Source organism: Nonomuraea sp. B5E05 (assembly GCF_039880665.1).
GTDB lineage: Bacteria > Actinomycetota > Actinomycetes > Streptosporangiales > Streptosporangiaceae > Nonomuraea.
On sequence record NZ_JBDPMJ010000039.1, the window covers coordinates 1 to 56,345 of the forward strand.

Consider the following 56,345-nt stretch of genomic DNA (forward strand, 5'->3'; position numbering starts at 1 on the left):
CCCCGCTGAACCAGGCGAACAGCTCCGCCTAGAGAAACGCCCTCCAGGCGCCTACACCCATGTCAGCACAGGTCAGGAGCTAGATTCGGGCCTCCAGGCCGCGGAATTATGTCGAACCCGGGCAAGGTGTCCACATCCGGGTGACCGTTATTCGGGTTGTCTGCGCACACGAGACCAGCCGTCCGTGTTGCATGTCGGTGGCTGTCCGTCCGGGATGGCCCCGGTCAAACCTGCATCGGAAAGCAGTCAACTGGCGCCATGATCGGCGGTTCCACCGGGTGTTAGCTCACGTCGATTCGTGTCGTTGGGCGTTCTGTGGGCTTGGTCCAGCTGAGCATTCCCAAGACGGGGATCAGCAGTCCGAGCAGAACCCACCATGTGCCCCACATGTAGTACGCGGTCAAGCCGCCGATGACCGTATACAGCGGCAACCGTGCCTTGTCGTTGATGCCGATGACAGCCAGTACTGTGCAGAAGGCCAGCAACCACCAGGGACCGCCCAGGCTGAAGGCGAGGGCAGCGACCAGGGTGAGAACGACGAACATACATCCTTTCGCGAAGCGGATCGCGCGCACCATTTCCGGTGTGGAGACGGCTGCTTTGCGCATGTCGACGGGGAATCCGACCATCCAGATCGATTGCAGGAACGGGGCGAGAACTGCCCAGCCGACGAGAATCCACCACGACCCGCCGAAGTAGTGGAGGAACGGAACGGCGACAACGGTCAGCACCGTGTAGCACCCTCCGCAACCTGGTGCCTGTTCTTGGGTTGTCACGGTGGAGGCAGTCGGCTCCTCGGGTTCGGACACTTCGGGTGTCGTTTTGGGTCCTTTGTCGATCCACTCTTGGGCTGCCGCTGCTCTCGCCAGGTCGCCGCTGTCGAGCAGACCCTCGATCGCCTCCACGGCGGCCCTCTGCGCGGCGGCTCGGCGCCCGGCCGCGAGCAGTGCGCGTGCGAGCGCATTCAACTCGATGCCCTCGCGGTGCCGGTTTCCAATGTCCCGCCAGATGTCCACGGCCTTTTGGTGGGCGGTGCACGCCGCACTGAACTGCAGGCCGTCCATCAGGAAGGACCCGAGTCGGAACAGTGCCTCGCCTTCGGCGTTCTTGTCCCCGGCTGCGCGGCAGACGGTCACGGCTTCCTGGAAGGCGGCGGTCCCCTCGGCCAGCCCGCCCAACTGGGTAAGGGCCACGCCGACGTTCACCAGCAACACGCTCTCGCTGTCCTTGTCGCCGATGGCCTGGTAGATCGCGAGTGCCTTGCGGTGCGCGGTGGCCAACTTGCTGCGCTGTCCCGGTTGGGCGTGCAAGAGTGCGAGGTTGGCCCACGCCTGTGCCTCGAACTCCTGATCGCCTGCCGCATGGCAGACCTCGGCGGCCAACTCGAGCGTGTCGAATGCCTCCGCGGCGCGTCCTGCCCTGGCGAATACAGCGCCCAGGTTGGTGAGCAGGCTACCTTCGTTTGAGCGGTCACCACATCTGCGTGCGATGGTGATCGCCCGCTGCAAAACGGAGATCGCCTCGTCGTGCTGTCGCAGCGTGGACAACGCGTCGCCCAGGTACCCCACGACGCGGTACTCGGTTTCCCGGTCGTGCCCGGCACGGCACAACGCCAATGCCTGGCGGTAGGCAGTGACCGCCTGCTCCGACTGTTGGTCATGAAAGAGCGCCACCCCCAGAACCAACAAGGCTTCGGCCTCCTCCGCGGGGTCGCCGGTGGTCAGCGACACCTCGTGAGCGCGCCGACAAACTTCTATCGCCTCGGGAAGTCGTCCTGCGGTCTCCAGAAGGCGCCCGAGCCAAAGCAGGACCTTGGTGTGGCGCGCCGGGTCGCCGAGTTGCTCGGCCGCGCCGACAGCCTGGTGGACGAGGAGGATCCGCGTGTCGAGTTCGTACCGTTCGGTCAGGAACTTCGTGACGACGGACTCGGCCAAGTCGACCGTGATGTCGGACCGACCGACTGCCGCGGCAAGCGGGACCGCTGCCAGCAGATTTGGGCGCTCCCGCGTGAACCAGGCACAGGCCTCGTTCGCATCTGTGTGCTGGGCGGCTTGCCGGTAGTGCTCAAGCAACCGCGTCACGGCCGTCGCGGGGCCGCCGTCCTCATCGGTCTGCTTCGGCATACGCCGGTCGCGGACATAGAGCCGGATCAGGTCGTGCAATTGCCAGTGGCCGTCTGTGAGTTGGAGAAGGTGCGTGCGGCGCAAGGCCCGCAGCCGGGGACGCACTGCAGCTAGGGGTTGTCCGAGCAGGGCCGCCGCGGCGTCCGTGCTCACTCCGGGGCCCGGATTGAGTGTCAGCAGCTTCAACAGGCCTGCAGTGGGTGGATCGCGGGCTATCACCCGCCGCCAGGACACATCGAACGCGGTGCCCACCGCCGAGGCACCCTGTTCCAACGTGGCGAGCCGGGTGGTGGCGTCGCTCAGTTCGGCAATCAGTTCCGCCGCGGTCAGCGTCGTGTCCTCGGCCAGTACAGCACCGACGATGACCACGGCCAGGGGCAAATGCCCACACAGCTGTACCAAGTGTTCGGCGGCACCGGGAACCTCGCTGAGGCGGACGTCGTCGTTAAGTGTCTGCCGCAACAGTTCGCATGCGTCCTCGACAGGAAGCACATCCAGTTCCAGCGTGCGAGTTCCGGGCAGCGGCAACGTGTCCCGCGTGGTGACCACAACGTGGTGCACCGCGTGGCTGGGCAGCAGCCCACGGATCTGGTCAACGGTTGAGACGTTGTCCAGCACGAGCAGCACCCGTCGCTGCTGCCGAGCCAACAGGCCTAACAACTGGTGGTACACCGTCGCCTGTTCGGACTCCGTGTCCGGGATCCCTTCCCCGCCGACTCCCAGCGCCCGCAACAACGGCGCGAACATTTCGGCGGCCTGCACCCGGTCGCCGGTAGGCTTGTACCCCTGCATGTCGACCAGCAGAGCACCGCCGGAGAACCACCCCCGCTGGACGGCAACAGCGCTGGTGTGGCGGACCAGCACGGTCTTGCCGACCCCACCCATACCAGCCACGACCGACACGTTCGTAGGGGGGCGAACCTCCGGACTCCACTCAGCGAGCAGGTCCTCAACCTGGCTCGAGCGGCCCACGAACAACTCCGGTGGTGCTGCCTCCAGCGGCACCACCGGAGTGACCACCGGCACCGGCGCAGCACCGCGATGATGCACATGGACCCCGCCGTAGACGACCCCGGCCTGTACCAACACCCCCAGGACGTCACCCTCGACGACGTTGACGACCGGCGGCTTGCGGTCGTCGCTCTTTTTCTTGTTTCTGTCCATGCCGTTCCTTCCGCCACCTCCAATGACAAGCATGATGCACCCGGAGTGAAGCGCGCCCCCCGTTGATCTCGTTGTGACCCGCATAGGTGATACTGAGCGGGCATGACACGACCCCGCTTCACATCGACGAACTCGTCGAGCACTGGACGATCCTCGACGAGGAACGCGAACTCATCTCCGGAAAGCGCGGCGCAACGCGACTCGCTTTCGGGATCTTGCTGAAGTTCCACACACAGCACGGCCGCTTTCCGCGAGGGCGCTCGGAGCTGGCCGACGAGGCCATCGAGCACGTCGCCAAGCAGGTCAAGGTGCACGAGTTCAAAACCAAGGGGCCCGCCTACCGGACCACGGTGCAGACCACGTTGCGCGCCTCCTACACCAACCACTACCGGCGCGACCTGATCGCGCTGACTTACGGGTTGGTCTCGGACGAGCGTCGGCGGGCGAGAGCGAGGCTTGTCAGCGTCGTGAACGCCATGACGCCGATGCCGACGAGCGCGGCGGTGGTGTAGGCGCTGTCGTCAGGGAAGAGGTGGCCAGGGCCGGTGCCCGCGGCGAGGGTCAGGCCGCCGATGGCGCTGCCCAGGGAGTACCCGACGCTGCGGACGACGTAGTTGAAGCTCATGGCGCTCGACGTCTCGCTCTTGGGGGTGACGGCCAGGATGACGCCGGGCATCGCGGCCGAGAAGCCGCCGACGCCGAAGCCGAGCACGCCCATCGCCGCGAACAGTTCGGCCAGGTCCGACCGGGCCGCCGCGAACAGGGCGAACCCGCCGCCGACCACGACGGCGCTGCCGGCCAGGAGCAGGGGGTCGGCGATCCGCGTCCGGACCCGCGGCGTGAGCTTGCCGGCGACGAACCCCAGCACCGAGAACGGGATGAGGACCAGCCCGGCGACGAAGGTCGTCAGCCCGAAGCCGTAGCCGGCGCCGTGCGGCGTCTGCGCGTACCGGGTGATGAGCGTGAGCAGGAGGTACATGCCGATCCCGCCGACGAACATGGCGAGGTTCGCCCCGGCGACCGCCGGGTGCCGCACCGCCCGCACATCGACCAGGGGCGTCGTGCTGCGCAGCTCGATGACGGCCCAGACGCAGAGCAGCACCACCGCGACGACGGCGAGGCCCGCCGCCACGGCGAGGTGCCGGCTCCATAGATTCCGTTCGCCGGCGAGGAACAGCACCAGGAGCAGCGCAGCGGCCAGGACGACCGCGCCTGTCACGTCCACGTGGGCGGAGCGGCCTTCGGGGGCTTCGGGCATGGAGCGCCACGCGGTCAGGAGGGCGGCGGCGGTGACGACCAGGCCGAGGCCGTAGGCGGCCCGTACCCCGCCCAGCTCGGCGAGCAGTGCGGCCAGCGGGTAGCCGACGCCGGCCCCGATGATCGAGACCACCGAGATCAGGGCGATCACGGCCGCGCTGCGCTTCTCGGGGAGGTGGTCCCGCGCCACGCCCATCATCAGCGCCGTCAGCCCGAGCCCGACGCCCTGGGCCGCCCTGCCGACCAGCAGGCACGCGAACGGCAGCGGCAGCACGGTGAGCGCGCTGCCGGCGACGACGACCGCCAGCGTGGCGAGGATCGTGGCCCGCCGGTGCGGGCCGGCTCCGAGCCGACCCAGGACCGGCGTGGCGACGGCGCCGCTGAGCAGCGCGACGGTCAGCGTCCACTGCGCGCTGCCGAGCGAGACGTGGAACGAGGTCGCCACGCTGGTGATGAGCGGCGTCCCGAGGCTGGCGACCGCCGCCACGACCAGAGCGATGAACAGCAGGGCGGGGACCAGCAGCCGCGCCTCGGAACGCGCCACCGGGAACGCCTTATCCGCGACCCCGCCGACCGGCTGCCCGGTCACTGCTTCGGCCCTTCGCGGTCCTGGCTTTCGAGCTCTGCCAGATGCTTCAGCGCCGGAAGGGCCGCCACCAGCGCCTCGACCTCGTCGCCGGTGAGCTTGCCGATCAACCGCTCGAACGCGTGGACGCCCGCCTGGCGCCGCGTCCGGACATAGGAGGCGCCGGCCTCGGTCAGGCACACCAGCGTGACCCGCTTGTCGGACGCGTCGCCCCGCCGCTCGACCAGGCCGGACTCCTCCATCACCCGGACCAGGGCGGTCATCGCGGGCTGGGTGACGCCCTCGACCGCGGCCAGATCGGTGATGCGCCGCGGGCCGGTCCGGTCCAGGGTGGCCAGGGTGGCGGCGGACGTCAGGCTCATGTCCCGGGGCAGGCGTCTCGCGGCCCTGGTGGCCAGGCCGTAGAGGGCTGCCCCGATGGCGGCGGACGCGCCTTGACGACTCATGCTCGAAGCATAGCATCTTTATATTCATATTTTATGGAAATGCTTTGACGAGTTCCGCCCTTCGGCGACACTCTCAGAGCACCGACCCCAGGCCTGGACTGGTACAACCCGAACCTGGCGCAGCTGACGAACCCACGATCGGTCGCGGCCGCCGAGCGGGATCTCGTCGTCGCCCTGCACGACAAGATCGTTGATGCGGGCGACATTCGTCGCCCGCACGCCCGCCGTCCGCTCTCGCGCCCGATGCGACGTCGACGGAATCGTCTTGTTCGACGGGGACGTACGCCCTGTCCACCGCCGGATCAGCTGAAATCAGCGAGAAAACCTCACTACTGCGAAGCTGTTTGAGAAAAAGCAGCGCTCTTGGGCTTGCGGTGGGACGATGAGTGTGCTCTGCAGGGTGAGGGGGCGCTGGGCCGGCCTGGACACCGGCAGCGGTCCGGACCGGGCCAAGCTGGCCCGCTACAGAGACGGTCCAAGCCAACGAGCTGGACCTGGCAGGGCGTCCTTGGGCCGCTATTGCGGCAGGAAACTGACCGCAATTATCTCTAGCCTCACGCATGGAGATGACTAAGCAAGATCCCGAACCGCGGGGTGAGAACACCGTTAACGGATTCGTTGTCGTTGACGGAGCCGCGCCTTTCATCGACTTCCTCGTCGCTGTCTTTGATGCGAATGAGCGGGGGGAAGCCCGCACCCCTGACTTCTACGCCGGAGACGGAACGCTGATCCACGCCGAAGTCAGAATCGGCAACTCGTTGCTCATGGTCGCTGACCGTAAGGCCGGCTGGCCGTTCACCCCGGCCCTAACCCAGGTGTACATCGCCGACCCGAGGAGACGATGCGCAGAGCAGTCGAACGCGGTGCGACCGTCGTCACTCCGGTGTCTCCCTTCTACGGCGGATACGGCATCGCCCGGTTCCTCGACCCTTGGCACAACCTGTGGTGGCTGTTCTTTCCGGCGGCGGAAACCAATCCGGCGGCCGGGGAAGAGCCGGGCTGGGAGGAATCCGCTGAACCCGGCACTGAGGTGATCTCAGCGAAATAATTTAGGACGATTGGGGATTTCTGGGACGCAGGCGGTGACGTATCGGGCCTATCGGGAGGAGTCATCGAAGGCCGGAGACGGGCGTGGAGCCTCCGGTAGATGAGTTCTCACCACAAGAAATCCCGCCGCCGAAAGGCTCCACGTGATTGCTCATCGTGCCACGCTCGACGTCTCTCGCGCACTCGTTCACCACGTCGCCCGACTTCTGCGGGATGAACGCCGACTGCGCGGCACGCCCAAAGACAGCCGAGCCCTGACCCCGTTCCGGCAGGCAGTCATGGTGCTGTGCTGGTTCCGCGGCGAGCACGACATCCCCAAACTCGGCCGCGATCACCACGTCTCCCGAGCCACCGCCTACCGCTACATCCACGAAGGCATCGGAGTTTTCGCAGCTCAAGCACCAGATCTACACGAAGCCCTCGACCGCGCCCACGCCGGAGAACTGGCCTACGTGATCCTCGACGGCACCCTGATCCCCATCGACCGCTGCGCCGAGCAGACCACCAGCGTCAAGGGCGAACCCATCGACGCCTGGTACTCCGGCAAGGCCCACCACCACGCCGGCAACCTCCAAGCCCTCTCCGCACCAGACGGGCTGCCGTTGTGGATCGGCGAGGTCGAACCCGGCTCCGTCCACGACCTGTCCGCCGCCCGCACCCACGTGCTGGGTGCGCTGTACGCCGCAGCCGCAGCCGGTCTGCCCACCCTCGCCGACAACGGCTACGACGGCGCCGGAATCGGCATCCACACGCCGATCAGACAACCCGAGGGGAACCAGATCCTCAGCCCGGACAACCGCACCTACAACCGGCTCCTACGCGCTCTACGCTGCCTCGGCGAACGCGGATTCGCCCTGCTCAAAGGCCGCTGGCGGGTCCTCCAGCACATCACCGTCAGCCCCAGCCGAATCGGCGACATCGCCCGCGCGGCACTTGTCCTCACCCATTTCGAGCACGACTACCTGCCGGCAATTCGCTGAGATCACGTCACTGTATACACGACGCTGCTTGAGACGATGGTCACGCTGGCCGACCCCGGTGCTGGTGGCACCGGATAACCTGACCGGCAGGTGGGATCTTCTGCTGCGGGGCGGGCCGACTCCGAAGAAACTTCCCACCCACCGCCCAGCTGGCCAACGATAGACGGTGGTCATAGTCTGTGACCTTTGTCGAGCCCAGGGGTGAGGCGAAGACGATCACGCACGAAATTGTCCTAGCTAGAAGGCACGCTCCCGAACCGTCCGAGACCGATCCTTGGTGGCGAGCCCCGCGCGCACTACCCGGGCGCCGACTCCGGGCTGCTCGCCGACTGCCGGATCCTCAGCCTCGCCCTCGTGGTCTCCTGGCGTTGGGACCACGACGACCAACTCCCCAACGGGCGCAGCAGGGGCCGGGAGTGGCTCGCCCAACTGCAGGCCGCCATCGACCGCCGGGAACACGCCGCCGGTGGCGGCCGCTGAGCGGCGCCCCACCGCGCCCCCACCGACGCGGGCGAGATCGTCTCAATTGCCTACCGCCTGTGCCGCGCGCCCTGGGGGCATGGCTACGCCTCCGAGCCCGCCGAAGCCACCCTTGCCCTGGCCTTCATACACGTCGGCGCCCGCCGTGCCGTGGCCACCACCATGGCCGTCAACCACGCCTCCCGGAATGTTCTGGAGCGCGTGGGCTATGCGCACACCCGAACCGTCCACCTGGACTGGGCCGATCCACTGCCCGGGGCCGAGCAGGGAGAGGTCGTCTCATGAGGATCGTGCTGGTGCTGTGGTCGCTCATCGTCCAGACGGACGTCTGGCCGGGCTTGAAGAGCTTGGTGTCGATCCGCATCTGCCAGCCCTGGCTGTGTCCTCTGGCCGGGGTGGGCCGGCGGTAAAAGCCACAGGCGTTGCAGCGCCACAAGCCGGCGCGGCACCTCGCCCGGCTCATCGACTCCTACCGCTGAGCCGGGCTGCCCCACCCGGCATCTTGAACACCTCGGTGAGAGCCGCGACGCTGTGCTCGCCGAGTCGAGGTCATCGATGGTCAGGTAGGCCAGGAACGGCGGGGCCGGAAGGCTCCTTGTGGGCACAGCCCGCGGTCGAACGGCCGGAGACGCCGGCGAGCACCCGGCGGAGCTCCGCCAGCGAGTCGTCCAGCGCGGCACGCTGGTCCGTGGCGCGCGCGATGTCCAGGGCGCTTTCGCAGATCCCGCCGTACAGCAGCGAGGTGGCGGGATCCAGCGGCCGTTCGGAGATGCACCCGGCCTCGACCGCGATGGCCAGCCCGCGCCGCATCTGATCCTTGCATCCCGCCTGGATGTCGCGCATGGCGGACCAGCCGAGCGCGCCCGGCGCCTCCAGCAGGGTGATCCGGCGGACGGCGGGTTCCAGGGACGCTTCCAGCAGGGCGCGGCAGCCCGCGAACATTCCGTCCCACGGATCTGGCTGGGCTTGGAACGCCTGCCGGACGGCCGCGGCAAGCTCCTTCTGGTCGGCGGCGTAGACCTCACGGAAGATGTGTTCCTTGTTGCTGAAGTGGTGATAAAAGGCGCCGCGCGTCACCTTCGCTCTGGCGCAGATCGCGTCCAGGGAGGTGGCGGTGAAACCTTCATCGATGAAGAGCTCGCGAGCCGCCGCGACCAGGGCGCCCGTGGTCGCCCTGGTGCGTTCCTGCTGGCTCCGGCGCGTGCTTGTGTTCGTTGTCACCCTTATCCTCCCGACCTGAACCGAGGATAGAGGCCCGACGCTCGGGTCGAAGCGACCGGACGCCATGTAGCGCTGCGTGACGACCGTCACCGTGCGTGTTCTCAAAAATGACCAGTTCTGCGAGAGCTCACGACCATCCGGCGAGTGTCCGGTTTGTCCTCGATCTTCGTTCTCATAACCTCTCGCAAAACCGTCCTTCAGAACAGTCCGCGATAGGTTTTGCGACATGACCGAGTTCGCGGACCCCGCCGCCGCTGTCGAACAGTTCGATTGCCCGATGTGTGAGGCGCCCGCGGGCAGCACCTGCCGGACACGGGGCAGCAAGGTCGCGCCCAAGTACCACACGCCTCGCTTCAGGCTGGTGCCGCAGTTGCGTACTGAGTTGGAGGTGCGCACTCCCGCCGAGCGCGGGCCCGGCCGCGTCTGGCAGGTGGGACCGGCCCTGGACGCTGTGGCGCCTGCGGCCGCGAGGAGGCCGACCCGGGTGGGCTATGCCCGGTGCAGCACGGCGCAGCAGGAGCTGGACAGTCAGCTCGACGCCCTGAAGGAGGCGGGCTGCGAACCGACCTTCGCCGAGAAGATCAGCACGCGCATCAAGCTGCGGCCGGAGTTCGCCAAGGCGATGGACTACGCCCGCACCATCAAGCAGGCCGTCCCGCATCAGCGCGTGATTTTCACCGTGCATGAGATGAAGCGCCTGGGGCGGGGCGCCGCCGAACTGCTCGCCATCGCCGAGGAACTACGCCGCCACGATATCGAGCTGGAGTTGCTGAGCGGCCCGCTGCAGGGCATCTACAACCCCTCAGGGCACGGGGCGGCGTTGTTCGCCTTCTTCTCCGGCATGGCCGAGTCCGAGCGAGAGTACATCCGGGAGAAGTCCCTCGAGGGCCAGGCCTCAGCCCGCGAGCGCGGTCGGCACGGCGGCCGCCCCAAGGTGTTCGACGACGACATGATCGCCTATGCCCGGTCGCTGCGCGCCCGAGGCGTGGCGGTCCCCGACATCGCCCGCAATCTGGTCATCCCTTCGGGCAAGAACAAGGGCCGGCATCCTTCGGTGGCCAGCATCTACCGGGTGCTGGCCGATGACGGCGAGGTTCCAGCCAGGAGCTGATCACCTCGCGCCCGGGTAGGGATCAGCCGGCCTGGTGGCCGACGGGCACCACGGCGATCGTCGCCTCGGCCGAGGATCCGGGCACCAGGCGGACCGTGTCGCCCGGTTGCGCCGAGGCCGGCTCGTGAGGATCGGCCAGACGGGCGCTGTGATAGAGGACACGACGATGCACGTCATCCAGGAGGATCTGCCGGTACCAGGAGCGGTGGCGAGGCATTCGAGGAAGGGCATGCAGATGGTGCGTTCGGGCCGGACCACTACGAGGACCGAGCCGTCGTAGCCACCGACGCCTGCACATCCCGTGCGTCCAGGCCGCCTACACGTCCCGCGACGCCACCCGCGTACCGACCATCCGCGCCCTCACCTGCTCGGCGAACCGGGCGAAGACTTCACTATGCCATCGGGGAGGCGGACGAGTAGGCGCTGTTGCCCGACAGCGCCGTTGCGGGCATGGCCCGGACACTTCATCGGTTCGGGCCGAAGACAGGCGTGAACCATTTCGGTCTGGCGCGACAAGAGTACCTGTGACCGGCATACGCCAAGAAGGGGTCGGCATGCATGACCCCATACGCGACGGCATCAAGGCAGACGATGCGACCCTCATCGAGAGGTCGCTGAACGAGCCGGAGACCTTCGCCGTTTTATTCGACCGGCATGCGCCGTACCTCCATAGCTACGTGGTCCGGCGACTGGGCCCCAGCCAGGCCGAGGACGTCGTGGCCGACACCTTTCTGACCGCCTTCCAGCGCCGGGGCGATTACGACAAGGCCCGCGCCAACGCCCGCCCATGGCTGTACGGCATCGCCTCCAACCTGATCGCCAAGCATCGGCGCACCGAGATGAGCCTCTACCGCGCCTACATCCGCAGTGGGGTGCATCCGGCGGAGGTGTCCGGCACGCCGGTTGAGGACGGGGTCGGCACCCTTGCCGCCAACCGGCCGCTGGCACGGGCGTTACTGAAACTCAACCAAGCCGATCGCGATGTGCTGCTGCTCGTCGCCTGGGCCGAACTGAGCTACCAGGAGGTCGCGGACGCACTTGCCATCCCTGTGGGAACCGTGCGCTCACGACTCAACCGGGCCCGCACCCGGGTTCGTCAGACACTAGAACGAGGAGCAGAATGATGGACGAGCTCAAAACCATGTGGGTGACTCCCCCGGGCACTCCAGACGACCTCGCCGGAGCGCGGCGGCGGCTGCTGGAAGGAATGGACGGCCCGCCCGCGCGCCGGCGCATCTTCGGGGGAGGCCGGGCGATCTTCACCGGTCCACGGCTGCTGGTCGCGGCCGGCGTCGCGGTGGCCGTTGTCGCCGCACCGCTGGTGATCGGGGACGGCGAGCCCGCTTACGCGGTGGCGAAGAACCCCGACGGCACGCTGATCGTGACGATCAACGAGCTGCAGGATCCCGAAGGCTTGCAGGCCGCGCTGAACGCCCAGGGCATCACGGCCGACGTCACCTACAGCCCACGGGACAAGAGGTGCGCGTCCGGCCGGTTCGTCGGCGCGGACTATATGTACGGCTCGCCTAACCCCAAGAACATGACCGCGAAGCAACGCAAGGAGTTCTACCGGCCAGAGCACTGGCGGTCCAGGGACGTCACCCGCGCCATCTCCAAGGACACGTTCAGGATCTCCCCGAAGTTCATGAGGCCCGGAGAGACCCTGGTGCTGGAGTTCAGGCTCGGCAACGATCCGGGGGTCAGCTGGAGCCTGGGGGCCTGGCTGGCCAAAGCGGGCAGCCCCGTGCGGCCCTGCACGCTCGTGGATGAGGCAGGGCACGACAAGGAGCACACCGAGGAGATGGCGAGAGGCTGACAGTGAGGCTCCTGCGCGGCGACCATGGCCCCGCAGGAGTGCAGGCCCGCGCCGAACAACCGGTGTGCCAGCGTCTTCACTCACCGCAGTGGATCGGCGACGGCCTCCAACTCCAGGTGGCGGTTCATGTCGAGCTCGAAGCGCCCGTACAGGTTCAGATGGGTCCAGAACAAGGCCGACAGGCCCCGCCGGTCGGCCGGGCTCAGCCGCTTGCGCCAGGCCGCATCCCGCAGCACGATCTGGATCATCACCGTGTTCAGGTAGGCGATCAGATGCAGCGCCAGCGCGGAGACCTCGACGTGCTCCCGGTCGTCGCCGGTCAGGTCGCCGGCCTTGCCGTAGAACACTTGCTGGCGGAGTTGAAGTTCTCCACCACGTTCAGCCTCTCGCCGATCTCCCTCGTGAGCTCCTCATCCGCGAGGTAATCGCAGATGTAGATCGTTCTGATAACGCGGCGAGCTCCTCGATCGCCTGGTAGGTGGGGTGCTTGGGGCCGCCACGGGTGAAGCGTCGCAGCATCTGATGCGACTCGGCGGTACGCAACCGCAGCGCGGTCGCGTGCTTGACCATCTGGTCGTAGTGGCGGGCGATCAACTCCCAGTCGATGGTCTTGTTCGACAGCACCGCCTCCTGACCTGCTGCAAAGTCGTCGAGGGGATTCGAGCTCCGCCCTACGACTCGGGCCCCGAATAACTGCCGGCCTCCGCTCAGCGCTTCGCCAGTGCTTCCGCTCAGCGCTTCCGCTCACCCAGGACGCAGAACTCGTTGCCCTCCGGGTCGAGGAGGGTCACCCAGTGCTGCTCGTCCTGTACGGTGTCGACGCGCCGGGCACCGAGGGAGAGCAGCCGGGCAACCTCGGCCTCCTGGTCGTCGGGGCGGAAATCGGGGTGGAGCCGGTTCTTCGACGTCTTGCCCTCGGCGACAGGCACGAAGAGCAGCCCTGGCATCCGGTCCGGCTCAGGCCGGATCTCGATGATCTCCTCAGATTCGTCGACCACAACCCAGCTGAGAGCCTCGGCCCACCAGCGCCCGAGAGCGACAGGGTCGGCGGAGTCGACGATGATCTGTTCCCATTCCAGTGCCATGGGCTTGAGCATAGACAGGACCGGAGGCCCGGCCCCGGAGGGGGTCGAGCCGAGATGCGAGCAGAAGCGGCCAACAGTCGATCATGTTCGTGATCTCGGAAGTGGACCGGACGAGTTTCGGAGTCCTGGAGTGCGAAATCCCGGAAGTACGGCCTGGAATCCACATCCAAGATTGGCTCATCTCGGAAGTAGGGCTGGCCCCGAGTCGTACGGCGGAACTCGAACCCCCTCGACGACGTTGCAGCAGGTCAGAGCGCTCAAAATCCACCCACGGCCGGAATTCCCGTCATCTCGGCTCGACCCGGGAAGCGCCCGAGGACCCTGGGTCACATGGCCTGAGGCGTCACTGCTCAAAGCACCCGAGAGGAAGATCAACAGCTGGAGAATTCGCTACGCTCGCGCCCATGGCCCCCGGCTCCGGCCTTGGGGAACATCGGTACAGCGGTTATCGGTGAGAACGATCATGGTCCGGCTGTAGCCGCTGGGAGGGTGTTGACGCGGTTCTCGTACTCGCGGCGGGCCTTTCGCTGTGCCGGAACCGCAGGGGTGCCCTGGGCGCTGCCGTCGAGAGGCTCGCAGCGTTCGAGGAACTGGCGGTGGATCGCTGGCGCGGCGCTAACGCGCAGGGTGTAGCCCTGGCCGCGCCGTAGGGTCAGGCCGTGGTCGAGTGCGGCTCGTTCGGTGTTGGTAAGTTCCGCGGTGCGGAGGAAGTCGGCGACCTTGCCCGGCATGTCGAGGACACCCCGGCAGCTGCGCGGCCGGGGTGTCCTCGTGGCCGGCCGCCGCGGTGTGGTCGGGCATGAGGTCGGCGACGGCGGTGCGGATGGCGCCCCGGCTGACGCCATGCTCGCGGGCCAGGGAAGCAATGGAGCGGCCGCCCAGGTAGGCGGTGCGGACTGTGGCGGTCTTTTCGGGTTTGAGGCTGGGCGGCGGCCGCCCTTGTTGCCCTTGGCCTCGGCGGCCCGTAGCCCGTCGTAGGTCAGTTCGCGCTGGAGGTCGCGTTGGAGTTCGCCGGCGGCCGCAAGGGTCTGGACCATGAACTTCACCGTGGACAGCAGTTCTCCGGTGCGCGGGTGGCGGGCGGTGAGGTCCATCGCGGAGAACGCGCCGTCGTGGATGCGCAGGGCGAGACGGTCTCGGTGGAGGACGTCGAGCACGTCGAGGATGTGCTGGGTGCCGCGTACGAGGCGGAACATCTCGGAGATGTGCACGGTGTCGCCGGGCCGCGCGTAGGTGAGCAGTTCGCCGAACTTCGACCGCTGGAGCGGGTGGAGGCGGCTGGAGGTTCCGGCCTGTTCCTCGAAGGTGACCGGGTCGGCGTTCGTTTGTCGACACTCGGGACAGTGATCACGAACCCACAAGTGGTAAAGCGTCGGCCGACGGTCACCGAGGACCAGGCCGCGCTCGCCCAACAGCTCTACGGCGAGCGAGAGCAGACCGTCCAGCAGATCACCGACATATCCGGTGTGCCGAGGTCGACGGTGTTCGGGCACTTCGACAGAGCAAGACCGTGCCGCGTCAGCCGAAGAAGTTCGCGGTCATGAAGCCATGAAAGCTACCAGGGGTCCTCGTAGCAATCGCGGAAAATTCAACGAACCCATCTCTGACCTGCGCTGATGATGCAAGAGGGTGCGATGGCCCCTGAGCGGGTTTGTCGTCAGTGGATCGCTTGGTCGCGGCGTCGGCGGGCGGCGCGGATCTCGGCGTCGGCGACCTTGTCGTCCAGCAGTGCGTAAAGCTGGGTGGTCTCGGTGGAGGCGTGGCCGAGGCGGCGGCGCACGGCCTCGATGGACACCCCGGCGTTGATGAGTTCGGTGGCGTGGGCGTGCCGCAGTTGATGGATGTCGATCTCGACGCGTGCGGCGGTGCAGTAGTTCTGCCAGCGGTGGTGGGCGGCGTCGCAGGACAGCGGTCCGCCGCGGCCGTTGATGCTGGCGCGGAACAGTGGCCCGGCGGTGTAGCCGGCGCGGGCCAGATAGAGCTTGAGCAGGGTGACGTAGCCGCGGTCGTCCAGCAGGACGGTGCGTACGCTGCCGCCTTTGCCGTGGATGCGGACGTGTTCGTCGTCCAGGCGCAGGTCGAGGTCTTCGACGTACAGGCCGCAGACTTCGGAGGATCGGGCGCCGCAGACGTAGGCGGTCTCGAACAGCACCCGATCGCGCAGCCGGTCCAGCGGCAGGTCCTTGCGCGGCCGCCGCGAGCAGATCACGGCCATGACCTTGGCGACGTCGGCGGCCGACGCTGGGCGGGGCAGGTTCTTGGGCACCTTGATGGTGTCGATGCGGTCCATCGGGTTGGCCTGCAGGAGGTCGTGGCGGACGGCCCACTTGGTGAAGGAGGCGATGGCGGCGCGCTTGCGCTTGCGGCTGGCCGGCGACAGGTCGGCGAGCTCGGCCAGGTAGGCGCGGATGGGTGCGGCGGTCAGCTCGCCGATCTCCTCGCCGTGGTGGGCGGCGAAGGCGATCAGGTCGCCGCGGTAGGCGCGCCGGGTGTGCGCGGAGGCGCCGGCGTTGGCCAGGTCGGTGAGGAAGTCGTCGAGATGCCGGGCGAGCGGGTGTGCGTGGCCGAGCTGCTCGGCGATGACCAGCTCCATCGTCGCCCTCCCTGATCCGCCAGGTTGCCAGATAACCGGGAAACGAAGCCTCCGCAGTGAGGGATGCTCGCCCAGCTCGCGCTACGTCGGTGATCGCTATCTTGCCGGATAACGGCTAATTATCTAAGAATCAGCTGAGCCCCGGCCCGATCACAACCCTGACGGCGGCGGCGCCAGGCTGAACATGTGTACGCCCATTTGACCGCGACGATGTTCCACGGCGAGTATCGGAGAGGCGCTGCCTGACCGATGCCTGTGATCAGGCCGCTCAGGGGATGCGGCGCCGTACGGTGTCGGTGACCTTGCCGTCCTTCATCTCGGCGGAGAGCTTGAACGAGCGGGACTTCACCTCGGCAGAGAACCAGCGGACACCGCCTGGACCGCCCGCCGGGCCGAGCGGAAGCTCTTCCGAGGTGCCGTCCGCGTAGCTGATGCGCACCTTCCGTACTCCGGTCCCCGCGAAGCCGATGAGGATGTTGTCGCTGGGCACGTCATGCATGATCGTCAGCGGCACCCGGCCGTACTCCGGCTTCCACGATTCGAAGCTCCCACCGCCACCGTCCACGATCTCTCGGCGGGAGAGCACGCGGAAGTCCCACGTGAAGGTTCCGTCCTGTAGTCCGGCGCTCATGGCCCAGGCTCGTTCGGCGTTCCTGCCGTGCGTGACGACACGCAGGGGACGGTTCTCATCGTCGGTGGGCGGGAACAGCAGATCGGGAGGGTACTCCAGGATCTGGTCACGCGCCCGCTCGACGGCTTCCGGGCCGGCCGGGCGCAGACCTTGTACGAACGCGTCCACCACGTGGTCGGCCAGCCCCAGCGCGTGCACCTTGATGATCATGCCGTTCTCCCGCCAGAGCCGGACTTTGGGTGTCATGAGGGCCCGGTCCTGGTGCACCCAGTCGTTGCTGAGCGTTCCGCTGGACAGCAGGTCGCCACCCGCCAGGCCGGTGGTGCCGCGGATCTCCCGAGGCTCTCCCCTGACCGTGGCGCCGGCGAGAACCGCCATGCCGGCATCGCCGGGCAACTGGCTGACGGAGACTCTGGCGCGCGCCTGTCGGTTGGTCCAGACCTGCTCCGTTCCGCCGAGTTCCGCCTGCCAGTTGCCGATCGGCAGCGAACCGGTCTTGACGAGGTCCAGTCCCTGCGGCAGATAAGCGGCGTCGATCCGGGGCCGCCGCAGATCCTCTGCCACTCCGTTGGCCGCCCTGGTCAGCTCGGCCTCCGACAACCCGTGGCCCAGCACCGCGAACGACTCGAAGTCCTGGCTCGTCTTGACCGGCCAGGTGATCCAGCGGTGTTGTCCCGATCCGCCCATGGTCGCCTCGTGCTTGTCCAGCTTGACGGGCTTTCCCTGGTGCGGCAGCTCCCAGTTGTACGGCTGCTCCCAGTCCTCCGACTCTGTTACCAGGACGGCCAGCGTCCTGTCGCCGGGTGCGTCACCTTCCGCGTACACCGTGATCGGATTCTGCTCGGCGTCCGTTGTGACGATCTCCTCCAGATGGAGATCTCCTGGCTGCTCCGGCAGAAGCAGCGCCGCAGAGGCCGCCACGTCGCCGCCGCATCCGGCGCCCAGGACGATGAGGACAGACGCCAGGAACACGCGAAAGGATCTCATGCAGGCTTTGACGCGATCTTCCATCTGCGAGTTCCCCGTGCCGCAGAGGGGAGGTCTTGCCTGACCTGCGTAATCCAGGGTTTGGCGGCTCACCGCACAGTTCTTGCTCACCACGATCGTGTTTCTTCCAGGGTTCGGGCATCAGGGGTTGATCAGGAAGGTGGTGCCTGACTCGTTAACCAGGGTTGGCCGCAGCGGTCGCCAGCCGTCGTCCAGTTTGGCGAGTTCGGCTTCGATGTCGACCTCGATGAAGCCGAAGAAGTTGATGTTCTCGCGGTGGCCGGGGGCGATGAACGACAGCAGCTCGTCGGGAACCTCACGGCCCTGGCCGCACAGCTCCATGATCGCCATCCCGTAATACTCGGTCGTCCACGTGATCACCGCGTTCGTCAAGATCGTAAGGCACCATGCCTGCTCGGTCTGGTCCTGCAGGTGAGGCCGGACAATGGTGCCCTGCTGGGCGTAGTGCAAGTCCCGGCGCAGCGCGTGCAGCGACTCGCCCTCGTTAAGCTGCCGGGAGATCTTGCGCCGGTAGACCGGATCCGAAAGATAGCGGGCGGCGTGGATGGTGCGGCGCATCCGCCCCCACTCCTTCAACGCCGCGGCCAGGGTGTTCTGCCGGGAGGCGGCCGACCACTTCCCGACGATGAGCGAGGCGGTGGCCTCCCCGAACTGCAGCGACCCGCCCATCCGTAGCAGGTCGGGGTAGCACTCACAGATCAGGTCCTCGTTCCACCGGTCGGCCAGCAGCGGCCCGGCGTGCGGGTAGAGCGCGTTGGTCGCCGCCGGGGTGTCGACCCGCAGCATGGTGATCCTGCCCAGATCGCGCATCCCGGGGGTCAGGACCTTGCCGACCAGGTCGAACAACCCGAAGTTGACCAGCGTGGCGCCGTGCGTATCAGTTGCGTGCTCGGTGATCGGAAGGTCGGTGGCGTTGCCGAGCATCTCGTCCAGGGTGTAGTGGCCCTCGCGGGTGGTCGGCACGATCTGCTTCGTGCCGTACGTCGACCACTGGTCGGAGACATGAGTATAGGTCGACAGGACCCGGCCGCCGTGGATGTTCATATCCCGGGCCGTCAAGCTCTTGCCACGGACGGGGAAGCGCTGCCCGTCCGAGGACGACATGGTGCCGCCACCGAACTTCTTGGCCAGCTCCAGCTTGTAGTGGTGGTTGACCCGGACCGTGTTCGCCTCGCGCAGCGTCTCCTCCCGCACATACCACTCCTGGGTCCAGGCCAGGGTGTCGTAGGACACCCCGCACGCCTCCGACATGCGGGTCAGGCCCAGGTTGGTGGCCCCGGCGATCAGGACGGCCAGGATGTTGCGTTTCTGCTCCACCGACAGCTTCGACTTGCGGCCGCCAGCGTGGGTGAAGCAGTCCATGAAGCCGGTGCGGGCGTCCAGCTCGATCAGCAGGGAAGCAATCGGCACGAACGGCAGCATCCCCGACAGCTCCTCCCGCAGTTCCTTGGCCTCGGCCGGGATGTCCTCGGCCGACAGCGGCGGGATGACCAGCCGTCCGACCTCGTCCAGCCGGACCGCTCCGACGTCGTTCGGGGAGGCGCTGGCGAGCGTCTCCTCCAGGTCCTCCAGGGCCTGGTGGAGCTCCTCCTTGACCTGCTCGATCGCCTCGGTTGCGTCTGCCGGTTTGCGGACCAGCTGGCAGAACTCGGCCCGCTTGGACTCCCACTGCTCGGGGGTGTACAGGTAGGTGCCCGGGTCGGCGTAGCGGCGCGAGCCCGGCACGAACACATCCCCGCTGCGCAGACCGTCCCGCAACGCGAGCACGGTGCACAGCTCCCAGTAATGCCGGAACGCGGTGTCGTCCCCGCTCTTGCGGGCCTTGGCCAGATAGTCGGCGTACCGGGCGGGCACGAACGACGTCGGCGCCCCGGCCGGGACCTTCCGGCCGCCGGTCCGGTTCAACTCCCCGAGGATGGCGACCGCGTCCATCAGGTCCGCGGTGCTCCACGGCTGGTCCAGCACCGGCAGACGCGCTGGCCCAACACCGCCAACCCGCACCTGGTCATCAACCAGCAGACCGCGATGGAGACCGGCCCGGTCAGTAAGGTTCACCTCACCGAATCCTTCCGCGGCCAGGCTGCCACCCTGGAACGGCTCCGCGTCAACCGTCAGCTCGACGAAGCGCTGGCACGCGGTCCGGACCCGCTGCACCTGGCCGCGGTGTTCGGCCTCGACCCCAAGACCGCCATCCGCTACGCCGACTCCGCGCGGCGCCTCCTGACGAGTACGGCAGAAGAACAGGACCCCGCCGGTTCAGGCGAACCCAAGGGTCGAAACCATCCTGAAGCCTGAAGACCCTTGGGTTCAGCGTGAGGAACCCTCGGTTCGGCTGAACTCTGGGATTTCCGGGCCCTCCGCTCGTGTCCGTGTCACCAGCCGCAAAGTAGCTGTGAGTAACCAGGGGCTCCTGGACGGCGTGGAAGTAACCCTTCTCCGCGCCGATCAACCGGCCGCCGTCAGCGCGGGAACCCCGGCCTTGATCACCGGGATGAGGCCGACGTTGCACGCGCGCGCCACCGTCCCCCTGGTGACAGCGACCCGAGTGGAGGGCCATAGAAGAACGTACGCGGCGCCGGCGTCCCGGACGAGCCGTGGCCGGTCGTCCTCACATGCCGAGCAAGGGGAGAACGCGGGCGGCGAACCGTTCCAGGGCCGCGTGATGGTCGTCGGCGGCCAGGCGGATGACGAGGTGCCGGGCCCCTGCCCCGACGTAGTGGTTCAGCCAGGCGGCGGCGTCCCCTGGAGGGCCGGCGAACATGGCCTGGATCTTCTCCACCTGTTCCAACGGGGCGTTGTAGTAACGCTCGATGCTCTTGCGCAGAAGCTTGCGCGCGTGCTGGGGATCGTCGTCAAGGCAGAGTGTCGCGTACAGGGCGGCGGTAACCGGACGGGACGCCAGCCGGTGGACGGCCGCCCGCTCGCGAGCGTAGTCGGCGACGTCAGGCGGATAGGGCAACCAGCCGTCGCCCAGGCGGGCCACCCGCCGCAGGGCGGATTCGCCGCTTCCCGCCAGCCAGATCGGCGGGCCGCCGGGACGGGCCGGAGCGGGCGCGAGAGTGACCCCGCTGAAGTCGAAGTGCCGGCCGGTGAACGACACGTCCTTGCCGCTCCACAACCGCCGCATCACCTCGATCGACTCCTCGAGACGGCTGAAGCGGGTCCGGAAGGGGACGCCGATCGTGTCGAACTGCGCCTGGGTGCCGGCGGTGGGGAAGCCGGCTCCCATCCCGACGATCAGCCGTCCGCCGGCGAGCCGGTCCAGCGTGGCGAGCTGGTGCGCCAACAGGATCGGATGCCGGAGTGCGGGCAGCATCGTCGCGGTGCCGATCGTGAGCCGCGGTGCGGCGACGGCGACGGCGGACAGCAGGAGCAGGGGATCGGCGCGGGGCCGGGTGAGAGGGCTGTCTCCGGTCCAGACGGAATCGAACCCGAGGACGTCGGCGTGGCGGGCATGCTCGATCAGCCGGGCCAGGTCGTCGTCACCGCCCGCGGCCCGGTCGCGGGTCGGCAACAGGTAACCGATCTTCACCTCGGCCACGTCGCACCTCTCTTCACGGGATCTCGTTCTCGGCATCGGGTCAGGAGCCGCTTGCGTCCCGCAGGAGGACGTCCGCCAGGGCGCGCGGTGCGGTGACCATGGCGTCGTGACCGGCGTCCAGGACCGTGGCCGCCCAGCCATGCTCGTCGGCGAGCCGGGCGAACGGCATGGGGCCACCGGGCGTGCAGAGCACCGCGCGGCACGGGATCGCGTCGACGGCCCCGGACAACCGGGCCGGCTCGGAGAACGTTCGCCGCGGATGGGGCGTCAGCTTGGATTCCAGCCATGCGACCTGGTCCGGTTCTGTCACGCCGACGGTGGCCGCGGGGGCGGGCGTGATGAGGCCGTCGACGGTGACCGATTCGATCCAGTCGCGGAAAAAGGCGGGGGCCAGGTCGTCCAGCGACTCCCCGTCCCGGCCCGCCCAGGCGTCGACCATGGTGATGCGGGAGACACGTTCCGGCATGCGGTCGGCGGCCTCGCGCACGACGAGACCGGCGTAGCTGTGCCCGACGAGCACGACGTCCCGGAGATCCTCGTACATCAGCAGGCCCAGGACGTCGTCCGCGTGCGTCCGCAGGCCGATCTCGGGCCCCGCCAGGTGGGCGCGCTCACCGAGGCCGGTCAGCGTCGGGGTGTGGACCTCGTGCCCGGCCGCCCGCAACCGCGCGGCCACGCCGCGCCAGCACCAGCCGCCGTGCCAAGCACCATGAACCAGCACGTACGTCGTCATCGCGCCGCCTCTTCCGCACGCTCGCGCCAGGCGGTGAACTTCGCCGCCGCGGTCTCGGTGGACAGTCCTAGCTGCTCGCACATCAGATGGAAGTCGAAGAAGAACCGCTCATGGGCGATCAGCCCGTCCCGCACGGTCCAGTGGCAGGCGAACGGCAGTGCGAAGGACCTGCCCGTGGGTTCGATCCCCACCAGGCTCTCCATCATGGTGGCCCGGACCGTCCCGGCGCCGACGGCCAGCTCACCGGCCTCGACGAGGTACTCCAACTCCACGCCGTAGTCGGGGAAGGTACGCAGGAACGCGGTGTTCTGCCGGGCGACCTCGTCCCAGCCGGTCGCGACGGCCCGGAAGGCGATCGTCTCGAAGACGACGTCCGGGTGACAGAACCGCATCGCCGCCGGGATGTCGGCACGGCTCTTCGCCCGTGCGTAGGCCCGTACGACCTCGGTCGGCGTGATGTGCTTCTCGGACATCCCCATGTCTCCTCGTCTCACGCGGGCTCACCGACGGCGAGCACGATCTTGCCGGTGGTGTGGCCGTCGGCGATGCGGTCGTGGGCCGCGGCCGCCTGCGCCAGCGGGAAGACCGCGTCGACATGCACTTTGAGCCGCCCACCGGCGACGAGCTCGGCCAGCGCGCCGAGCCCCGCCCCGTCGGGGTCGACGAGGTAGTCCACGGCGCGCACGCCGAGCTCGCGGGCACGCTCGTGCAACCCCGGAGTCCAGGCCGCCTGGCCGCTGACCAGGACACCGCCCGGCCGCAGGCATTCCAGCGCCGCGAGCCCCGCCCGGCCGCCGAACATCTGGATGACGACGTCCACGTCCCGCACTGCGGCGGACACCTCGGCCGTGGTGTAGTCGATCACCTCGTCCGCGCCCAATCCGCGGACGAAGGCGTGTTTGGCGGCGCTCGCGGTGCCGGTCACGTGCGCGCCGCGGGCCTTGGCGATCTGGACCGCCAGGTGCCCCACGCCTCCGGCCGCGCCCGCGACCAGGACCCGCTGTCCGGGCGCGATGGCGGCGACCTCGACGAGCATCTGCCACGCCGTCAGGCCGGCCAGCGGCAGCGCCGCGGCCTCGGTGAAGGCCAGGCCCTCCGGCATGCGGGCGAAATGACGGGCGGGGGCGGTGACGTACTCGGCGTAGCCGCCCGCCGCGCGGGGGAACCACGGCATTCCGAAAACCCTGTCGCCCGGCTGGAACCGGGGCGTGCCGTAGCCGGTCTCCACCACCTCCCCGGCGACGTCCCAGCCGTTGATGAACGGCAGGTCGAGCACCCGGTTGTACGCCTGCCCGCGGCGTGTGTAGACGTCCACCGGGTTGACCCCGGCCGCCACGACCTTGACGAGCACCTCGCCGAAGACCGGCGCCGGTCTCGCCACCTCGACCAGCGCCATGGTCTCGGTGTCGCCCCACGCCGATAGTTGTATCGCCTGCATGAGCGTTCCTCCTGGAAATATCCCTAAGGAGGGTACATACATACTGCATGTATGTAAATGCGCACGCGGCCTGCCAAGGCGCATCGGCAGTCGGCTCGACACCCAGCCGGGACTACGAGGCGGCCGGATCCATTTCAGCGACACCACGATCACGCTGGACCGGGTAAGTCTTCGCGGTGGCAAAGAGGCGGTGAGCACCCTGCCGCGGCGACCAGCGATCTGATCTATGCCCAGAGTCGAACCTTCAACCCATCTGAGCATGCCGAGTCGGGGGTACGCTGCCGATGGTCAAGCCGCGCGTCAACTTCGACCTGGTCGGTCCAGCGGATGTGCGCTCCGGTCGGGGGGGTGCCGATGGGTGGGCTCTGGGAACGTGGGGTGGTGCGGGTTGGGTTGCGGGGCGGATCCGGGTCTTCACCGATGAGGGGACACCGCTCGAGGTCGGAAGCCCTCGTGTGCGCATGGCGCTGTCCCTGCTCGCCCTGCAGCCGGGACAAGTGGTGCCCGCCGAGACGTTGATCGAGCCGCAGGATGACCTCCGAACACCCCTCGTGGTCCCGGCATGTCAGGAGACTCGCGGTCCGGCCTCGGTAACCCGCACCGCCTCGGCATATCCCGTCGGCTGCTTGCCCTTGAAGACGACCTCGCAGGCGTACGTGGTCTTCGCGTTCAACGGCACGAGCACGGCCTCTGGGATGTCGTTGCAGAGGGCATAGTCGATGCTGTCGCGGTAGTTGCCGTAGAGCAGGCGCGCGACGCCGTCGCGGGTGAGGATTCCCTGCGCGGGACCGCCTCATATTCCACCCGGTTGTCCGAGAGGACGGACTTCTCGCCGATGTTCACGTCCCACACCACCTCAAGCCCTTCGTAGGTGGTCTTGCACGTGACCCGTGTACCGTTCTTCGGCGCCACCTTCTTGGGGCACCGGGCGGTGACTTCGCCCGCGGCCTTGGCCATTGCAAGGGTCTTGCGGCGCAATTCGTACGCCAGATTCTCGCTCAACGTGGCGTCGTCGGCAGGAGACGGCTCCTCCTTCGGCATCGCGGGCGGTTCGGACAGCTTCTGCGGAAGCACGGTGGCAGCCGATGCCGGCCAGGCAGCGGCGTCGTCGGAGCCGGGGCCCTCGCCCGCGCACCCCGTGACCAGCAGGCCCACGAGGCCGAACATTGGGGCCGCGGGTGCGTGTCAGCCCAGTGCTTTGCGCAGCAGCGCCGTCAACTGATCCTGTTCGTCGGGTGAGAGCCGTCCGACCGCCGTACGGGCGAAGGTGAAGGCCGTGGCGAACCGCTGGTTGATCTCGTCTCCTCGGGGAGTTCGCGCGACGAGTCGTGCGCGGCGGTCCCGGGGATTCGGTTCGCGGGTCACGAGGCCGAGCGCTTCGAGACGCACGACGATCTGGGTGATGTTGGAGGCGAGATCGCCGAACGATCCCTTCGCGCGATCAAAAACTCGGGACGGATCGCCTGGCCGAACGGTGTCCTGCCCGTGCTCGCGACGTCGCCTGGCGCGCCGGTGTCCTACTACGACGGGGATCGGAGCCGCACCACCACCGATCGGCTGAACGCGATCATCCAGGCGAGTTCCTTCGAGGTCCACGTCGCCCGAACCTTCCCGATGGAGCGAGTCGAGGACGCGCATCGCGCCCTGAACGATCACTATGTCGGGAAGCTGGCCCTCAAGGTCGGACAGGAAGCACGCCGTGAGCTTCCGTACCCGGTCCCAGCCGTCTGACCGGCCCCTGTCATCGCGGCGGGCCTGAGCGACCACGCGCTGTTCGGTGGACGCGATCAGGTCGAACGCGAGATCAGCCCGGAACGGGTGGGTCGGATGGCTGGCCGCCCGGAGGCGACGGCTGCCAGGCGATCACTTCCTGGCGTTCGCCGGCCGCCAGCGGTCGCCACGTGGTCGATGCCCCGCAGGCCGGCGACGTCATCAAGGTGAGCGGTCTTGATGACCACTGGCGCGACCACCTGCTGGGTGCCGTGCGCCCATGACACCCGTCTTGGGGGCGAGTGGCCCGCCACACTGGCGATGGCGGGCCTCGCGTCCACGGGTCAGGAGGCCGCGACGGCGCAGCCTGCCGCTTCCGCGGCTGCGCGTACCTGCCCCTCCTCGACAGGACCGTCGGTGAGAATGCTCACCCGCCCCTCCCCTGGATCGATCTCCACCGCCAGCGTGCGCGACGCCTTCTCCAGCTGGTGCAGCGTCGAGAGTCGCTCCTTCTCCGCCTTACGCTTCGCCGTGTTCAGCAGCCGGGTGGCCATGAGGACCTGGAACAGGTCCATGGCCTCGTGGGCGTTGAGGGGGCGATTGGACGACAGTACGTGACATCGGGGGCACAATCCCGGCGGTGTGATCACGGCGGGAGGTCGCGCCAGCGTTCGGCCGACGCCAGAGCGTCCAGGCTGATCCGCTCCAGGAACGCACCGCCCCTGGCCAGGCGGCGTCCCACGGGCGTGTCGAGCCCGAGCGTCTGCCCCGCCGCCTTCGTGATCTCCGCCGCCGCGAGCGTCTGCCGCGAGCTGATCACTGTCGAGTGGTACCAGGCGTCGTCGTCGACCACGTAGATGTCGCGCCGCCGCTGCGGATCACGCTCGCGCCTGATCAGGCCCTGCTGGGTCAGGTAGCCCACCGCCATGGAGATCGAGGCGGGACTGACTTTCAGCCCGCGCGACAGCTCGGCTGCGGTGAGCCTGCCGTCCTCGCTCAGCCACAGGCTGATGAGCACGCGCGCCATCATCTTCGGCAGGCCCATTCCGATCGCCATCTCGACGGCTCCTTCTTCCACCTCGAAAATCTTGCGGTCCCGGGGTTCGGCCTCGGGCGAACGGGCCGGGGTGCCGCGCCGCGCCCGCCGCGCTGCCGCCTGGTGTGCCCGCTCGGGGCGGTAGTCGCTGGGGCCGCCGTTGCGGCCGATCTCCCGGCTGATCGTCGAGGTCGGCCGGTCCAGTCGCCTGGCGATCTCGGCGTACGAACGCCCTTCGGCGAGGCCGGTCGCGATGCGCTGGCGGTCCTGCCGGGTCAACCTTCCTTCTGGCATGACGCCAGTATTGCGTTCGGCGTCACACAACGCAACGAATCATTGCGTTCGCTTGCAGCGTCAACGCATCAATATATTGGCTTCTACCTGCGATTATATCTATCGATTGATTGACAGAATTTCTGAATGCAACGTAGCTTTCAATCATGTCGAACACGTACTATCGCGATGAGCCGGTCACCCCTTCCCTCGACCGCGCACCCGGCTGTCCCTTCGATCCCGCCCCGTCGCTCACCGCCCTACGCGCAGAGCAGCCGATCGCCCGCCTGGCCGCGCCCGAGGGCGCCCCAGGCGTCTGGATGATCACTGGATACGACCTGGTCCGCCAGATCCTCGCCGACCCGCGCTTCAGCTCCCGCTACGAAACCCACTACCACCCCCTGGCGGGCGGGCACCTGCCGCCCGCCCCCGTCGGCGACCTGACCGGCATGGACGCACCCCAGCACACCCGCTTCCGCAAACTACTGGCGGGCAAGTTCACCGTCCGCAGGATGAGCCTGCTCACCGAGCGGGTCACCGAGATCACCCGTGAGCGGCTCGACGCGATGGAGCGGCAGGGGCCGCCCGCCGACCTCGTCGAGGTCTTCGCGCAGCCGGTTCCCGCGCTGATGATCTGTGAGCTGCTCGGGGTGCCGTACGAGGACCGCGACCGGTTCCAGAGCTCCACCCGGGCGCTGTCGGACGCCGGAACAGCTGAGCACCAGTACGCCGCCTTCGTCGAGCTCGGCACCTACCTGCGAGAACTCGTGCTCGCCAAGCGGGCCAAGCCCACCGACGACCTGCTCAGCGACCTGGCCACCGGCGGCGACCTGACCGACGAGGAGCTCGGCGGCGTGGCCGCCTTCCTGCTCGGCGCCGGGCTCGACACCACCGCCAACATGCTCGCGCTCGGCACCTTCGCCCTGCTGCGCAACCCGGCCCAGCTCACCGCCCTGCGCGGCGACCCCGACCTGGCCGTCGGCGCCGTAGAGGAACTGCTGCGTTATCTGTCCGTCGCCGCCACCGGTATGCGCGGCGTGCTGGAGGACGTGGAGCTCGGCGGCAGGCAGCTCAAGGCGGGCGACACGGTCGTCATCGCGATCAACGCCGCCAACAGGGACCCGGCCAGGTTCGCAGGCCCCGACGTACTCGATCTACGCCGCTCGGCCGCCGGGCATCTGGCCTTCGGCCACGGTGTCCATCAGTGCCTCGGTCAGCAGCTTGCCCGCATCGAGATGCGGGTCGCGTTTCCCGCGCTGCTCATCCGCTTCCCGACGCTGCGGCTCGCCGTACCGGCTGAAGAGCTGTCGCTGCGCACCGACCCCTCGCAGGTGTACGGCGTGAGCAGCCTGCCCGTCACCTGGGATCGGGGGTGAACGCGATGCGAACCTTCGTCTCGGTGACAGGGCTGCGTAAGTCCTACGGCGCCCACCACGTTCTGGACGGCATCGACCTCACCATCCCGCAGGGCACCGTCTTCTCGCTGCTCGGCCCGAACGGCGCGGGCAAGACCACCATTGCTGGCCGGGCAGCCCACGGGAGCCGGCTTCGCGGCGGCGGCGCTGTGGAGCACGGCCATCGCGTTGGGCGGATACCTGTGGGCACGCAGTCTCTACAACCGGTGAGGGCAGACGTGTTCCAAACGCATTCTTCCAGCACTTGGCCTGCTGGTTCTCGCTCCGCTGGTCGGCGAGTATCTGCTTGGCGACATCGCCGTCAACGCCCTCCCGATCATCACCGGCCGGTGCGTGATCTGGCCGGCCGAGGCGCCGCCGCGGCGTTCGGCTACGGCCGGACCTGCCGCGGCTGACGTGGTGCCGGAAAGAGGGCGCGGAAGTTGCGGACCAGCGGGTTGGGATCACCTGTACGCCAGGTCACGTCCAGCGTGACGACCCGGGTCGGCGGTGAAAGCGGGCGGAATACCACGTCGCCGCGCCGCAGCCGGGCCACCGACTCGGGCACGATGGACACACCGATCCCCGCCGCCACCAGCCCCACGATGGTCTGCATCTGCACCGCCTCCTGCACGATCACCGGCTCAAACCCGGCCGCCAGGGCGACGGAGGTGATCCGGTCGTACAGAGCGGGTCCATACCGCCTCGGGAACATGACGAACGGCTCCCTGGCCAGGGCGGCGGCCGGGAGCGACCCACGCGTGGCAAGCGCGTGGTCGGCCGGCAGGGCGGCGAGGAGCAGTTCGCGGGCCACGGTGCGGGTGGTCAGAACCTCGGCGGCGGGGCCGGCGAGCGGAGCGTGCAGGAGGCCCACATCGAGCAGCCCCTGCCGCAGTTCCTCGGCCTGATGCGCGGTGGCCAGCTCGCGCAGCTCGACCTGGACGCCCGGATAGCGGGCGCGGAAGCGGCGCAGCACTTTCGGCAGCGTGATGTTCGTGGCCGACCCGACGAACCCGATCACCAGCCGCCCCGCCTCTCCTCTGCCCACACGGCGGGCCGATTCGGCGGCAAGAGCGGCGTGGGCCAGGCTCGTGCGGGCCTCGGCGACGAAGGCCTCACCCGCTGGGGTGAGGCGTACCTGCCTGGTCGTGCGCTCGAACAGGCGCACCCCTAGCTCCTCTTCCAGCCTGCCGATCTGCTGACTGAACGGCGGCTGCCGCACGCCCTCCCGGAGCGCCGCCCGGCCGAAGTTGAGCTCCTCGGCGAGCGCCACCGCGTAGCGCAACTGCTGCAGATTCATATGCCATCGATATTAATCGAGTCCTATATCGCTCTGGATGCCCCGTAATCGACACGGGCAGCGAGGGTGGCCTCATGATGAAGTCGACGATTGTCGGGCTTACTCTCCTTGGTGCGCTTCACCATGGCTGGGAGGACTTCAGGACGGAGCGGCCCCTGTATGTGTCAGGGACGGTGACGGAGGTCCGGTGGGGCAACCCGCACCCGGAGATCCGGCTGCGGGTGACGGTCCCCGTACGGCTGCCGTCCGGGTTGGCTGAGCGCTCCATTCCGGCCGAGTTGGAGGAGCTCGGAGGACGGGACGTGCTGCGGCGCACCCAGGCGTACGACGGCCAGGACGACGAGGTGGTGCTGATCCTCGCCCCGATCGAACGGCTGACGGCCTGGGGTATGCCGGACCGGGTGAACCAGGGCGAGCGGCTCGAGGCAGTGGGGTACACCCATCGCGAGCATGCGGAGGAGTTCCGGCCGGAGCTCCTGATCAGGCAGGACGGGCGGGCGATCAGGCAGCGCTCGGTGCCTTTGCCGGAAGGCCCTCCCCCGACGTCTCCCGGCTCCGAGACCGGACCCACGGCCGGCGACCACGGCAGCGACGACCTGGCGACCGGCTCCGACATCGGCAGCGGTGCCGGACCATTGCCCTGGCTCGTCGCAGGCGTCCTCGTGGCCGCCGGTACCGCGGTGGTGGTTGTGCGCATCAGGAGGAAGGGCGGCAAGGGGGTATGAGACCGCTCGCCCTTGGTGCGATGGACGTGCTCATGTGGCTGGAGGGAACCTGGGTCGCGGAGTTCGTAAGGGTGACCCCGTGGGTCTACTCCTCCTTGGAGATCGTGCACCTTCTGGGGCTGGCGCTGTTGGTCGGTCCTGCCGCGCTCTTCGACCTGCGGCTGCTCGGCGCGGGCCGGGACGCGATCTCGGTGCCGACGGCGGCACGGCGGCTGCTGCCGGTGGCCCGCGCCGGGCTCGCCGCCGCGGCTGTGTCCGGGACGGCGATGTTCACGTCGGGCGCCAAGGAGATCGCGAGCACCGGCGCCGCGCCGGTAAAACTGGTCCTGCTGGTGGTGGCCGGGTTGAACATCGCGGTGTTCCACCTCGGCGTCTATCGCCGCGTGGGCTCGTGGGACGGCCACCGCCGCGCGCCGGCGGCGGCCAGGGCTGCGGGCGCCGTCTCACTCGTCACGTGGGCAGGGGTGGTCGCCTGCGGGCGGCTGATCGCCTACACCTGACCGGCCCGCGTTCGACCGGAACTCCCTCGGCGACGTCGAGATCCACGTCGCGGCGGGACCGGGCCGAGCGACGCATCCGTCGGTCCGCGTGCGACTGGACGGTGGTGAAGCCGTCGGGTCATACGGTGGTTCCCGTCGAAGACCACACGTTGCAACGAGGCGCCGCTCGGGACGGCTCCGGTCAGCGTGGCTCCGAGGTGGCGCATGGAGGTACGTACGGCCGGCGTTCCGAGACGCAAGTCAGTGGGGCGGGCGGATAGGTTCCGTGGGTGAGGCCTGCGGCGCTGTCCAACTGGCGAGGAGTCTGAGGCGGTCCTCCGAGGGGGTGCCCGGCTCGGCCGTGTAGATGACCAGGTCGTGGACGGCCCGCTGAGGCAGGGGCAGGTTCAGCGAGCGGAAGGTCATCTCCAGACGGCCGACTTCGGGATGGTCCAGCCGCTTGACGCCTTCGTGACGGATTCGGACGTCGTGACTGGCCCACATGGTGCGGAAGTCAGGGCTGAGCGTGGACAGCTCGCCGACGAGCTCACGCAGGGCCCGGTCGTGAGGTGCACGTCCGGCTTCGGCGCGGAGCACTGCGACCGTGGCCCTGGCGCCTTCCTCCCAGTCGACGAAGAAGCCGGAGGAGCCGGGGTCGAGGAAGAAGTAACGAGGGAAATTGGCGCAGCCCCGGTCGCCGGTGGTACCGCTGTCGAACATCGGTGAGTACAGGGCCCTGCACAGCGGGTTGCTCGCGACGATGTCCAGACGGCCGTTGCGTACGAAGGCGGGGGCCATGGTCATGGAGTCCACCATCCATTGGACGGAAGACGGGATCTTGACGTCCTTGCGGCGGTGCGACCTGCGGACGGCGGGGCGAGCCGCTCTGGCCAGATCGAGCAGGTAGGTGCGCTCGTCCTCATTGAGGAGCAATGCCTGCGCGACCGCTTCCAGCACGCTCTCGGAGAGGCCGCTGATGTGGCCCTTCTCCAGCCGCGTGTACCACTCAGTGCTCACGCCGGCGAGGGCCGCGACCTCCTCGCGCCGTAGTCCAGGAACCCGTCGGCGTCGGCTGGTGGGCAGTCCGACCCGCTCCGGGGCGAGCTTGGCGCGTCGGCTGGTGAGGAAGCCGCGGATGTCCGAGCGGTTGTCGGTGGAATCACCGGTGTGGTTTTCGAACGGAGGTTCCATTCGTCCACAGTACCCATGGTCCGGCCGATAGAGAGGTTGTGCTTATACCCCCATAAACGCGACCTGGCCTGCCTTCGACGGCGCCGGTTCCATGGGGTCGGCGGACTTGAACGGCACTCCTTCATCGCGGGCCGCCGTCCGCCGATTCCCGTCCACACCCCAGGAGCATGACCATGGCCAGCAAGACCGTACTGATCACCGGCGCGACCAGCGGTATCGGCGCCCACACCGCGCGGTTGCTCCTCGACCGCGGCCACCGTGTGGCGGTCACCGGCCGCGACGAGAGCAAACTGAAGACTTTCCTCGACGAGGCCGGCCACCCCGACCGGCTGCTGGGTCTGGTCGCGGACGCGGCGGACTGGCAGGCCACCGAGTCGGTCGTGACCCGCACCGTGGAGCATTTCGGTGCCCTTGACGCGGCGGTGGCGAACGCCGGATTCATGTCCGGCGACTCCATCGGGGCCGGCGACCCGACGTCGTGGGCGCCGATGGTTCTCACCAACGTCCTCGGCCCCGCCCTGCTGGCCCATGCCGCCCTGCCCCACCTTGAGGCCGCCGGCGGACGGCTGGTGCTCATCGGCAGCGTCGCCGGGCTGAAGAACTCTCCCGCCAATCTCTACTCGGCCACCAAGTGGGCTACCACCGGACTCGCCGAGAACCTGCGCCTGCACGCCACGACCCGCGGCATCGGTGTCACTCTTGTCAACCCCGGCATGATCGACACCCCGTTCTGGCAAGGCGCCGGCGTGCCCCCCTTCGCCCTGCCTCCCCAGCCCATCGCCGAGGCCATCTGCTTCGCCCTCGACCAGCCGGCAGGCGTCGACCTCAACACCCTGACCGTCCGGCCCATGGGCCAGCCCGTCTGACCACGCTCGGTTGTCACACCACGTCGCTCACTCTCTCGGAGCTTTCCTTGCATGTCTTGTCACGGGTGGGTCCAGTCTGACCGGTACCAGGCGATGGACTGGCTCCACGAAGTGACCGACGACCTGGAGAAGCAGGTGTTCGACGAGGTCGCCACACTGCTGAACCTCAAAGTGGACGTCCGGTGGCCCGCCGGGCTTTCAGCCACAGTCCGGTCGTGACCAGCCAGGGCAGGGCCAGCAGGGCCGCCCAGGCGATCGCTTGCCAAAACCGTACCGGGGCGGAGCCGGAGAGCTCGACCGCCGCCCATTGGAGCAGTCCCGCCAGTACGGGCAGCACGAAGAAGCCCAGCCACGCCGCCACGACGAGCCAGCCGCCCACACATACCCAGCGGAACCAGCGCCCGGCCCGCAGATCGCGCGGGTCGGCGGTCCTCAGCTCCGACGCCTCTTCCTCACGCAGCCGGCCGAAGGCCTGCCTCAGGAGGAGCGTCTTGACCCGCCACAGGTCCTTGCACCCGAGCCAGGTGATCAGCACCGCGTACAGGTCGGTACGCAGGAATACCATGCACTGAAAGGCCATCTGGAAGATCAGTGTGTACGCCACCGCGGCCAACACCGGATGCTCGGCGGCCATTCGCCAGCCGAGCACCACCGCCAGCATCACCGAGTCCGCGGCGAGGCCGGCCAGCAGCGGTCCGTACCGCTGTCGTCGCGGCACCGACCAGAGCAGCGACAAGTCGGTCTCGTAGACCACGAACATGAGCCGCCGGTCCAGCCCGAAGCGCGCGGGTATGTTCAGGGACCGAGCCGCGAGCCAGTGCCAGATCTCGTGCACCACGACGAGCGCCAGCCACAGCGGGTAGAACAGCAGCGCGCTGAGGCCGACGTCGGGCAGGGCGAAGGCGTCCCGGCCGGGATCCGGACGCAGCGGCGGCACCGCGATCAGCGCGGCCAGGCAGAAGAGCGCCGCGGCGGCGTACAGGATCCAGGCGGTGCGGCCGAACAGCGGGCGCACCAGTGCGGGCCGCGGCCCCCGCAGCCACCGGCGGCCCTGGACGGGTGCCGTGGCGACCGGCACGCTCTCCCCCTGCCCCGCCACGAAACCCAGCTCGCGCAGGGTCTCGACGAACGCGGGCACATCGACGGGCTCGCCCGCGAACGCCTCGGCCCGTGCGGCGGCCTCGTCGAAGCTCGCGCCGTCGCGCAGCGCCGCGATCACTACGCCGCCGACGGCCGGGATGGACACGAACGTGCCCGTCTCCGGATCCCCGACCAGCACCTCCTCGCCCTCCTCCAGGAGGCTGAGCGGGCGTAACCGTACGGTCTGGGCGGTCATCGCGGGCACACCGGACAGTCCGGGTCGGCGTTGAACGGCTGGCGCACGGGGGTCAGCCCCGCGCGCAGGTCGAGCTTGACGAACGCGCCGGCTGCCTGCGGCTCCTCGAACCCCGTGAGGTAGCGCAGTGCCTCGTAGGCGACCAGCGAGCCGATCTGCGCGGCCATCGGGGCGATGAGCAGGTTCTGCTCGCTGATGCGGGCCCTGCTGCGCTCGACGAAACCTCCCGCCGTGGGCTCATCCGCGGCGGGCCGGTCCCGCCAGTCGCACTGCACGCAGGGGCTGCGGCCGGGATCCACGGAGTAGTACGTGATCTGGGAGCGGGTCATGCCGCCCACGACGAGCGGGATCTTGGCGCGGACAGCGGCCGCGTTCATCCACAGGTGGGCCTCGGGATGCCCGTCGAGCCCGCCCACGATGACGTCGACGCCCTCCACCAGGTCTGTCAGGTCCTCCGGGCCCGAGATCCAGCGGTCCACGGCCCGTACGGTGATGCGCGGGTCGTAGGCGCGCACCCACTCCTCCGCGCACGTCACCTTGGACCTGCCGATGTCGGCGTGGTGGTAGAGGAACTGCCTGGCGAAGTTGCGGGACTCGACGTCGTCCCGGTCGACCAGAGTCATCCGCCCGACGCCCAGACCGGCCAGGCACTGAACGATCGAGCTGCCGCCGCCCCCGACGCCGAGCACCAGCACGTGCGCGCGCCGGACGGCGTTCACGAACTCCGCGCGGGGGCGGCCGAGGCGGGCGTACGTGCCGAAGAACGCGAGGTTGGAGAAGTGCCTGGCGTCCAGGTCGTGGTCACCCAGGCTGCCGTCGCCGTCCTCTTCGATCAGGCCGAGGGTGTCGAGTGCGGACACCGCGTCGCGCACCTCATCCTCCCCCAGTTCCACGCCGTCGGCCGCCAGTCGCTCGCGGAGTTCGGCAACCGTGGCCGGGTTCCCTTGCATCGCGGCGAACAGTGCGGCCACCCGGCCTTCAGGGTCGGCGAGGGTCACCACTTCGCGTGGGTCGGTGAGGAGGAACAGGTCCTGGCCCTGCGACTCCCACACGCAATCCTTCAGTACAACCCGCAACGCTGCTCCTCCATGTGGGAGGTGGGCGGGACCGCACGGATACCCCGGAGTGGCCCGGGCGACCCGCCCACACTTGGGATTAGATGGGGCCGTTCTGCGTGGCCTTGATCGCCTCGACCTTGCGGACTTCGATCTTCATGGGGACCTCCTCACCTCGGGTAGGGCTTACAGCGCGTCCAAATCTGGCTCCCGCAGCCATACAATCGCCACAGTCACGCCATAGTGAGGGGTGGCCTCGTGACAAAGGTGACGTTCGGGGTGCTCGGTCCTGTGGTGGTCCGTCACCCGGACGGCCGGCAGGCGGAGCTGACAGGGAAGGCCAAGGCCGTGCTGGCCGCTCTTCTCCTGCACGCCAACACGCCCGTCATCCGACAGCGCCTGATCGAGGCGCTCTGGGACGACCCTCCCGCCTCGGCCGTGGCGAACGTCCAGACGTACGTCAGCCAACTCCGTCGCGCGCTGCCTCCCGCCACGCGGCTGCATACGCTGAACAGCGGCTACCTGCTCGAAGTCGCCCGCGAGGACGTGGACCTCCTGGTCTTCGAAGACCACGTACGCCTGGCCGGAACTGAGGCCGATCCGGAGCGAGCGGCCCGGCGCCTTGACCGAGCGCTGCAGCTGTGGCGCGGCACGCCCGCCGAGGACGCCCCGCTGACCGGCACCATGGCGGCGCGCTTCGCTGAGCTGGAGGAGCGCTTGGCCGGGGCACGCTTTGACTGGGTGGACCGGCTGCTGCAGCTGGGGATGGAAGCCGAAGCGGTGAGCGGGCTTCGGCGCTTCACCCGTGAGTACCCGCTACGCGAACGGGGCTGGCTACAACTCATGCTGGCGCTGTCCCGGTTGGGCCGGCGGGGAGAAGCGCTGGAGACCTACCAGCAGGCCCGGACCGTCCTCAACGATGAGCTCGGCATCGAACCCGGCCCCGAGCTGCGACAGCTCCAGGCCGCCATCCTCGCGGGAGACACGCCCGAGCCCGCTCGCGCAGCATCGGCCCAGCCCGTGGCGATCTGCCAGCTTCCCCCGGACATCGCTGACTTCGTAGGCAGGACAGGGGAAGTGGCGACCCTTCTGGCCGCGTTACGCGCCCCCGGCGCCCCGCCCGACGCTGCCCGGCCACGCGTGCCCGTACCCACCGCGCCGGCCATCGCGGCCATCACGGGACCACCCGGAATCGGCAAGAGCACGCTCGCGGCCCGCGTCGCCCACCTGGTGCGCCTCGACTTCCCCGACGGCCAGCTCTACCTGCGCATGTCGAGCGGCTCATCCGGGCCGAGAGAGCCCTACTCCCTGCTGGCCGACCTGTTACGGGGCCTGCAGACGGACGGTTCCGCCCTCCCAGGCACCCTCGAAGGGCGGGCCGCCCTGTTCCGGTCTTTGGTGGCCGACCGCGCCATGCTGATCGTGCTGGACAACGCGGCCGGCGCCGATCAGGTACGCCACCTGCTGCCGGGTACGCCGCACAGCGCTGTGCTGGTGACCAGCCGCGGGCCCTTGACCGCACTACCCGGCGTGACCACCGTGCCGCTCGGCGTCCCCGCTGAGGACGAGGCACGAACTTTGCTCGAGGGCATCGCAGGTGAGATCAGAGTGCGCAACGAGCCCGAAGCGGCTCGGGAGATCCTGCGTGCCTGCGGCTACCTGCCCCTCGCCATCCGCATCGCCGGGGCTCGGCTCGCGACCCGGCCCGGCTGGCCGCTGCGCACCTTCGCGGCGCGGCTGGCCGACAACGCGGCGCGGCTGGACGAGCTGGCGATCGGAGGCCAGGACGTGCGGGCCGGGTTCGCAATGAGCTACGACGCGCTGCCCGACGTGGCGCGCCGGGCGTTCCGGCTGCTCGGACTGGCGGGACTCGACAGTGCGGCCGACTGGAGCCTTGCGGCACTGATGGGAGTGAAGCAGCGAGCGGCGGAAGCGGCGGCCGAGATTCTCGCCTTGGCCGGTCTGCTGGGTGCTGAGGAGGCGGATCTCTGCGGGCAGCCCCGCTATCGCATGCACGACCTTCTCCAGGACTTCGCCCGGGAGCGCGCAGAGGCGGAGGAGAGCCCGGCCGCCCGCCGCGCCGCACTCGCCAGGTTGGTCGAGGAGTGCCTGCGCCGGGTCCGGGCGGGCATGCGGGAATACCCGCCGCCCGCGCGACCTCCGCTGCAGGAGTGCTCCTCGGATCACCGTGAGAGCTCAGGGACCTGGCTGCTGGCGGAACGCGAGACCCTGGAGACCGCCGTCGCACTGGCCGAACCGGCACCGGCCGTGGAGCTGGCGCAGCGCCTGGCCCCGTTCCTCGCTGCCCACGGGTTCCGGAAAGAGGTCTCCGACCTGCTCGAAGGTGTCGCCCAGCGGGCGCCCGACACCAGATCGGCCATGCTCACCCGGCTGGTTCTGGCCGACATCGAGCTGGAGCATCACCGCTGCCGCACCCCCGCAGCCGACCCGGCCCATCTCTTGTCCTACTTCGAGCAGGCCGGCGATGGCCACGCGTCCGCGTACGCGCTACTCGCCCTGGCCACACGCGATCTCATGGAGGGACGGCCGGGCGAAGCTCTCGCCACGGCGGAGCGCGCGATCGCCCGCTTCGAGACCCTCGATGACACCTACGGGCTGCTGAACGCGCTGAGCACGGCCAGCGGCGCGAACCTCGACCTGGGCCGCCACGACGCGGTCGCTGCTGTGTGCCGGCGCGGGCTCGGCCTTGCCACCGAATGGCGGTACGGCGATCACGCGGTCAGGTTCCGGCGCATGCTCGGCATCGCATCCTTCGAATGCGGGGAGGTGGAGGCGGCGATCGAGCATTACAAGCAGAGCATCAGGAGCAGCCGGGCGCTCGGCTGGGGTCCTGGTGAGCGCATCGCCTTGCGGCGGTTGGGCGAGGCATACGGTGCACTCGGCCGGTACGAACTGGCGAAAACGGCCTTCGATCGGTGCGCCCTCCTGTTCTTCCGGGCAGGTGACACCCATGGCCAGGCACTCACGTTCTACGCTCTCGGTGAGATGAGCCGCGAGCGCGGCCGCACCGAGGAGGCCCGCCGGTACTTCCACCGCTGCCTTGATCTGGTGCAGGAGCCGCTGTGGCGCTCGCGTGCCGCCGCCCGCCTTGCCGGCCTGGGCCCTGCCGAGGTCAGCGCGGCGTCCGGGCGGGCACCAGGGCGGAGCGCCTGAGTGGCGGGTGCCGCCGGCCGACAGCCAGGTCCGTCTCCTTCAACGAGCCTGTCTTCGCCTGCCACCGGATGAAGAGCCGGGAGGTCACCGGCAGACGCCGGCGGTTCATGCGCACCTGCTCGACCGAGTCGAACAGCACGTGATCGCGCCGCGACGGTTGCGAGTGCGACAGGCGTCTCCCCCGCCTCTGCGCCGCGCAGGTGTCCCCCGGGAGGGCGCCCGTTCGTCGCCTGGACATGAGCGACAACTTCTCCGGCCTTCCGCGCGGGCGGCACAGCCGTGTCGACGCCGGCCCTCAGACCGAGAGCCGAGGGGTGAATCGTGCAGGCGGTCCTGGCCGCCTCGTCTGCCCCATCAGGCCTGGCGAAGCTCACCGGCCGAAGGGACGGGCTGATCGTCCTGACATGCGGCGTCGGCGCTCCGGGCTTTGTGACAGTGCGGGCATGTGACGTGTGTCATCGATCCTGGGTGTCACACCGCGGTGGGTGCCGGCGCCTTGTGCATAGAGCAGGAATCGCGGGTGAGCGGGCGAGGAGCCAGGTATGGACGAGCGCTGACCAGCATCGCAGCCGAAACCCCACTCAGCCTGCGATGAACACCAACGACGAGCCGGCTGACCAGACATCGCGTCTGGGTTCATCCCGCAGCAGCCGCGAACCAAATCAGCCAGATATTCCACCCGGAGGTCCTTCATGACGAAGAGCGTTACCGGCGAACTCACCGACGTGGAGCTGCCGGTCGAGCGGGGCTGTCCGTTCGCCCCGCCCACCGCCTACGAATGGCTGCGCGAGCAGGCGCCGATCAGCAAGGTCCGCCTGACCAGCGGCGGCGAGGCGTGGTGGGTGTCCCGGCAGGAGGAGGCCCGCGCCGTCCTCGCCGACCCCCGCTTCTCCTCCGACCGGCGCACCGACGGCTATCCGGTCTTCAACGTCGATCCGGCGACCCTGCAGGTGCAGCGCAGCCAGCCGCCGGTGATGCTCGGCATGGACGGCGCGGAACACGCCGCGGCCCGCCGCCCGGTCGTCGGCGAGTTCACCGTGCGGCGGCTGGCCGCGCTGCGCCCGCGCATCCAGGACATCGTCGACCACTTCATCGACGACATGCTCGCCGCCGACCAGCACCCGGTCGACCTGGTGCAGGCGCTGTCCCTGCCGGTGCCCTCCCTGGTGATCTGCGAACTGCTCGGCGTCCCCTACACCGACCACGACTTCTTCCAGACCCGCACCAGCATGATGGTGAGTCTGACCTCGCTCGAAGACCGCCAGCGGGCCTTCGCCGAACTGCGCGCCTACTTCGACGACCTGGTCACCCGCAAGGAATCGGAACCCGGCGACGACCTGCTCGGCCGGCAGATCGCCCGGCAACGCCAGGAAGGCGCCCTCGACCACACGGCCCTGGTGAGCCAGGCCTTCCTGCTGCTGACCGCCGGACACGAGACCACCGCGAACATGATCTCCCTCGGCGTGCTCGGGCTGCTCACCCACCCGGACCAACTGGCCCTGATCAAGGCCGACCCGGGCAGGACGCCCGCGGCCGTGGAGGAACTGCTGCGCTACTTCACCATCACCGACACGGTCACCGCCCGGGTGGCCACGGAAGACGTGGAGATCGGCGGGGTGAGCATCAAGGCCGGCGAGGGCGTCATCGTCTCGGCCCTGTCGGCCAACTGGGACCCGGCGGCGTTCACCAACCCGGCCAAACTGGATATCGAGCGCGGAGCCCGCCACCTCGCCTTCGGCTTCGGCCCGCACCAGTGCCTCGGCCAGAACCTCGCCAGGATGGAGCTGCAGATCGTCTTCGACACCTTGTTCCGCCGCATCCCCGCCCTGCGGCTCGCCGCACCGACGGAGGACGTTCCGTTCAAGAACGACGCCGTCGTCTACGGCGCCCACGAACTCCCGGTCACCTGGTGAGCAGGACATGATGCGCATCAACCTTTGAGTCGGCTCCGGCCAGTGCGTCCCGACCGAGCCCGGCGCGTCGGGATGTACGTCACGATCACTGGTCCGTGAGTCCGGCCGAGTACCGACACGAATCCCGGACGCCGGCAGCTTCAACGGCGGCCGACCAGCCAGAACCCGTCTCGGAGGGAGGTGTGGGCGATGCGACGCGACCCGACCTGGGGTTGATGAGGTGATCCCGCGGTGGGTGGTGGTGTCTGCAGGCAGGCGGCCACCACCCACCGCGGGGAGCCTGCGCCCGCCCGCGCGGGTTGCCGGAGCATGGCAGGACCTGCCGCAGTGCGGGTTCGTCGAGGGCGGCGAGGACAGCCGAGGAGGACCGGCCGGAATCGATGTACACCAAAGTGCTCGCGATCGGCGAGTTTCACAAGATCAGCGTACGGGCGGAGAAGAAGGTCGAGGGAGAGCTCAACGCCGAGTTCCGGCGGGTGCAGGGCAAAAACAGCATCTTGGTGAAGCTCGCCGAGGCGGCGCTGGAGCTGCCGGAGGAGATCGTCCGCAAGGCTCTGTATCCGGTGGTCGGTGAGCGGACGCTGGAGGACATCATCGCCGAGGCCAAGGCGAACGAGAAGGAGCTGCGCACCCGGGTGCGGACCAAGCTGCGCGGCTCCTACTCCCACCACTACCGGCGCGGCCTGCCCAAGCTCCTCAAAGCGGTGAGGTTCCGCTCCAGCAACGACACCTTCAAGCCGGTGATGGACGCCCTGGACCTGCTGAAGCGCTACGACGGCTCCGACGCCGACTTCTACGCCGCCGCCGAGGCGGTGCCGCTGGAGCACGTGGTGCCCGAGGACTGGCGCGACGCGGTCCTCGACCCCGACAGCGGCCTGGTGGAGCGCATCCCGTACGAGCTGTGCGTGCTGGTGGCGCTGCGCAAGGCGATCCGGCGCCGCGAGATCTGGGCGGAGGGCGCCAACACCTGGCGTAACCCCGATGAGGATCTGCCCGCCGACTTCGAGGACAACCGGGACGTGCACTACGAGGCCCTGGCCAAGCCCCGCGACCCGGCCGACTTCATCGCCGACCTGCAAAAGCGGCACATGGCGGCGCTGGACCGGCTGAACAAGGGCCTGAAGAAGGCCACGACGGGCGGGGTGAGCATCACCAGGAGGAAGGGCGAGCCGTGGATCAGCGTGCCCCATTGGAAGGCCGTCCACCGGTGCTTCACCCGCTGGCGCGAGCGCGGCATCATCGCCGTCCTGCACGACCGGCTCCGTCGCCGATGCCGGCAGGCCGAGGGGCGATCCCCGGAGCCATCCGCCGCGATCATCGAGCTTAGATTCCTTGGGGTGTGTGACGAGGAAGAAGCATTGCGCCGCACGCTCGAGAAACACGGTCATCCTCGGCCTCGCCATATCCGCGTGCTCGTCTGGACCGTCCAGCGGCAACGCGACGCCCTCGATCCGATCTGACTGAAGGTCATTGAGAAGATCAGCGGCAAGCTCGCCACCAGTGACCGGCCCGACCTCCTCACCGCGCTGTCCTACATCCGCGAAGGCGACCTGCTGACCGTCCAGGAAGTCGACGGGCTTGGCCGCAAGCTCCTGGAAGGACTGATCACGACCTGTTCCAGCAAGGCGTCGGCGTCGGCGAGCACACCGAACGCTCCTTTTTCCTCGACCTGGTTGAGGACCTTCGATGCGAGGCCGGGAGCGGCGGCGCCAAGTCCCAGTGCCCGGACTCGCTGTTGCAGATCGCCGTGAGCAGCAGACCGCCGCCAACGGCAGCCGGGCTGAGCGGGGGACGACGTTGAACTTCAGATGGCGGTCGTCGGCATCGTCGCAGGCCGCGGCGCGGTAGTGCGTTCGATGCGGAGAGCACGGCGTGAGGCTGTCAAAAGATAGTCACGACCAGGTGATGGTACCGGCTGGTGGGGGCGACGGGGTCGCTAGCGGGAAAGCCTGATTTATGGCAGACCTTCCCTTTGGTGACCGGACGGACTTCGACGCCGCCGACCGCGGATTCGTGGCCGCACTGAGTCCCGCGATAGTCAAGACCGACGGCCGTGTCGTGTGGGACAGCGACTCTTATGGGTTCCTGGCGCAGGAGTGCCCGGACACCGCGCATCCCAGCCTGTGGCGGCAGGGGCAGTTGTGTGTCAAGCAGGGCCTGTACGAGGTGACCGACGGTATCTACCAGGTGCGCGGCCTGGACCTGTCGAACATGACCCTGATCGAGGGCGACAGCGGCGTCATCGTGGTCGACCCGCTACTGTCGGTCGAGTGCGCCGCGGCCGGGCTGAGGCTCTATCGCGACCAGCGAGGCGACCGTCCGGTCACCGCGGTCATCTACACCCACTCCCACGCCGACCACTTCGGCGGGGTGCGCGGCGTCACCGACGGCAGTGTGCCGATCCTGGCGCCGGCCGGATTCATGGAGCATGCGGTGTCGGAGAACGTCTACGCCGGCACCGCGATGAACCGCCGCGCCACCTACATGTACGGGCCGGCCTTGCCCCGCTCGCCCGAAGGGCAGATCGGGACCGGGCTGGGCATGACCACCTCGACCGGCACCATTTCCCTCATTCCGCCGAGCAAGGACATCACGCATACCGGGCAGGAGGAGACGCTGGACGGGGTACGGATCGTCTTCCAGCTCACCCCGGGCACCGAGGCGCCGGCGGAGATGAACTTCCTCATCCCTGGTCGGCGAGCGCTGTGCATGGCCGAGAACGCCACGCACAACCAGCACAACATCCTCACCCTGCGCGGTGCTCTGGTTCGTGACACGCGCGTCTGGGCGCGTTATCTGACCGAGGCGATCGCCCTGTTCGCCGACCAGGCCGACGTCGTGTTCGCCTCGCACCACTGGCCAACCTGGGGCGGACAGAACATCGTCACCTTCCTGTCGCAGCAGCGCGACATGTACGCCTACATGCACGACCAGACGCTGCGGATGATGAACAAGGGCATGACCGGCAGCGAGATCGCCGAGGCCATGCGGATGCCGCCCGCGCTGGAGCAGGCCTGGCACACCCACGGCTACTACGGCTCGGTCAGCCACAACGTCAAGGCCATCTACCAGCGCTACCTGGGCTGGTTCGACGGCAACCCGGCCCACCTGTGGGAACATCCGCCCATCGAGCAGGCGCGCCGCTACGTCGAGTGCATGGGCGGGCGCGAGGGCGTCCTCGCCTTCGCCCGCCGCTACATCGACGACGGCGACCTGCGGTTCGCCGCCTCGCTGCTCAACCACGCCGTCTTCGCCGACGAGCACGACAGCCAGGCGCGCTCCATGCTCGCCGAGGTGTACACCCGGCTCGGCCACGGCGCCGAGAACGGCACCTGGCGCAACTTCTACCTGGCCGGCGCACTGGAGCTGACCGGCGACGTCGTGCCCGCCAACCTCGACTCCGCCACCTCCCCGGAGATGATCGCGGCCCTGACCGTCGAGCAGGTCTTCGACTCCCTGGCCATCCGTGTCGACGGTCCCAAGGCATGGGACGAGCGTCTGGTCATCGACTGGCGGCTGACGGATCTGAACCAGCGCCACCGCACCACGCTGTCCAACGGCGCGTTCATCCATCAGGCCGACCCACCGCCGCAGCCGGCAGACCTGACGCTCACGCTCACCAAGCAGCAGCTGCTCGGCCTGCTCACCGGCCAGCCGGCCGACGGCATCGAGCACGAGGGCGACATGGACGTCCTGAACCGCCTGACCGCCGTACTGGACGACCCGGATCCCGCGTTCGCGATCGTGACTCCGTAAAGCCTAGGCGAGCAGGCCGCGCAGGCCTTTGGCGAAGAACAGCAGGCCGAACACCAGGATCAACAGCAGCGTGAGGGCGCCGTTGTGCTGGATCAGCCAGCCGCGCATCCGCTGAAGCACCGAGTCTGATCCCTGTGGCCCTCACCTGGGACGTCATTCCCCGCCATCGGCGCTCACAGCCAGTCGTGTTCACGCGCGTACCGCGCCGCTTCGTGCCGGGTCCGGGTCTGGGTCTTCTGCATCGCATTCGAGAGGTAGTTGCGCACCGTGCCCTCTGCCAGGTGGAGTCGGGTGGCGATGTCGGCGACCGAGTAGCCTTCACCGGTCGCTCGCAGCACGTCGATCTCGCGGTCGGTGAGCGGGCAGTCGTCAATGACGGCGAGTGCGGAGACGTCCGGGTCGATCCATCGCTTGCCCTCGTGAGCTGGTCCAGATCTTCCGGAACCGGTTGGTTCTGGTCACCAGTCTCATCATGCCCGCAGGGAGCAGCGCGTTCTTCATCTACCAGCACGAAGTCTTCGCGGCTCTGGGCAGCCTCGGATACATCGCGGCGATAGTGATGTTCAGCGCCGGGGCGTTCGGGCTCTACACCACCGCAGCGAGCGACACCACCATCCTCTCCGGGCTGCTCCTCCCGATCATCGTCATCTCGCTGGTCCAGGTGGCCGTGATCATGACCGCGCTGGCCGTGGTCACCGGCGAGCCGGACAACGTCCTCCTCCTGGCGGCGGCCGTCGTCTCGATGGTGATCATGATGCTCGGCCTGGGACTGGCCACGGCGGGACTGACGAACTCCCCCGAACACGCCCAGGTGACCACGCTTCCCATCAGCCTCGGCACCATCGCCGTGGCCAGCTGGGTGGGGATCGCCGGCACCGAGGAGCTCACCCTGCTCAAACGGCTGCTTCCGGGCGGCTCGGCCACCGAACTGGTCCTCAACAACGCCTGGAACGGCGGCGCCTCTCTCGCGGACTCCCTGATTCCTGGTGCTCACACTGGGCTGGGTCATTGTCGCCGTCGCGCTGGCTTCCCGGATCTTCCGCTGGGAGCCGCGCCGATGACGGCAATCGGCGTGGGTCACCCCTGGGCGCGGATGACGCAACCAACCGGGTGAGTTTCGCAGACCATGTGTCCTTCGATTCCGGTGCGCTGTGGCGGCATGGTCCCTCCTTTGTATTCAGACGAGCTGTATTCAGACGAGCTCGGCCAGAAGCGAGACCGCCCCGCGCGCAGGCTCTCACCGCGGCGTTGGACGACCTGTACAACCCCGCCCAGCCTGACGTCCTGAAACGCATCGGCCACGCACGGCGCGTGGCGTCCGGCGCCCCTTACCGGCCGGCACGCGCCGGACGCCACGCGCCTGGCCCGGCGACACCCATCGAGACCAGAGAACAAGGAGTTCACCACCATGTCGACTGACCATGCCGACCACTCGCGGCAGCCGGCCCCGGCCGGCACCACTTTTCCGGCGCGCCCGGGCTGGCCCGAGATCGTGATCGGCCTACTCGCGATGGTGGCCGCCGGGGCCGTGGCTCCGTTCTTCGGCCCGCTGGAGCTGGAGTTGGACGCGGTGGTGTACGGGCTGGCCCTGGCCGCCTGGTCGGGTATCGTCGGCCTCGTCGGCTTCGCCGCAGCCGCGCTGATCCGCATCCGCTCCTGGGGCGCCTTCAGTGTGCGCCGCACCACCTGGCGCTGGATGGGCATCGGCGCGGCCGCAGGCGTGATCGCTCTCGTGCTCAAGGGCGTGGTGAACTATGCCGTCATCACCCTGACCGGGTTCGACGCCAATCCTCAAAGCCCGTACTACGACGCGGCCGGCGGCGGCGTGCTGCCCCTGATCCTGACCTTCGCCTTCCTGTCCGTCCTCACCCCCATCGGCGAAGAGTTCCTCTTCCGCGGTGTCGTCACCAACGCCCTGCTGCGCTACGGGCCCGTCGTCGGCGTCCTGTCCAGCTCGATGATCTTCGCCCTCTTCCACGGCATCAACATCGTCTTGCCCTCGGCGCTCGTGGTCGGCATCATCGCCGCCGAGTCGATGCGCCGCAGCGGGTCGATCTGGCCCGCGGTGGCCGTCCACGTCGTCAACAACATGGCCCTGCCGCTGTTCGTACTGATCACCGGAAACACCGGGCCCGGCTGACCGTCATGCCGAAGACCATGATCACGTGCCTTTAGCGCTACTTTTCGTTCCGATGTTCCTCAGTCACGAAGCCGGCACACTTCCCATCGAAAGACAGGACCGATGACTCAGCAGCCTGAACAACCCTTCGTCGGCGGCAAGGCCGAGACGTCCGGCGAGGCGAACCGGCTTGGGATCCCGACCCTGGCGGAGGATCTTCTGCTCCTGCTGTTCCAGCCGAATTCCGGCCTCCAGGCGGGCACCGGGACCATCGCCGGTGAGGACACGCTCTTCTACACCCTCGCGGGAGGGGTGCTCGCAGATCTCGGGCTCGGCGATCATGTGCGAACCAACACCGGCTGGGGCGGGACGACGCGGGTGGAAGCCGTCGAGGGCCGCCCGCCGTCGGATGACATCCTCCGCTCCGCATGGGAATACCTCTCTGAGAAGCCCAGGGGCGTCCAGACGGTGCTCGCGGCGATCGGACCGACATTGCGTAGCCCACTGCTGGACAGGCTCGTCGAACGCGGCGACATCCGCCGCGGAAGCCGCAAGGCGCTCGGCCTGTTCAACACGACGGTCATCGAGGACGGCGGAAGCGGGCGCCGGTCCCGGCTCCTTGAGGACGTCCGCGACGTGCTCGTCGAGGGCGCGGAACCGCAGCCCCGGGTCGCCGCGCTCGCGGCACTGCTGTCGGGAAGCGGGACGCTTCCCCAATTCGACCCTGAGATTCCCTGGACCTCCCCCGTGATCACCCGCGCCAAGGAGCTCGAGCAAGGCAACTGGGGAGCCGGAGCCGCCGCCGAAGCGGTTGCGCGCACCGTCACCGCGACCATCGTGCACAACGTCATCATCGCGGCGTCCGTGCTTCCGCAGAACTAAAGCAACGACCTACGTCGGTTCTCACAGATCGTCCAAGGACGACATCCAGACCTATGGGCCCGCCGCCGAGAACCACCCGAAGCCTCGACACGGCGCACCGGCAAGTTCAGCAGGGGCGGGGATTCGAATGAGCAGCTACGCAGTGACGGGATCGGCATCGGGGATCGGCGCCGCGGTGACCGGGCGCCTCCGTGCCGCCGGACACTCCGTGATCGAGGTGGATCTGCACGACGCCGGCATCCTCGCCGACCTCGGAACACCGGAAGGCCGCTCGGCAGCGCGGCCGCCGGAGTGCTCGAGTGGTCCGGCGGCGTACTCGACGGCGCGGTCCTCGCCGCCGGAATCGGCCCCTCACCCGGTCCCGACCGCCCACGGAAGATCGCGCAGATCAATCAGCTGGGCACGGTCGAGCTGCTGACCGCCCTGCGACCGGCGCTCGCGGCGAGCGGCGATGCCCGGGCCGTGGTGTTCGGCAGCAACTCGGCGAGCGTCACCCCTGGAGCGCCCCGACGGGTGATCCGCGCCCTGCGCGCCGGTGAGGTCGACCGAGCGGTGCGGACGCTGCGACTGCTCGGGCCGGTCGCCCCGAACATCGCCTACGCGGCGTCGAAGATCGCGGTGACCGACTGTGTGCTCGCCAACATGCCTTACGTGCCTGACAAGATCATATTGCTCTGACCTGCGAGAAGGTGCTGAGCACCCCAGATAACAATGAATCCCGCCTCGGAACGCTCCCTTCGACTCCGGGGGCAAGACCGCCACCGGCCTTCCGGCCGGACACACCGGCAGCCCAGGCTCGCTCACCCGCACCTACGGGTCGATCGCCAACAGTGCCAGCGCAAGCACGAGCTTCCAGTCATCTTCGCCCTCATCAACCGGTTCTACAGACGACAGCCCCGAGTCCTCCGGGCGATCCACCTCATTGGAGGACGGTCCGGCTGACATGCGCAAACCCTCATGGGTGTACCAGGTGCCAAGATCCTTAACGGCAGGCCGAATCCCGCCCTGTCTCCGGCGGTCACGGCACGGGTGATCGCCCCGCAGCGACCGGGCCACGGTCCGCCGAGGCCTGACGCTCCTCCCGCGACCACGCGCGGCGACGACTCTCCGCGCTAACCCAACGTGAGCTCGACACCGCGGAGGCGATCGCGGACGGGCTGGGCAACGCGCAGATCGCGGACCTGCTGCACATCAGCATCGCGACTGTAAGGCGCACACCGGCAGCCTGTTCACCAAGCTGGCGGTGGAGAACCGCGTGCAGATCGCCCTGATGATCCGTAACGCCGAGATGTGACCGTTACTCGCTCACGGTCCCTGTGCCGATTGCCGGGGGCCCATTGCGCACCGCTTGCCGGTACCGCAGGGGTGAGCAGCCGACCTCCCGTTTGAATGCTGTGCTGAACGCGGCCTCCGACGCGTAGCCCAGGTCGGCCGCCAGCTCGGCCACGCGGGTGCCGCCGTCGCGCAGCGCGCGCTGTGCCAGCAGCATGCGGTAGCGGCTCAGATACGTCAGCGGTGGCATGCCCGCCACGGCGCGGAAATGCCGGGCGAAGGAGGAGCGGGACATCGCCGCTGCGACCGCGAGCTCCTCCAGGCCCCAGGGCCTGCCCGGTTCGGCGTGCATCAGGGTGGTCGCGGGCCGCAGCCGTTCGTCGGTCAGGACCCGCAGCCACCCCGGCGGGACCTCGGCCTGGTCGAGGTACGCCCGTAGTACCTCCAGCAGGAGAAGCTGACCGTACTGCCGGATCGCGAACTCGGACCCGGCGCGGCTTCGGGTGACCTCGTCGAAGAGCTGGTCGAGCAGGCTGCGCAGGTTGGTCGCGGCCGCCGCCGCAGCCTGGACGTGGGCCACGGGCGGAAGTGCCCGCTGCAAGAGCTCGCGGCCAGCGTGGTTGACGTCCACGGCAGTGCCGATGACGACGTCGTGGACGCTACGGTCCGCTGTACTCAGCCCGGTGAAGTTTTCCTCGGGTCCGAGCTCCTGACGCGGTCCGGTACCCGCGTCGCGACTCTCGTGCTCGAGCCACGACCGGTTGTTGAGGATCGCAACGTCACCCGGGGCAAGGTCAAGCGCTGTCTCTATCCCGTCGGTGATCAGCCGACCGTGGCCGGACACCATAGCGATGAGCTTCAAGGAGTCGACGCACGGTGAACGGGCGACCCATCGACCGCTTGCCGCGAACCCACCTGCGACCACGCCACGGATCTCGACAAGCTCGAACGCACGGGACAACTGATCCGCCACCATGCTGGCACTCTTGCGCAAGAAATGCGGACGGACAAGTATTCAAAGTCCAGAACCAAAGTTGCACTGTGGTTCTCGGGCTTGCGCCGCGTCGAGGGTCGACGAGATCGGCGGGGGCACGGAAAGCAGGCAGCTGTGGCACACACGTTCCCGGGCGACGCCCGGACCATCGTCATCACCGGAGGGACCAGCGGGATCGGCCTGGCGGCGGCCGCCGCAGTCCTGGCGTCCCGGGACAGGCCGTGGCACGTGGTCCTGCCCGTGCGGGACGCAGCTCGCGGGCAGGGCGTCATCGACACGCTGGCCGCTGACACCGCACCCGGCAGCACCCTCGAGGCGATGACCCTCGACCTGGCGTCCCTCGCATCGGTCCGCGCGTTCGCCACCGACCTGACCCGGCGGACCGAGACGGGCGAGATCCCCCGGCTGGACGCACTGGTGTGCAACGCGGGCGTGCAGATGGGGGCGACGCTGGCCCACACCGCCGACGGGTTCGAGACCACCTTCGGGGTGAACCACCTGGGTCACTTCGTGCTGGTGAATGCCCTGCTGCCGATCCTGCGGGCACCCGCACGGATCGTCGTGACCTCCAGCGACACCCACAACCCGGCTCTGCGCCTCAGCCCAGCTCCCGCGTGGAGCGACGCGAAGGCACTGGCCCGAGGCGAGCTTGGACCGTCGGCTGCGTCGGCGACCGGGCTTGTGCTGGGGCAGCGCCGGTACAGCACGTCCAAGCTGGCCAACATCTACTTCACCTATGCGCTCGCCCGTCGCCTGCCCGATGGCGTCACTGCGAACGCTTTCAATCCGGGCATGGTCCTGGGTACTGGCCTGGGCCGCTCACTGCCCACACCCGCGCGATTCGTCGCCCATCACGTGTTGCCCAGGATCACATGGCTGCTGCGGCGGGTGCTGACGCCCAATATCCACTCGGCCGCGGAGTCGGGCGGCGCGCTCGCCTGGCTCGCGACCGCGCCGGAGCTCGCTGGGACCACGGGCAAGTACTTCGACGGGCGGACACCGATCCGTTCGTCGGAGGAGTCGTATGACATGAAGCGTGCCGAGGACCTCTGGAAGGACAGCCTGGAACTGACCGGTGTGCGCGCATGACCGGAACTGGAGCGCGGACCGCGACGAATCAGCCCGCGGCGAATCGACGAATCAGCAGAACTCGACGGCAGGGAGATGACACCGTGAACGACGCAGAGATTCTGAGGTTCTCGATCGCTGAGCGCGACCGACGCTGGCGTGCTGCGCGCAGCCTCCTGGACGACCTGGGACTGGACGCGCTGCTGGTGTTCGGCGAGCACGAGGACGCGGGCCCAGCGGCCGTGGCGTACGACACGTGGTTCACGAACGGCCGGCCCGGGACAACCGTCGTCCTCCCACGGACCGGCGACCCGGTCGTCCTGTTCCCGGCACCGATGTTCATCATGGACCACCTCGAGTCCACCCGGCGCGGCGAGGCCCCCTGGATCCAGCCGGCGAACCTCCGCACCTCCCGCACGTCCGGAGCGCTCGCCGCCGTCCTGGCGGAACTGGGGTTCGCGCAGGGCAGGATCGGCGTCGTCGGGCTCGGGCCACACCTGCCCTGGCACCCTGAGGGCATCGTGCCGTTCGGACTTTGGAGCGCAGTCCTGGCGCAGCTACCGGACGCAGAGTTCCGGTCGGTCGACCTCGAACTCGGGCAGCTGCGGATGCGGCTGAGTGACGAGGAGCTGGCCATGGTGCGGCGCTCTGCCCAGATCGGAGACTCCATGGTCGAGGCGATGGTCGAGGCGGCCCGTCCTGGGGTGCCGGAGAACCACATCTACGCGGCAGGAATGGCCGCGGGCTACGCAGGCGGCACCGTTCCCGCCAACCTGCACCTCTGGTCCGGGCCGGACCCCGTGGCCGCCGGCCTGCCCGGGTGGGGATACCGCCCCGAGACCCCGCGAGTCCTGCGAGACGGCGACATCATCTACTCCGAGGTGTTCAGCCACTTCGGTGGGCTGCACACCCAGCACCAGGTCACGATCGCCGTCGGCGAGGTGCACGCGGACTATGCACGCGCGGCGTCCCTCGCTCGCTCCGCCTACGACGCAGGCCTGGCCGCACTGCGCCCGGGCCGGACGTTCGGCGACGTCGTCGATGCGATGCACGAGCCGCTCGACGCGGCAGACGGGTCGATCTTCCTCATCACAGCCCACTCGCTCAACCCTGGCCTGGCGGTCGGCAAGGGACGCTCGGATATCCGCAGACTGCCGGGCGCGGAGGCCTACCCGCCCGTGCCTGACGGGCATCCCACCTTCCTGGCGGACCTGGAGCTCGTGCCCGGGATGACCTTCGTGCTCGAGCCCCAGTACGCCTTCGGGCGGCACCTGGCTCACCTCGGTGGGACGGTGATCGTCGGCCAAGACGAACCCGTGGAGCTCAGCCCCTACACGGCACGGCTCCTACGGGCGGGTCGTTGAGCCCAGATCCACTGATGGGGCCGGCGGGTGAGATCACGCCGTGAACCGAGATTGCCTGCTGCCGGGCGAGGGGACAGAACGCCTCTCGCAACTCCACGATCAGGCCTGGGAATCCGTGAATTCCCAGCCTGACAGTTATGTGAGACGTGATCTGGTCACCAGCCGAGATGTCAGCGGTGTGCGGTCGCGGCTATCCGTTCGCGCAGCAGGTCGAGCTTTTCGGCGTCGGGGGTGCCCGGTTCAGCCCAGTTGAGCACGATGTGCAGGTCGGCGCACTCGATCGTGAGGATGTCGCAGTCCAGCGTGATCTCACCGAGCTCGGCGTGGACGACGGTCTTGCGTGAGCGTCCGGTCGGCACGGTCTCGTAGCGGGTCCAGAGGTCGGCGAAGCGTGGGTTCGCCTCGCGCAGGCCGCTGATCAGCTCGGCGACGGCACGGTCGTCGGGGTAGCGGTCGGCGGCCCGTCGCAGGTCTGCGACCATTCTGCGCTCGAACGCGTCGGTGTGCTCGGGATCGCGCTCGATGGGGGACGTGCCGACGGGCGGCGCGGCGGCGAAGTGGCCCCAGATCAGGTTCTGTGTCCGGGGGCCTACCTCAGTGGGGTTGCCGAACAGCTCGCCCCACAGCGAGTTCCATTGCACGGCGTCCCATGCGGCGGTGAAGACGGCCACAGGGGTGTCGCTCATCCGGTCGATCATGAGCTGCCCGCCGGCCGGATATGACCAGGACCCCACAGCAGCACCCGGACCGATCCGGGGAGCCCGCTCCGCGCCTGCACCGATCGGAGACAGGCGCGCGTGACATGGTCATGGGCCCCTCTTAGGGGGGCCGTGCGGGTCTCAGGAGGGTGCACCCACCCGGCCGGCGTGGATCGTGCTCCCTTGCGTGGTCTCGACCACGATCGGCACACCGTCCGGGATCCGGCCGCGAAGCGCGCCGACGAGGCCGGAGATCGGTGGCACGTCGCCCGGCGTCCGTACACGGATGTGTATCTCGCGGGAGATGACGTCGGCGCCGGCGATCGACGAGCCCGGCACCGCGGAGATCCACTCGGCGGCGACCGTCCTGGCCCGCGCGCTCCAGGCGGCCAGGAGGTAGCTGATCACGCTGTTGGCCGACAGCGGCAGCAGCACCACGGCGGCCAGCAGCACCAGAGTGAGACGGGTGCGGCAGCGGCTCCGCCCGGAGAGGGCGACGGACTCGGTCGCGTACCCGGTCGCCGTGAACACCACGATGCCGCCCAGCACCAGCGCCAGCAGGTTGGACAGGAAGAGCACGAGCGCGCCGAGCGTCAGCCAGCCCGCTCCGTGACCGAGGCAGACCCCGGCCACGGCCAGCGGCGGGACCAAGGAGATCGCGATCGCCACGCCCGGCAGCACGGCGGCGACGTCGCGGCGGGCGTGCGCGACGGCTCCGGCCAGCCCGGTGGCGAGCGCGGCCACCAGGTCCATCAGCTTGGGGGATGTGCGGGCGGCGATCTGGCTGTTGGCCAGCAGCGCGTACGAGGTGGGCAGCAGCAGCGAGAAGACCATCCCCGTGGCGATCACGAGCAGGCTGCCGAAGAACACGAAACCGATCGCGCTCTGCCCGCGGCGCCGCACGATCGCCAGCGCGACGCCCATGATCGGCGTGCCCAGCGGTGCGATGATCATCGCACCGATCACGGTGGCCGTGGAGTCGGTGTGAATGCCGGCCGCGGCGATGACGGCCGACAGGGCGAGCATTGTCCAGAACGCCGACCGTTTCGAGCGCACGTCCCCCGAGGACAGGTCCAGGATCTCGGCCAGTTCCTCCAGCGGGCGGCGTTGCGCCGAGGGCAGGACGCGCTCCCGCAGACGGCTCATCACGCCGTCACCGCCCCTTTCGGCTCCTGCGGCCGGCCAGTGCGCCGATCAGGATCCCGACGACGGTGCACGCCACGAGCGTGACCCACAGCGGGGCGGTCACCACGATCGTGAACAGCCGGATCATCGCGTCCTGCCGGTTTTGCAGGATGAACGCGACCGCCAGCACCAGCAGCACGAGCGCCAGCCAGACGTGCGGCGGCACCGCCCCGAGACGGCCTCGCGGGCCTTGCTCTGCCACGAATCCCCTCCAGATGTGTGTGCGCCGGTGTTGGATCAGGCCTTCACCAGCGTGACCTTCACGGACCCGCGGGTGCCCCATCGGTTGATGCGCCAGCAGGTGAGCAGCGCGTACAGGTATATCGGCCGCAGCACGAGCAACTGCCCCAGCGACGCCTGATCGACCGGAAGGGCCGCTCGCGAGCGGCCCGATCGCCGCGCCTCTCCAATTACCCTGCCGGCTCTCGCATTACCCTGCCGGCTCTCGCAGCTTCGCGAAGGGACTCGCATCCGCCGGCACAGGATCGGCCTCGATACGGGCTCGCCTCATAGGCACAACCAGCCGCCGGCAGCGCCGCCCCACAGCGATGCCCGCCGTCCAGCGCGGCACGCTCACGCGTGAGGTGAGGGTCCGGGCCGCTGCCAGGACGCTCCGGACGGTGACGGTGTCCAAGCGGCCTGCCGGCTGGCTGGTGGGGGTCCAGGCCACCGCCAGCATGCCACCCAGCAGGCCCAGGATCATGCCGAGCAGGAAGCCGCCCAAATTGGAGTAGACGAACGACGCCAGGGACAGCAGCACCGCGATCAGACCGAGGAAGACCCGCTGGCCGGGCTGCAGCCACACGAGCATCCCCGCGATGATCAAGACGAGGGCGATGAGATAGCCGGCCCCCACTGTGCCGAACATGACGGCCACAGGCAGCGCGTCAAGCGCGAGCGGGATGGACAGCAGCTCCAGCCCCGCCGCCACGATGAACAGCCCGCCCCAGAACGGCCGGGAACGCCGCCACGACTTCATGATCTTGCGCCCTTCATCTTGCGCCCTTCATCTCGCGCCTTGCCCGCCCGCCATCCGCCAGCCCAGGGCCGCCTCAGTAGCACTCGTGCTCGCCGCGCGACAGCTTGAGACCGAGGTCGGGCAGGCTGAACGTGGCGGCCGTGACGGCCCTGGCGCCCAGCCTGACGTCGCGCAGGGTGACCACTCTGGCCTGGCCGCCGAAGGTTCCGGCCGGCCCCCTGCCGGCCGGGACCTCGTCCAGGGTGCTGGCATCCCGGCCCAGCTCAAGGTCGCGAATGGAGGCCGCAGTCTGTCCTACCGACACATCGATCACCAGATCGTCGATGTCGACCTCGTTGCCGCCCTGGCCGCCGGTCAGCCGGAGCGTCACCGTGCCCACGGGTGTCTTCACCAGCGCGCTCGAACACAACTCGCTGACCGCGGCCCGCCGCACGCCAGCCACGATGACGGGGATCAGCCGGCCATCCTTGGTCCGGTCCACGTCGGTGGCCAAGGAAAAGCCCTGACCGCGCAGCTCACCGGCGAACAGTTTGAAGCCGTTGCCGGAGACCACGAACGTGGCACCGATGGCCCCCTGAGCTGTGGCACCGATCAGCAGCGACGTCATCGCCGCGACGGGAACGAGGATCAGGCCGAAGCGCTTCCATCGCACGCGTCCCTGCTCGGCCATCATGCGCTCCCCTTCACATCGGCCCTCAGGCGAGCCGGCAAATCCATTACAGACAGTCACAGTCCGGTCTATTGCCAGCATGCGGGACATGCACGGTGTTCGTCGGTATACGCGCCGGACGCCGCGGCGCTTATAGCGTGAGGCTGGACAAGTTTGCCCATATCTAGAAAGGCGGCTCCCGTGCACCGATGGATCGGGTAGCGCTTCTGCGAGCAGATCGGGAGGCAGTTGCAGCAGGGCCGGGCGATCTTCAGGCGGGCCTCGGCCCGGGTGCGGAACCGGTGGCGGTGGACGTACTCAACCCTGAGCGTGCTGTTGAACGCCTCGCCCGCCGCATCAGCGAGCGCGCAACCCATGCGTCCTTCGCTTGACCACCCAAGATAATTACGGCGGTGGGGCGCCGCTCAGCGGCCGCCACCGGCGGCGTGTTCCCGGCGGTCGATGGCGGCCTGCAGTTGGGCGAGCCACTCCCGGCCCCTGCTGCGCCCGTCGGGGAGTTGGTCGTCGCGGTCCCAACGCCAGGAGACCACGAGGGCGAGGCTGAGGATCCGGCAGTCGGCGAGCAGCCCGGAGTCGGCGCCCGGGTAGTGCGCGGCGACGTCCTCGGGAGCATGCGCGAGGTCGAACTCGACGGGTCCGCGGCAGGCGGTCTCCAGGTCGATGAAGAGCGGTCCGTCCGCGGTGGCGAGCAGGTTGCCGGGGTGCGGTTCGCCGTGCAGGAGCTGTTGCCGCGTGCCGCGGTCCAGGATCGCGCGGCTGATTCCGTGGAGGGTGTCGGTCAGCAGGGCGCGTTCCGCGGCGCCGAGGTCCGGGCTGACGGCGGGGTCCTCGACCACCCGGAGGGCGTCGGCGACGCGGTCGGTGAAGTGCGGTGCGGCGAGGTTGATGCGGCGCAGGCCGGCGTGCAGCCGGGCCAGGGCGTCGGCGTAGGCGGCGGGCGGGTGGTTCTCGGGTGCGGCGGTGGGCTCGTAGTAGGTCCAGAGGGTGACGGCGAAGCCGTCGCGGACATGGACGCGGGGCTCGGTCCTCGGATCGAGACCCGCCACCGGGCTGCCGGGCCCGGCCAGGCGCCGGGCGATCTCGATCTCGAAGTCGAGGCGGTGTGTGAGGGGCGAGACCCGGGCGAGCAGGCCGCTGGGCCGCAGCCGTACGGCGATCCGGTTCGAGTTGTGCAGCACAGCGGCGTCGTCGGCGCCCAGACCGTACTCGGCGGCCGTGTCGACGGCCGCGGCCACCGCCCGCGGGATCTCGGTGTCCTTCATGTGTTCGGTGCCTCTTCCTGCCGGAGTTGATGTGTGCGACCCTGACCGTCCGGCCCATGGGCCAGCCCGTCTGACCACGCTCGGTTGTCACACCACGCCGCTCACGGTGTCGGTCTCCAATGTGTGGACCAGTTACGCGCCCAGGGTGTGCCGGTCAAGGACGAGGACGCGACCCGGCTGTCCCCGCTGGGCCACGCCCACCTCAACGCCCTGGGCCGCTGCACGATCGCCTCCTCGTTGTTGTCGATACGTTCCACGGCTGAGGCACGGTGGTGCCCGCAGGCCATGGAACCGCTGCTGCTCATCGTCGTCCGCCGAACTCCCAGTCGTGGACTTCGATATCGGCATAGCGGTCCGGGGCCAGGACGGTGCGGGCCGTGTCCC

At 68.8% G+C, this 56,345-nt stretch carries 55 protein-coding genes and 2 pseudogenes (1 of these 57 running past the window's edge); 24 read left to right on the forward strand and 33 right to left on the reverse strand.

The features are described 5' to 3' along the window. Positions 1–281: 281 nt before the first annotated feature. Entirely contained in the window at positions 282–3,287 is a 3,006-nt protein-coding gene (locus tag ABGB01_RS41330) for a tetratricopeptide repeat protein (protein WP_347779386.1), read from the reverse strand. A gap of 86 nt (positions 3,288–3,373) precedes the next feature. On the opposite strand from ABGB01_RS41330, the gene ABGB01_RS41335 reads away from it, so the two are divergent. Further along, entirely contained in the window at positions 3,374–3,799 is a 426-nt protein-coding gene (locus ABGB01_RS41335) for a DUF4158 domain-containing protein (protein ID WP_347779388.1), read from the forward strand. Here the strand turns inward: ABGB01_RS41335 and ABGB01_RS41340 are convergent. Both ABGB01_RS41340 and ABGB01_RS41345 read right to left on the reverse strand, forming a co-directional pair. Further along, entirely contained in the window at positions 3,700–5,088 is a 1,389-nt protein-coding gene (locus ABGB01_RS41340; RefSeq protein WP_347779390.1) for an MFS transporter, read from the reverse strand. The genes ABGB01_RS41335 and ABGB01_RS41340 overlap by 100 nt on opposite strands. 41 nt (positions 5,089–5,129) lie before the next feature. Then, positions 5,130–5,576 (reverse strand): MarR family transcriptional regulator, encoded by a 447-nt coding sequence (locus ABGB01_RS41345; protein ID WP_347622712.1) that lies wholly within the window; start codon positions 5,574–5,576, stop codon positions 5,130–5,132. Positions 5,577–6,417: 841 nt separating this feature from the next. On the opposite strand from ABGB01_RS41345, the gene ABGB01_RS41350 reads away from it, so the two are divergent. The 4 genes from ABGB01_RS41350 to ABGB01_RS41365 all read left to right on the forward strand — a co-directional run bounded on the left by ABGB01_RS41350 (position 6,418) and on the right by ABGB01_RS41365 (position 8,493). Further along, positions 6,418–6,624, forward strand: coding sequence for a hypothetical protein (locus ABGB01_RS41350; RefSeq protein ID WP_347779392.1), 207 nt, complete (start codon positions 6,418–6,420; stop codon positions 6,622–6,624). Between the two features lie 142 nt (positions 6,625–6,766). Continuing rightward, entirely contained in the window at positions 6,767–7,603 is an 837-nt protein-coding gene (locus ABGB01_RS41355; RefSeq protein WP_347779393.1) for a transposase family protein, read from the forward strand. Between the two features lie 354 nt (positions 7,604–7,957). Beyond that, positions 7,958–8,083 (forward strand): hypothetical protein, encoded by a 126-nt coding sequence (locus tag ABGB01_RS41360; RefSeq protein WP_347779394.1) that lies wholly within the window; start codon positions 7,958–7,960, stop codon positions 8,081–8,083. Positions 8,084–8,364: 281 nt separating this feature from the next. After that, entirely contained in the window at positions 8,365–8,493 is a 129-nt protein-coding gene (locus tag ABGB01_RS41365; protein ID WP_347622716.1) for a hypothetical protein, read from the forward strand. Between the two features lie 139 nt (positions 8,494–8,632). Here ABGB01_RS41365 and ABGB01_RS41370 read toward each other — a convergent pair whose 3' ends face one another. Next, positions 8,633–9,304 (reverse strand): TetR/AcrR family transcriptional regulator, encoded by a 672-nt coding sequence (locus tag ABGB01_RS41370; RefSeq protein WP_347779395.1) that lies wholly within the window; start codon positions 9,302–9,304, stop codon positions 8,633–8,635. Positions 9,305–9,530: 226 nt separating this feature from the next. Between ABGB01_RS41370 and ABGB01_RS41375 the strand changes: the two genes are divergently transcribed. Then, positions 9,531–10,415 (forward strand): recombinase family protein, encoded by an 885-nt coding sequence (locus ABGB01_RS41375; protein ID WP_347779396.1) that lies wholly within the window; start codon positions 9,531–9,533, stop codon positions 10,413–10,415. 22 nt (positions 10,416–10,437) lie between these two features. Here the strand turns inward: ABGB01_RS41375 and ABGB01_RS41380 are convergent, their stop codons facing one another. Next, positions 10,438–10,587 carry a hypothetical protein gene (locus ABGB01_RS41380; protein ID WP_347779398.1) on the reverse strand — a complete coding sequence of 50 codons (150 nt, stop codon included), beginning with the start codon at positions 10,585–10,587 and terminating at the stop codon, positions 10,438–10,440. 382 nt (positions 10,588–10,969) lie between these two features. Between ABGB01_RS41380 and ABGB01_RS41385 the strand changes: the two genes are divergently transcribed. Both ABGB01_RS41385 and ABGB01_RS41390 read left to right on the forward strand, forming a co-directional pair. Next, a complete protein-coding gene (locus ABGB01_RS41385; protein WP_347779399.1) occupies positions 10,970–11,539 on the forward strand; it encodes an RNA polymerase sigma factor in 570 nt (189 codons plus the stop codon). After that, on the forward strand, positions 11,539–12,231 hold the full coding sequence (locus ABGB01_RS41390; RefSeq protein WP_347779401.1) for a hypothetical protein: 693 nt from the start codon (positions 11,539–11,541) through the stop codon (positions 12,229–12,231). The genes ABGB01_RS41385 and ABGB01_RS41390 overlap by 1 nt, the downstream gene beginning before the upstream one ends. A gap of 80 nt (positions 12,232–12,311) precedes the next feature. Here ABGB01_RS41390 and ABGB01_RS41395 read toward each other — a convergent pair whose 3' ends face one another. The 7 genes from ABGB01_RS41395 to ABGB01_RS41425 all read right to left on the reverse strand — a co-directional run bounded on the left by ABGB01_RS41395 (position 12,312) and on the right by ABGB01_RS41425 (position 19,513). Further along, positions 12,312–12,578, reverse strand: a complete 267-nt coding sequence (locus tag ABGB01_RS41395; RefSeq protein ID WP_347622726.1) for a Tn3 family transposase — start codon at positions 12,576–12,578, stop codon at positions 12,312–12,314. 31 nt (positions 12,579–12,609) lie between these two features. Then, positions 12,610–12,855, reverse strand: a complete 246-nt coding sequence (locus ABGB01_RS41400) for a Tn3 family transposase (RefSeq protein ID WP_347779403.1) — start codon at positions 12,853–12,855, stop codon at positions 12,610–12,612. Positions 12,856–12,962: 107 nt separating this feature from the next. Then, positions 12,963–13,316: a VOC family protein gene (locus ABGB01_RS41405; protein WP_347779405.1), complete on the reverse strand. Its 354-nt coding sequence runs from the start codon at positions 13,314–13,316 to the stop codon at positions 12,963–12,965. A 461-nt stretch (positions 13,317–13,777) separates the two neighbouring features. Then, a complete protein-coding gene (locus ABGB01_RS41410) occupies positions 13,778–14,677 on the reverse strand; it encodes a recombinase family protein (RefSeq protein WP_347779407.1) in 900 nt (299 codons plus the stop codon). Positions 14,678–14,973: 296 nt separating this feature from the next. Beyond that, complete coding sequence (locus ABGB01_RS41415; protein ID WP_347779409.1) at positions 14,974–15,909, reverse strand: tyrosine-type recombinase/integrase; 936 nt, start codon at positions 15,907–15,909, stop codon at positions 14,974–14,976. Positions 15,910–16,177: 268 nt separating this feature from the next. Continuing rightward, positions 16,178–17,512 carry a hypothetical protein gene (locus ABGB01_RS41420; protein WP_347779411.1) on the reverse strand — a complete coding sequence of 445 codons (1,335 nt, stop codon included), beginning with the start codon at positions 17,510–17,512 and terminating at the stop codon, positions 16,178–16,180. A gap of 156 nt (positions 17,513–17,668) precedes the next feature. Beyond that, positions 17,669–19,513: a Tn3 family transposase gene (locus ABGB01_RS41425; RefSeq protein WP_347779413.1), complete on the reverse strand. Its 1,845-nt coding sequence runs from the start codon at positions 19,511–19,513 to the stop codon at positions 17,669–17,671. Positions 19,514–19,573: 60 nt separating this feature from the next. Between ABGB01_RS41425 and ABGB01_RS41430 the strand changes: the two genes are divergently transcribed. Continuing rightward, a complete protein-coding gene (locus ABGB01_RS41430; protein WP_347779414.1) occupies positions 19,574–19,843 on the forward strand; it encodes a hypothetical protein in 270 nt (89 codons plus the stop codon). A 313-nt stretch (positions 19,844–20,156) separates the two neighbouring features. On the opposite strand, the gene ABGB01_RS41435 is transcribed toward ABGB01_RS41430, so the two are convergent. The 8 genes from ABGB01_RS41435 to ABGB01_RS41470 form a co-directional block, all read right to left on the reverse strand. After that, positions 20,157–21,089 (reverse strand): LLM class flavin-dependent oxidoreductase, encoded by a 933-nt coding sequence (locus ABGB01_RS41435; RefSeq protein WP_347779415.1) that lies wholly within the window; start codon positions 21,087–21,089, stop codon positions 20,157–20,159. Between the two features lie 40 nt (positions 21,090–21,129). Then, positions 21,130–21,822, reverse strand: a complete 693-nt coding sequence (locus ABGB01_RS41440; protein ID WP_347622733.1) for an alpha/beta hydrolase family protein — start codon at positions 21,820–21,822, stop codon at positions 21,130–21,132. Continuing rightward, positions 21,819–22,295: an ester cyclase gene (locus tag ABGB01_RS41445; protein WP_347779416.1), complete on the reverse strand. Its 477-nt coding sequence runs from the start codon at positions 22,293–22,295 to the stop codon at positions 21,819–21,821. Before ABGB01_RS41445 ends, ABGB01_RS41440 begins: the two co-directional genes overlap by 4 nt. Positions 22,296–22,312: 17 nt before the next feature. Then, positions 22,313–23,260 (reverse strand): NADP-dependent oxidoreductase, encoded by a 948-nt coding sequence (locus tag ABGB01_RS41450; RefSeq protein WP_347779417.1) that lies wholly within the window; start codon positions 23,258–23,260, stop codon positions 22,313–22,315. A 669-nt stretch (positions 23,261–23,929) separates the two neighbouring features. Continuing rightward, entirely contained in the window at positions 23,930–24,415 is a 486-nt protein-coding gene (locus ABGB01_RS41455) for a hypothetical protein (RefSeq protein WP_347779418.1), read from the reverse strand. Between the two features lie 30 nt (positions 24,416–24,445). After that, positions 24,446–25,027, reverse strand: a complete 582-nt coding sequence (locus tag ABGB01_RS41460) for a hypothetical protein (RefSeq protein WP_347779420.1) — start codon at positions 25,025–25,027, stop codon at positions 24,446–24,448. A gap of 287 nt (positions 25,028–25,314) precedes the next feature. Beyond that, complete coding sequence (locus ABGB01_RS41465) at positions 25,315–25,545, reverse strand: heavy-metal-associated domain-containing protein (RefSeq protein ID WP_347779422.1); 231 nt, start codon at positions 25,543–25,545, stop codon at positions 25,315–25,317. 71 nt (positions 25,546–25,616) lie between these two features. Further along, on the reverse strand, positions 25,617–26,300 hold the full coding sequence (locus ABGB01_RS41470) for a helix-turn-helix domain-containing protein (protein WP_347622739.1): 684 nt from the start codon (positions 26,298–26,300) through the stop codon (positions 25,617–25,619). A gap of 146 nt (positions 26,301–26,446) precedes the next feature. On the opposite strand from ABGB01_RS41470, the gene ABGB01_RS41475 reads away from it, so the two are divergent. Continuing rightward, positions 26,447–27,655 carry a cytochrome P450 gene (locus ABGB01_RS41475; protein ID WP_347779424.1) on the forward strand — a complete coding sequence of 403 codons (1,209 nt, stop codon included), beginning with the start codon at positions 26,447–26,449 and terminating at the stop codon, positions 27,653–27,655. A 5-nt stretch (positions 27,656–27,660) separates the two neighbouring features. Next, positions 27,661–27,798 (forward strand): annotated as a pseudogene (locus tag ABGB01_RS41480) (ATP-binding cassette domain-containing protein); the annotation flags it as partial. Between the two features lie 266 nt (positions 27,799–28,064). Here ABGB01_RS41480 and ABGB01_RS41485 read toward each other — a convergent pair. Beyond that, entirely contained in the window at positions 28,065–28,973 is a 909-nt protein-coding gene (locus tag ABGB01_RS41485) for a LysR family transcriptional regulator (RefSeq protein ID WP_347779426.1), read from the reverse strand. Between the two features lie 173 nt (positions 28,974–29,146). Between ABGB01_RS41485 and ABGB01_RS41490 the strand changes: the two genes are divergently transcribed. After that, a complete protein-coding gene (locus ABGB01_RS41490; RefSeq protein ID WP_347779428.1) occupies positions 29,147–29,698 on the forward strand; it encodes a hypothetical protein in 552 nt (183 codons plus the stop codon). Further along, positions 29,695–30,198, forward strand: a complete 504-nt coding sequence (locus tag ABGB01_RS41495) for a hypothetical protein (protein WP_347779429.1) — start codon at positions 29,695–29,697, stop codon at positions 30,196–30,198. Before ABGB01_RS41490 ends, ABGB01_RS41495 begins: the two co-directional genes overlap by 4 nt. A 240-nt stretch (positions 30,199–30,438) precedes the next feature. Here the strand turns inward: ABGB01_RS41495 and ABGB01_RS41500 are convergent, their stop codons facing one another. Then, positions 30,439–31,368 carry a helix-turn-helix transcriptional regulator gene (locus tag ABGB01_RS41500; protein ID WP_347779431.1) on the reverse strand — a complete coding sequence of 310 codons (930 nt, stop codon included), beginning with the start codon at positions 31,366–31,368 and terminating at the stop codon, positions 30,439–30,441. Positions 31,369–31,541: 173 nt separating this feature from the next. Between ABGB01_RS41500 and ABGB01_RS41505 the strand changes: the two genes are divergently transcribed. Continuing rightward, entirely contained in the window at positions 31,542–32,234 is a 693-nt protein-coding gene (locus tag ABGB01_RS41505) for an SDR family NAD(P)-dependent oxidoreductase (protein ID WP_347779433.1), read from the forward strand. Between the two features lie 166 nt (positions 32,235–32,400). On the opposite strand, the gene ABGB01_RS41510 is transcribed toward ABGB01_RS41505, so the two are convergent. Continuing rightward, complete coding sequence (locus ABGB01_RS41510; RefSeq protein ID WP_347779434.1) at positions 32,401–33,570, reverse strand: hypothetical protein; 1,170 nt, start codon at positions 33,568–33,570, stop codon at positions 32,401–32,403. After that, the gene (locus tag ABGB01_RS41515; RefSeq protein ID WP_347779435.1) at positions 33,567–34,646 is read right to left on the reverse strand and encodes a ThiF family adenylyltransferase; all 1,080 of its coding nucleotides are present in this window, start codon (positions 34,644–34,646) and stop codon (positions 33,567–33,569) included. Before ABGB01_RS41515 ends, ABGB01_RS41510 begins: the two co-directional genes overlap by 4 nt. 237 nt (positions 34,647–34,883) lie before the next feature. Between ABGB01_RS41515 and ABGB01_RS41520 the strand changes: the two genes are divergently transcribed. The 4 genes from ABGB01_RS41520 to ABGB01_RS41535 all read left to right on the forward strand — a co-directional run bounded on the left by ABGB01_RS41520 (position 34,884) and on the right by ABGB01_RS41535 (position 43,468). Further along, positions 34,884–37,799, forward strand: a complete 2,916-nt coding sequence (locus tag ABGB01_RS41520) for a BTAD domain-containing putative transcriptional regulator (RefSeq protein ID WP_347779436.1) — start codon at positions 34,884–34,886, stop codon at positions 37,797–37,799. Between the two features lie 692 nt (positions 37,800–38,491). Then, a complete protein-coding gene (locus ABGB01_RS41525; protein WP_347779438.1) occupies positions 38,492–39,712 on the forward strand; it encodes a cytochrome P450 in 1,221 nt (406 codons plus the stop codon). Positions 39,713–40,092: 380 nt separating this feature from the next. Further along, positions 40,093–41,172, forward strand: coding sequence for a hypothetical protein (locus ABGB01_RS41530; protein WP_347779440.1), 1,080 nt, complete (start codon positions 40,093–40,095; stop codon positions 41,170–41,172). 496 nt (positions 41,173–41,668) lie between these two features. After that, positions 41,669–43,468, forward strand: coding sequence for an alkyl sulfatase dimerization domain-containing protein (locus ABGB01_RS41535; RefSeq protein WP_347779442.1), 1,800 nt, complete (start codon positions 41,669–41,671; stop codon positions 43,466–43,468). Between the two features lie 173 nt (positions 43,469–43,641). Here the strand turns inward: ABGB01_RS41535 and ABGB01_RS41540 are convergent. Further along, positions 43,642–43,890: pseudogene (locus tag ABGB01_RS41540) on the reverse strand (response regulator transcription factor); the annotation flags it as partial. Positions 43,891–43,940: 50 nt separating this feature from the next. On the opposite strand from ABGB01_RS41540, the gene ABGB01_RS41545 reads away from it, so the two are divergent. From ABGB01_RS41545 to ABGB01_RS41560, 4 genes are all read left to right on the forward strand, one after another. Continuing rightward, the gene (locus ABGB01_RS41545) at positions 43,941–44,582 is read left to right on the forward strand and encodes an ABC transporter permease (RefSeq protein ID WP_347779444.1); all 642 of its coding nucleotides are present in this window, start codon (positions 43,941–43,943) and stop codon (positions 44,580–44,582) included. Positions 44,583–44,876: 294 nt separating this feature from the next. Continuing rightward, positions 44,877–45,608, forward strand: a complete 732-nt coding sequence (locus tag ABGB01_RS41550) for a CPBP family intramembrane glutamic endopeptidase (RefSeq protein ID WP_347779445.1) — start codon at positions 44,877–44,879, stop codon at positions 45,606–45,608. Between the two features lie 102 nt (positions 45,609–45,710). After that, positions 45,711–46,469 carry a GPP34 family phosphoprotein gene (locus ABGB01_RS41555; RefSeq protein WP_347779447.1) on the forward strand — a complete coding sequence of 253 codons (759 nt, stop codon included), beginning with the start codon at positions 45,711–45,713 and terminating at the stop codon, positions 46,467–46,469. A gap of 291 nt (positions 46,470–46,760) precedes the next feature. Continuing rightward, on the forward strand, positions 46,761–47,147 hold the full coding sequence (locus ABGB01_RS41560; RefSeq protein WP_347779449.1) for a hypothetical protein: 387 nt from the start codon (positions 46,761–46,763) through the stop codon (positions 47,145–47,147). Between the two features lie 619 nt (positions 47,148–47,766). Here the strand turns inward: ABGB01_RS41560 and ABGB01_RS41565 are convergent. Further along, on the reverse strand, positions 47,767–48,717 hold the full coding sequence (locus tag ABGB01_RS41565; protein ID WP_347779450.1) for an AraC family transcriptional regulator: 951 nt from the start codon (positions 48,715–48,717) through the stop codon (positions 47,767–47,769). A 132-nt stretch (positions 48,718–48,849) separates the two neighbouring features. Here ABGB01_RS41565 and ABGB01_RS41570 point away from each other — a divergent pair, with 132 nt between their 5' ends. Together ABGB01_RS41570 and ABGB01_RS41575 are read left to right on the forward strand one after the other, a co-directional pair. Continuing rightward, the gene (locus tag ABGB01_RS41570; protein ID WP_347779452.1) at positions 48,850–49,824 is read left to right on the forward strand and encodes an SDR family NAD(P)-dependent oxidoreductase; all 975 of its coding nucleotides are present in this window, start codon (positions 48,850–48,852) and stop codon (positions 49,822–49,824) included. 83 nt (positions 49,825–49,907) lie between these two features. Then, positions 49,908–51,167: a M24 family metallopeptidase gene (locus tag ABGB01_RS41575; RefSeq protein WP_347779454.1), complete on the forward strand. Its 1,260-nt coding sequence runs from the start codon at positions 49,908–49,910 to the stop codon at positions 51,165–51,167. A 170-nt stretch (positions 51,168–51,337) separates the two neighbouring features. Here the strand turns inward: ABGB01_RS41575 and ABGB01_RS41580 are convergent, their stop codons facing one another. The 7 genes from ABGB01_RS41580 to ABGB01_RS41610 form a co-directional block, all read right to left on the reverse strand. After that, positions 51,338–51,865: a hypothetical protein gene (locus ABGB01_RS41580; protein ID WP_347779467.1), complete on the reverse strand. Its 528-nt coding sequence runs from the start codon at positions 51,863–51,865 to the stop codon at positions 51,338–51,340. 141 nt (positions 51,866–52,006) lie between these two features. After that, positions 52,007–53,011, reverse strand: coding sequence for a TIGR00341 family protein (locus tag ABGB01_RS41585; protein WP_347779456.1), 1,005 nt, complete (start codon positions 53,009–53,011; stop codon positions 52,007–52,009). Positions 53,012–53,018: 7 nt separating this feature from the next. Beyond that, complete coding sequence (locus ABGB01_RS41590) at positions 53,019–53,252, reverse strand: LapA family protein (protein ID WP_347779457.1); 234 nt, start codon at positions 53,250–53,252, stop codon at positions 53,019–53,021. A gap of 228 nt (positions 53,253–53,480) precedes the next feature. Continuing rightward, entirely contained in the window at positions 53,481–54,029 is a 549-nt protein-coding gene (locus tag ABGB01_RS41595; RefSeq protein ID WP_347779459.1) for a DUF6114 domain-containing protein, read from the reverse strand. Positions 54,030–54,102: 73 nt separating this feature from the next. Beyond that, positions 54,103–54,702, reverse strand: coding sequence for a DUF6230 family protein (locus ABGB01_RS41600; protein ID WP_347779461.1), 600 nt, complete (start codon positions 54,700–54,702; stop codon positions 54,103–54,105). A 401-nt stretch (positions 54,703–55,103) separates the two neighbouring features. Beyond that, positions 55,104–55,961, reverse strand: a complete 858-nt coding sequence (locus tag ABGB01_RS41605; protein ID WP_347779462.1) for an aminoglycoside phosphotransferase family protein — start codon at positions 55,959–55,961, stop codon at positions 55,104–55,106. 301 nt (positions 55,962–56,262) lie between these two features. Beyond that, on the reverse strand, positions 56,263–56,345 hold the 3' portion of the coding sequence (locus ABGB01_RS41610) for a YciI family protein (protein WP_347779464.1). The gene runs 463 nt beyond the window's last position; 83 of the gene's 546 nt are visible here — the last part of the coding sequence; its start codon lies off the right edge, out of view — the gene reads right to left on this strand; its stop codon occupies positions 56,263–56,265.

Bases quoted from the DNA above. Each gene is read 5' to 3' on its own strand.
- ABGB01_RS41330 (WP_347779386.1), bottom strand. From the start codon at position 3,287: ATGGACAGAAACAAGAAAAAGAGCGACGACCGCAAGCCGCCGGTCGTC.
- ABGB01_RS41345 (WP_347622712.1), bottom strand. From the start codon at position 5,576: ATGAGTCGTCAAGGCGCGTCCGCCGCCATCGGGGCAGCCCTCTACGGC.
- ABGB01_RS41350 (WP_347779392.1), top strand. From the start codon at position 6,418: ATGCGCAGAGCAGTCGAACGCGGTGCGACCGTCGTCACTCCGGTGTCT.
- ABGB01_RS41365 (WP_347622716.1), top strand. From the start codon at position 8,365: ATGAGGATCGTGCTGGTGCTGTGGTCGCTCATCGTCCAGACGGACGTC.
- ABGB01_RS41375 (WP_347779396.1), top strand. From the start codon at position 9,531: ATGACCGAGTTCGCGGACCCCGCCGCCGCTGTCGAACAGTTCGATTGC.
- ABGB01_RS41385 (WP_347779399.1), top strand. From the start codon at position 10,970: ATGCATGACCCCATACGCGACGGCATCAAGGCAGACGATGCGACCCTC.
- ABGB01_RS41390 (WP_347779401.1), top strand. From the start codon at position 11,539: ATGGACGAGCTCAAAACCATGTGGGTGACTCCCCCGGGCACTCCAGAC.
- ABGB01_RS41405 (WP_347779405.1), bottom strand. From the start codon at position 13,316: ATGGCACTGGAATGGGAACAGATCATCGTCGACTCCGCCGACCCTGTC.
- ABGB01_RS41415 (WP_347779409.1), bottom strand. From the start codon at position 15,909: ATGGAGCTGGTCATCGCCGAGCAGCTCGGCCACGCACACCCGCTCGCC.
- ABGB01_RS41430 (WP_347779414.1), top strand. From the start codon at position 19,574: ATGGAGACCGGCCCGGTCAGTAAGGTTCACCTCACCGAATCCTTCCGC.
- ABGB01_RS41440 (WP_347622733.1), bottom strand. From the start codon at position 21,822: ATGACGACGTACGTGCTGGTTCATGGTGCTTGGCACGGCGGCTGGTGC.
- ABGB01_RS41445 (WP_347779416.1), bottom strand. From the start codon at position 22,295: ATGTCCGAGAAGCACATCACGCCGACCGAGGTCGTACGGGCCTACGCA.
- ABGB01_RS41450 (WP_347779417.1), bottom strand. From the start codon at position 23,260: ATGCAGGCGATACAACTATCGGCGTGGGGCGACACCGAGACCATGGCG.
- ABGB01_RS41465 (WP_347779422.1), bottom strand. From the start codon at position 25,545: ATGGACCTGTTCCAGGTCCTCATGGCCACCCGGCTGCTGAACACGGCG.
- ABGB01_RS41470 (WP_347622739.1), bottom strand. From the start codon at position 26,300: ATGCCAGAAGGAAGGTTGACCCGGCAGGACCGCCAGCGCATCGCGACC.
- ABGB01_RS41475 (WP_347779424.1), top strand. From the start codon at position 26,447: ATGTCGAACACGTACTATCGCGATGAGCCGGTCACCCCTTCCCTCGAC.
- ABGB01_RS41485 (WP_347779426.1), bottom strand. From the start codon at position 28,973: ATGAATCTGCAGCAGTTGCGCTACGCGGTGGCGCTCGCCGAGGAGCTC.
- ABGB01_RS41495 (WP_347779429.1), top strand. From the start codon at position 29,695: ATGAGACCGCTCGCCCTTGGTGCGATGGACGTGCTCATGTGGCTGGAG.
- ABGB01_RS41500 (WP_347779431.1), bottom strand. From the start codon at position 31,368: ATGGAACCTCCGTTCGAAAACCACACCGGTGATTCCACCGACAACCGC.
- ABGB01_RS41505 (WP_347779433.1), top strand. From the start codon at position 31,542: ATGGCCAGCAAGACCGTACTGATCACCGGCGCGACCAGCGGTATCGGC.
- ABGB01_RS41510 (WP_347779434.1), bottom strand. From the start codon at position 33,570: ATGACCGCCCAGACCGTACGGTTACGCCCGCTCAGCCTCCTGGAGGAG.
- ABGB01_RS41525 (WP_347779438.1), top strand. From the start codon at position 38,492: ATGACGAAGAGCGTTACCGGCGAACTCACCGACGTGGAGCTGCCGGTC.
- ABGB01_RS41530 (WP_347779440.1), top strand. From the start codon at position 40,093: ATGTACACCAAAGTGCTCGCGATCGGCGAGTTTCACAAGATCAGCGTA.
- ABGB01_RS41535 (WP_347779442.1), top strand. From the start codon at position 41,669: ATGGCAGACCTTCCCTTTGGTGACCGGACGGACTTCGACGCCGCCGAC.
- ABGB01_RS41545 (WP_347779444.1), top strand. From the start codon at position 43,941: ATGCCCGCAGGGAGCAGCGCGTTCTTCATCTACCAGCACGAAGTCTTC.
- ABGB01_RS41550 (WP_347779445.1), top strand. From the start codon at position 44,877: ATGTCGACTGACCATGCCGACCACTCGCGGCAGCCGGCCCCGGCCGGC.
- ABGB01_RS41555 (WP_347779447.1), top strand. From the start codon at position 45,711: ATGACTCAGCAGCCTGAACAACCCTTCGTCGGCGGCAAGGCCGAGACG.
- ABGB01_RS41565 (WP_347779450.1), bottom strand. From the start codon at position 48,717: ATGGTGGCGGATCAGTTGTCCCGTGCGTTCGAGCTTGTCGAGATCCGT.
- ABGB01_RS41580 (WP_347779467.1), bottom strand. From the start codon at position 51,865: ATGATCGACCGGATGAGCGACACCCCTGTGGCCGTCTTCACCGCCGCA.
- ABGB01_RS41585 (WP_347779456.1), bottom strand. From the start codon at position 53,011: ATGAGCCGTCTGCGGGAGCGCGTCCTGCCCTCGGCGCAACGCCGCCCG.
- ABGB01_RS41595 (WP_347779459.1), bottom strand. From the start codon at position 54,029: ATGAAGTCGTGGCGGCGTTCCCGGCCGTTCTGGGGCGGGCTGTTCATC.
- ABGB01_RS41600 (WP_347779461.1), bottom strand. From the start codon at position 54,702: ATGATGGCCGAGCAGGGACGCGTGCGATGGAAGCGCTTCGGCCTGATC.
- ABGB01_RS41605 (WP_347779462.1), bottom strand. From the start codon at position 55,961: ATGAAGGACACCGAGATCCCGCGGGCGGTGGCCGCGGCCGTCGACACG.